Genomic DNA, 56,734 nt, shown 5'->3' on the forward strand with positions numbered 1-56,734 from the left:
AAAATAACCAGCAGCAGGACAAAGGAGAACAGAGCTCCTTCGCCCATGCTGCGCGACACGATATTGGCATTCTTTTTATGATCCATCCGGAGCCCTCCCTCCTTATCCGCCTATGGCAATCTTACATCCAAATCTCCCATCAAATAAGAAACGCTAACCTTCACCCGTTGTTCGCTGCTCTCGTAGCCCGGAGATTTCCAGTTCAACCGGTTCATCATCCCCGTATCGCGCTGGCTGCCAAATTCGATGGAGCCGAACAGCACGAATGCATCGATCTCCACGCCATAACCATCCGCCAGATGCAGGTCCATATCGCCAAAAATCCCCTGAAACAGCATAATCGTTTCCTTGTCCTCCGCCATCGCCAGCGACAGATCCAGATCGGTTTCGCCGAGCACATGCCAGGCGCTGAGACTGTGCATCACCCAAGGCGAACGGTCCCAGTTAAAGCTTGAGGAGAAATTCTGCTTCTGGAGATGGTTCTTTCCATGCTGCAAGCCTTTGGATTTGACGAAGAACATCCCCAGCGAAATCAGGCAAATACCCAGCACCAGCACCAGATGATCCAGCAGCAGCATCACCGCGCCGATACCCAGCAGCGTATAGCCCTGCTTGATCTTCCCCAACTTGGTCCGGTAGATGCCCAGCAGCAGCAATAAAAGGGCGACAATGGAAAGGAAACCGATCCATCTGCCAAAAATCATCAAGCATCCGACAGCGATCAGTCCAATGGCTATCAAACGGTTTCGCTTTTCCATTTCGCACCTCCTGATGTAATATTAGTCCGGTCAGCCTTACGGCAACCCGGGACCCAAACGGCCGGAAAAGCCATGCCGGCATGGTGATCCATCCGTATGGCTTTACCCTCGTTTCAGCATATCATATCAACCTGTATTTATGGAACAGGCATTATCTCCGCCTTGCGTATTTCGGCTTATTCTTCCTTGCTCAGCGAAGGTCCGGCAGAACCGTTCAGCTTGCTCTTTAGCGCGTTCAGCTGCTCTTCCACTTTCAACTGCTTCTCGGCGTCGACAGGGCTGTAAGCGGCAGCGGCCGTCGGCCGGTACGGAGCGCGCAGCACATCGGCCTCGGCTTCAAGCTGCATGATCTTCTCTTCCATGCGGTGGAATCCAAGCGATGCGCTGCCGCTTTCGATGCTGTGCACGCTGCTGATTTGCGACATCTGCTTCTTCGCCTTGGCCATTTGAGCCCGGGATACGAGCTCATTGCGCTTGTTGCGCAGCTTGTAGAATTCATCCTTCATTTCATGCAGCTGCTGCACTAATTCCTTGGCATGGGCTTCCGCCTGTGTATGCAGTTCGCTGTATTCGCCGAATTTTTGGTCGAAGTAGATCTTCTCCTCCAGCAGCTTGCGCGCCACTTCCTCCTGGCCGTTCTTCAAGGCAAGCTCAGCCTGCCCGCCGCGCTGTCCGGACAATTTCTCCGCTTCCTCCACACGCTGCTTCATCCGGCGTTCATTGGCCATTTGTTTGGCAACCGTAACTTCCGCCTCGTGAATTTCGGCCTCCATATCGCGCAAATACTGGTTCAGCATGACAATCGGGTCTTCCACCTTATCCAGCAGATCGTTGACGGATGCTTTGGTCATATCTTTGATTCTTTTAAAAACTCCCATGTTTTACACTTCTCCCTTCTTATCTTCGTATTTGGAAAGCTTGCGTTTAAGCTCTTCGATTTCTTTTTGCATCGCTTTTTTCTCAATGTCCTTCATCATGTCGTCCAGACCGGAATCCTGCGCGGCGTAGCCGCCGGCTTTGCCGTATCGGGGATCATAATGATCATTCCGATCGTAGGGCCGCGCCCCGGGACCGAATGGACCGCGCGAACCACAGCCCCGGCGGCTATATCCGCCTTCGCTTCTGGAGTGCGGACCGTAACCGCCGTCCGCCATTTCGGGCCCGAAGCCGTAAGGGGGATAAGGTCCCGGCTCCTTCGGAAAGATCAGCGCTGCGATGAAATACACCGGAATAACGGCGCCGCCCGTAAAGGGAATGCTGATCAGCAGCACAATCCGCAGCAGCGTGGAGTCAATGCCGATCGCCTCCGCTAATCCGCCGGTAAGTCCTGTCAGTACTTTGTCGCGGGTAGATCGATACAATCTCGTCATAACGCTACTCCTTTCCTTCCTTGTTCAGCTTATCCTTCAGCTTGGCCAGCTCCCGTTCCAGAACACCGGCGACCGTCTCACCCGCCTGAACCGCGTATTCCTGGCCCATCCGCCGCAGGTCGCGGAGGCTTTTGGCCTCCAGCTCCCAGTCCGTGAGCCGGTCATCCAGACGCCCGAACATTTTCGGAATGTCGCCGCCTCCGTAAGCGGCGGCCCGCTGGTTCATCCGCTGCTGCAGCCGGAGCGTTTCCATCCGGGCCGCATAATACTGGCGCTTGCTGTACACCGACTGATACTCCATCTTCAGTTCGCCGAGCTGCTGTTCCAGTTCCAGCAGAGACTGCCGGCTTTGCTCCAGCAGACCGCTGTACTGCTCCAGCTTCTCCTCATAAATAATTTTCTCCTGCAGAGCCAGCTTTGCCAGATTGTCCTCGCCTGCCTTAAGAGCCAGCAGCGCCTGCTCCTCCCGCTTGTTCCTCATAGAAGTCGCCTGATCGACCTGATGCTGAAGCTGCTTCGTATGGTTCGCGTACTGCGTAAACAATCTTTCGGCTTCGCCTATTTCCTCGCGGGTCGTATACAGAAATTGATCGATCAGCTTCACGGGGTCCTGGCTTTGTTCAAGCTTTTCATTTAAATTGGCTACGGTAATGTCCCGCATTCGACGAAAAACGCTCATCTTGTACCGCTCCCTCCTTGCCGTTCATTTTAGTTCCGATCACTTATAAATAATGGTTGCTTCTCTTGCCTTTAAGTACCGATATTCCCCATACGACCAGCGCTACGCCGAGCAGCGGTCCGATCAGCCAAGCCAGCTTGCTGATCAGGGACATGATTCCGATAAACATGACGATCCAGCCGATCACTTTTCGTCCGCTCTTGATTCCGTAGTAACCGAGAACAACCAGCAGCACCGGGAACAGCAATCGGAAAATTCCGTGGATCAGCGGAAGCGCCATACCCAGCAGCATAATAGCGCCGATGGCAATCAGTATGAACGCGAGGCCGTTTCCTCTGTTTCTTTGCATCTTTCTCACCGCCTTTCGATGTCCTTCACCTTATGTTCTTATTGTAGGAGAATTCGGGTCCGTTCAAAACGGACCGGGGACGGTTTTTGAAACTGGACTTAAGGCGGGGCGGCATTAAGACTTCCGTTCTCTAACCCATACCGGGCGCTCGCCGAGAAAGCCTTGAATTCAAAAAAGACCCTTCGCAGGGTCTTGTTTCAGTAATCCGTATGATCCTCCAAAAGGCCGTCAATCTCGGCGGCCGCAAGGTCCAGGCCTTGCTGGACGGGCAACTCGCCCAGAAATATTTTGTGCAGGTATTGGGTATACACTAGTTCGATTTTGCTCCAGTTCTTGACCGTCGGCCGCAAAAAGCCATCGTCCACAGCTTCAACATAAGGATACAGGTAAGAATCCCGGCTGATCTTCATCACCTTGAGCGCCTCCCGGTTCGCCGGGATCAGCCCGGAACGGTACATAATGAGCTGCGCTTCCTTGCCGGTCATCCATTGAATAAAAGCCCATGCCTCTGCAGGATTCCGGCTGCCCTTCATAATGACCAGATTTTCGCCCCCGATAATCGACGTAGGGACATTGGAGTGCGGGAAGGGTACGGGCAAGGTCTGCTCAAGGGCAATATCAATCTCCGAACGCTTCATTAAACTGTAGAACCATGGCGCATCGTCGGTAACAAGCATGTTTCCGTTCCGCACTTTCTCCCAGTTGTCGCTATTCAGCGTCATCGCAGAGAGATGAATAAGCTTTTCCTTATATAATCCTGTCAGCTTCTCCACCGCACGGACGGTGCCCGGACTGTTCAAATAGCCTGTAGCCCTGGTAAATCCCGGGTCCACGAACGAACCTCCGAGGCTGTAGATGTACGGCAGCGTGTCCCAAGAGTTCAACCCCCCTAGTCCAATCGTAAAGCGGTGCTTGCGGGCAAGCTCCACAATCTCGTCCATCGTCCCAGGCGGCTCGGAATATCCCGCTTGTCTCAGCAGCTTCCGGTTAAATATAGCCGTCTTCGTGTACAGATTAAGCGGCAAAGAATAGTATTCATCTTGATAAAAGCCTATGCTGAGCCCCTTGTCGTAGAACGCAAATTGAAGCTGCTCAAATCCCGGAAATCCGTCCAGCGGCTCAAGGAGGCCTTTTTGCGCAAATTCCGGCACCCAGGCAATATCCATGCGCACCACATCCGGGCCGCGGTTGGAGGAAGCGCGTGCAATCAAGCTGTATTTAAGTTCATTGGAATTAGCCAAATTTATGCATTTAACCCGAATGTCTGGATTGTTCCGTTCAAAAGCCGGTATGAGTTCCTTCATCAGCAGCCGGGTTTCCTTATCATTGTACGTATGCCAGAAGGTAATGACCGTTTTGTCATTCCCGTGAAGCGTCTGAACCTGATCCGGTTCCGAGATTACGGATGCACCTGCACAACCGGCCGTTAACACTATCGTCATCAAACAGAATAACCGCCGGATAACAAAGACGGAAATCTCCCCCCTTCTTTACGGCTGAGCGCTGCTCTTCAGGCTTTCCCTATATTCGACCGGAGTGAGCCCTGTACCTTTTTTGAATACTTTGCTAAAGTATTTCACGTCTTTAAATCCCGCGCCTTGAGCGACATCATAAATCCGGGTGTCGTCCTGGGCGAGCAGCCGCTTGGCTTCCCGAATCCGCAGCTCGATCACATAATCGATAAAATTTCGGCCGGTTTGTTTCTTGAATAGGAGGCTGAAATAGCTTTTGCTCAGATGAATGGTATCCGCCACGCTCTGAAGCGTCAAATTTTCGGTAAAATGAGCGGCTATATACTCCAGCGCCCTCGTGATAAGCTGTCCCCCGTAACCGCTATCAGACAATGGTGGAATCATAGACATGCTGTTCTGCTCCAGTTCGCCAACCATGAATGCAGCCAGCTGCTCCAAAGTTTCCGTCTTACGGATCAGCTCCTGCTGTTCGGGAGGCAAGGATTCCGCGCCCGCTTCCAGCCGGTAAGTGCCGGCAAGCAGCACGCAGGCCTCCTGCTGAACCCGCTCCGGGCTCAAGGCCCCGCTCTTCCAGCGTTCAAGGGCAAAATCAATCGCATGGGAAGCCGGATCTCCTTTGCGGATCATCTCAAAAAACGGTTCCCAATCATCGGCATGTTCAAGGTCCGGTAACGATGGTTCATGATTGCTCTCCGGTCCTCCGCTTCCGAACAAGCCGCCCAATCCCTCGAAAAAGCGCCTTTGACAGGCAAAACGGCTCTCGGCATATCCTTTAAGAAGGCGGCCTGCCCCCTGCCCTATGGCTAAGCCTGCGGATGTCGAAATGTTCCATTCCGCTTCAACCCCCTTTTTCCACACTTGGACCTGCCGTACGGCTGCCTCCTCCTCTTGTTTCGGAAAGATAAGGAACAGGCTGCTTTCCGCCACCAGCAGCGCGCTTCCCTTCTCCATCCGCTCATAGAAAGCTTCCTGCAGGTCCTCGAGCAAGAGCTGAACATACAAATATCCGCTATTTTCTCTCCATTCTTCGGCACCGTCCAGCGTAAGATAGACACAGGCATAGGGTTCTTCGAGCCACTCTGGGGCGCCCGCCGCGGCGGACGGCGTGACCTGCTCCTGTACGATCCACCGCTTGATTTCCTGCTCCTCGCGCTTCCTTTCCAGATAAAGGGCGCTCTGCCGATACTGGATCAGCTCGGAATCCTGCTTCCTCTCGTCCTCCAGCATGGAAATGCTCCGGCGCAGGACGGCAAGAAGATCCTCCTTTTTCAAGGTCAGCTTTAACAAATAATCGACGGCGCCCAGCTTAAGCCCTTCTTTTACGTATTCGAAGTCACTGTAATTGCTGACCAGGATCACCTTAAGCCAAGGGCAAAGCGCCTGTGCCTGCTTCATCAGTTCAATACCGTTCATCAAAGGCATTTTGATGTCCGTGATCAGAATATCGAAGGACAGGCTCTCCAGCGCAGCGAGTGCCTCCGCGCCGTTCGCGTAGTGGTCCTCTACGGACATCCCTTCTTTTTCCCAATCGATAAACGCGCTGATCCCATGGCGGATCACAGGCTCATCATCTACGATAAGTACTTTATACATAGTGTTCCCCCCGCTCGCTAGTTCTAAGAGGTCGTTTCTTTCGGCTTTTTTAATAAAATGCGTACGGTCGTTCCTTGCCCGCGGCCGCTCACAATGGAACATTCCCAATTCTGGTTGTAATAAAGCCGCAGCGAGTCATAAATATGACGCAGACCGATGCCGATTTCTCCTTTTTCCACAGCGGTTTTCGCTTCATTTAACAGCATTAGTTTCTCTTTGCCAATGCCCCTGCCATCGTCTTCGACCCGAATTTCGAGTCCTTCACAGCTATTTGAGATCGTTATCGAAATTCTGCCATCCGTATTTTTCGGCACGATTCCATGGAAGATGGCGTTCTCCACCAACGGCTGCAGCAGCATGCGAGGAATCATGATCTTCTCCGTCCCGGGCTGGACATCCAGCTCCAGATGAAAGTTTTTTTCATAACGCAGCTCCAGAATGATCAGATACTTACGGATTATATCGAGCTCCTCATCCACTGTAATCATGACGCCATTCTTGCCCATGTTCGCTTCAAGCAGATGATTTAATGCCGACAACACCTCGGATGCGCGGCTGTTCTGGCCGGAGTCAATAAGCCACCGCAGCGTGCTGAGTGTGTTAAACAGAAAATGCGGGTGAATCCGGTGCATGACCGCCCGAAGCTCCGCGTGGTGCTTCTCGCTTTGTTCATTCTCGACCTGCTGCATTAATTTCCCGATTTCATGAACCATTTTGTTAAACTGCTTGCTCAAAAATCCGATTTCATCGGCCGTGCGAATGTCCGTCCGCGTCTCCAGATCGCCTTGCTGGACGCGCAGCATGCTTTGGGTAAGCTGCTTTACCGGTTTGGTCACCATCCCGGCCACGAAAAGGCCGATGCCGACCGCTAGCATGGAAAAAATGGCGGAAGTCAGCAATATCCGGCTCTGAAGCCGTTCCAGCTGTCCGCTGATTTCATTTACGGGAACGGTTCCCACAAGCATCCAGCCGTTGCTGAGCAGCTGCTTGACCCCGTAATAGGGGATGCCTTCCATTTGGAACTCGAACTCCACTCCGTCATTATCCACAATACTGGTATACAAATCGGGGTTCTGCACTCGCTTGTTGATCATTTTGAGATTGGAATCGATCATAATCCGCCCATCGGAATCGACGACGAAGAACTTGCCCGTATTCCCGAGCTTCAGCTTCCGGATCGTCCCCAAGATCGACTGCCCGTCCAAATGGACCTGCACCAGGCCGATATTGTTCATCGTGTCAAAGTCCTTCAGCACTCTTCCCACCGGTAGAACCAGATCCGTATTCTCTCCTCCGCCGCTGAAGTGGTCGTACTGGAGGCCTTGCCACACCAGCTCTCCGTCCTTGCGCTTCACTTCCTTCACCCAATCCTCGTCGGACAGGCGGATCTGTTTAAGCTCGGAGTCGGAAAAGGTTCCGCTGCCCCATCCTTTCCCCTCCTCCTTCAATAAATACACGATTTTGACGAAAGAGTTGGAATAGACGTAATTGTTCAGCAGCGTATTAATATACTGAAAATTCCAGAGACCCTGGTATGAAGGGTCACCGTTCACTTTCAGGGCGGCGCGCTGGATGTTCGGATCGCTGGAAATAAAATCGGAGGTATCAATCCCCACATTTAATATAAAAGAGAGCGAATCCGCCGTCTGCTCCGCAATCTGGAGCGTGGATTCTCTAACGTTCTTTTTGAGAATGGAGTCCGACACCCAGTAGAAGGATAAGCTTGTAAAGACGGTCGGAATCAAAATAACGAGCAGGAGAACCACGATGATTTTGGCGGTGAAGCTTTTGGATATTGTCATTGTTCGCAGCATACAGCCTCTCCTATTTCGTTTCTACTTAAAAGTGTACTCGATGTAAAACCCAATACCAATGTTATATACAGGAAAATCAAGAAACTCTTCTATTTCTTATATTCAATAACGGCCATATCCCAGTATTTCAGCGCTGGCAGCTTCCACTTCACAACGCCGTCCCGCTGTGAGAATGACAGCACCTGAGGCGAGCCTCCGTTATGATCGGGTGAAGCGAACCATACTTTGGACACCGGGCGATCCGTCTTAACGGAGACAGTAACGTTCCGCCTTTCCGCCGGCTCTGTCTGCGTTCCGTGATCATCATTCCAATCCATAGTGGAAGCATCGGTGAAATTGATAAAGTGCACGATGTCTCTTCCATCCATGCGTTTGGAGAAGGACCATACTTTGCCTTGTTCCGCTTGATCCGATATAGCGACCTCTTTCGTTCCTTCGGCTTTCAGGCCGGAATCTTTCGGGTGATCCCGCAGCAGATTCTGATACGCAACCAGAAAATCGTAGTATGAAACGAGCTGCTGTTCCAGTTCCGGGGATACACTTAAATTTTTATGAGGAAAATATTCTTTGGACAGCATATTCTCCCCCAGCTCCAGATGGGACCCGCCCGACGCAAAAATGACCGCATCCGTCAGCAGAATTCCCGGCGTGTTGAACGTTCCCGGCGCATCGGATAAATGATAATTCATATAAGCGGCAAGCACCGTGTTCAGCCGGTTTCCGCTGAATCTCGAATTCTCGTCAATCACTTCTTTTAAATTCCGGTACTGCGGATGGTTGCCCCATACTTCAGTGTACAGAAACTTGACGGGCGCTTCCTTCGCGATGGTTTCCTGGCCGAACTGGCCGACGGCGTTCATCACATAATCCACATCAAGCTTCTCCTTGGCCGCATTCAGGAACGACGGATATGTCGCGGCGAGATTTACACTTCTGCCGTCATGGGTCCACAACGCCCCCCTGTCTCCCAACTGATCCACATGCCAGCCGTCAAAGGGAAGCGTGTCGAACGTTTTCTTTTCTTTTTCGATCAAGTAATTCTGCCAATCCGGGTTAGAGGGATTATATAGATCAATATCGCTTGCCCATTCGTCCGGAAGAGGGTGCTTATCCTGATCGGTGCCGCCCGGGTCCTTGAACAAGCCCCACTCCCTGTTCACACCGTCCTGTTCCGCGTCCGCATAGGCGCCAAACAGCAGGTTATAGTTCATGGCCTTCATGCCGTGATCGTGGGCCAAGCCGATATAGTCTTTCACCGTATTAAACGATACGGAGCGGTTGGCAATATCCTTCCATTCCGCCGCCGGCCTTCCTTCTTCCCACCGAATCGGTTCCTGATGCTTATACTGCCAATCGTAGAACTGGATGCCATTGATATGGAAACGGTTCAGCCGTTCAATGACCCGCGACATCTCGCCCGTGTTCATGTTCGGGAAATCGGCCAGATAGCCGTACCGGGGGAATTTCCCCCAATCGGACGATACGTCCACACCAATGTTCATCTGATCCGCCTCACCGTCCCGCTCGTAGACGACTTCGGCCAAATAGCCTTGTCCCTCCTGCCGGGGCGGCTCCCAGCTCCAGACCAGCTTGTCCCCTTCAACGCGCAGCTTCTCTTCCTTTATGACCCTGTCCAAATGCAGATATCGGATATGGACGGTTCCGCCCGGTGCAGGCTGCTTTAACTTCAGCTCAAACCGGACATCTTCTCCCGGCCAGTAAGCCGCTTTATCCGTGGATAATCCTTTCAGTAGAGAGCCTTTATGAATGACCACATGCTTTGGCGGGGTCTCGGCGGTATTCCAAGTTTTTTGGCAGGCCGAAGTTAACGTTATAGCCGCGCAGACCGCAGCAACCCCGGCCATCCGCATCCACCTGGCGCGTTTCATTCTCCCACTTCCTGTTCTCATAGTTTTTGTTCATTATCCGGGAAACCCTCTTTCAGATCAAATGGCGATTTTTAACGGGAAATTCGCATTTTTGTTGTCATATCAACATTGTATACGCTAACAATTTTATGCGGTGTCTTATTTTTGCCAATTCACAAAAGATATTGCACCCCCTCTTGATTTTTTAAAAATTGAACTTTTTTGTTGAAAATTGTGTATTCCTTGCAAGATCCGCCCGTTTTAGTGTCCAATTTCACCATATCCAATAATTTAAGAGGTTGACTCTTTCGCAGGCAGAGCTTCCAAGCTGCAGTCCCTTAGACCTGCGGAACTATAAATATTCATATTTTTCCATATTAGTGGTAATAAATTGAATCGATCATTTACAGGAAAATAAAAAGCGAAAAAAGAGCGAACCCCTTGTCAGGCATGGTTTTCGCAGTTTCGCATCCCATTTATGGAACCGGTTTCAAAAATGCCGTTTCCGTTTTTTCGACAATCTCATAGGAGGTTCTCCCCATTGTTCAAGCGATTTATCCTTGCTAATTTGAAATAGGCAGCCGGAAGCGGGAGCTTGCGCTCATCGGAATGGATGCCTGCTATACAAAACTATTTCAGAGTGGGAGAGAGAAACGTATGCGTAAAAGGTTAAAGGCATCAATCATGTCGAAAAAACTGGCGCAAGCAGCCATGTGCCTGAGTCTGCTGACCGGAACATTTGCTGCGGTCCTGCCGGCAAATGTGGCTTTTGCGGAAACGCAGCCGGAAGCGGATACTCCGCTGAACAAACAGAATCTTAAGCCATTATCCGTACAATCGTTGGAAACTCTTGAAAACGGAGTAAAGTTGAACTTGGGGGATTATCAGGGATTTATCCGGCTCTTTGCAGAGGACATGGCAAAAATCTCGGTAGTTAAAAACGGCGAAGACGAGTTCATCTCCCCTGGTATTGCCAAGAAAGACTGGAAGACGCCTAAATTCAGTTCAAAGGAAACGGATAAAGAATATATCCTTTCTACCAGCGAGCTCACCGTAAAAATTAACAAACAGCCTTTCGGCGTCAAATTCCTGGACAAGCAAGGAAACGTGATCAACGAAGACGCGGCGCAGGGTGTCGGTTATGAAAACGGTAAGCCGTATGCGTTTAAAAAGACGGATGCCACTGAAAACTTCTACGGTTTCGGCGAGCAATCGGGCGGGCTGAACAAGCGCGGCAAAAGCCTTGGCATGTGGAACACGGACGCTTATTCCTATAACAAGAATACTAAATATCTGTATACGTCCATTCCATTCTTCATCGGGCTGAAAGATAAAAAAGCCTACGGTATTTTCTTCGACAATACTTATCGCTCCTATTATGAAATGGCCAGCGAAAAAGACGATTATTACTATTTCTACGCCAACGGCGGCACACTTACTTACTACTTCATCAACGGTCCGGAAATCGGCGACGTTATCGACCGGTATACCGAGTTGACAGGGAAATCCGAGACGCCTCCAATGTGGTCCCTGGGCTTCCATCAAAGTAAATGGGGCTACACACCGGAAGAACTCGTGAATGTGGCGAAAACCTACCGCGAGAAGAAAATTCCGCTCGATACGATGCACTTTGATATCGACTACATGGACGGATACCGCGTGTTTACCTGGAACGACCAGTATAAACAAGCGCTGAAGACACTGAAGGATGAAGGCTTCCGTGCCATTACGATCAATGATCCGGCTGTCAAGCAGGACGAGAACTACCGTATGTTCCAAGAAGGAACCGCAAAGGATTACTGGGCGAAAAATCCGGACGGCTCCACCTTCTATGGCGATGTATGGCCGGGCAGATCTGCATTCCCGAACTTCCTGAAGTCGGATGTCCGCAATTGGTGGGCCGGCAATCTCGGAACACTCTTGAATGAAGGCGTTGACGGGATCTGGAATGACATGAACGAGCCAGCCGTATTTGACGGCCCTTTCCATACGATGCCGCTGGATGTCGTGTTTGAAGGCGACAACGGGGAGAAGAAGCTTCATACGGAATACCACAATCTTTATGGACATCATGAAACCGAAGCGACATATAACGGCTTCCTCAAAAATAAGCCTAATACCCGTCCATTCGTGTTAACCCGCGACATGTACGCAGGAACGCAGCGCTACGCGGCGCTCTGGACCGGCGACAATGTAAGTAACTGGGAGCATTTGCAAATGTCGATTCCAATGAACGCCAACGTCGGTTTGTCCGGTGTTCCGTTTGTCGGCAATGATATCGGCGGCTTCGCGAAATCGCCGGGCAATGTTCCGACGCCTGAGCTGTTCGCAAGATGGATCGAGGTCGGCGCCTTCCTGCCGTTTGCCCGCGACCACTATGACAATAGCGCGAAATCTGGACTCGGAAGCGGCCAGGAGCCTTGGGAATTCGGCAAAGAGGTTGAAGATATCAGCCGCAAATACATCTCGATGCGTTACGAGCTGATGCCTTACTTGTACAACCAGTTTAAGGAATCGGCCGAGAACGGTCAGCCGGTCCAGCAGCCGCTGGTTTACCAGTTCCAGGACGATGCAAAAACGTATAACATCGAAGACCAGTTTATGTTCGGCGATTCGATGATGCTTGCACCTGTTGTCAAAGAAGGCCAAACGAGCCGCGAAGTGTATCTGCCGGCAGGCGAGACATGGGTGGATTACTGGACTGGCAAGAAATATGAAGGCAACCAGTCGATTACGGTAAACGCCGAGCTTGGAACACTGCCTATTTTCGTGAAAAACAATTCGATCATCCCTCGTCAGGAAGTGGAGCAATCCACCGATGAGAAGAAGCTGGAAAATCTGATTCTTGACACATATCTGGACAATAAAGCCAGCTACAGCTTCTACGAGGACGATGCCGAGACCCTGGATTACAAGCAAGGCGAATTCAATCTTACGAATTTCAAGGTGGAAAAGAAAGGCAACCACATCGAGTTCGAGCAGGACAAGAAAGCTCAAAACTACGATTCCGCCATTAAGTCCTACACGCTTAAGCTGCATGATGCCGAGCAGCCGAAGAAAATTCAGGCGGCTAAACACAAATATGACCAAGTGGGCAGCTTAGAGCAGTTGAACGGGCAGGAAAGTGGTTACTACTTCGATTCGGCTGAACATGTACTGTATGTCAAGATCCCTGCCGATGAAGACCGCGGTGTAAAAATTCAATAATACGATTCACGGTTATTGCCGGAAGAAAAGTAAAACGGGTAAGCGTCTTCGGCTTCACCCGTTTTCTTTTCCTTAAGGCGATTCCGTATCGATCTAATCAGAATCTGCAGAAATGAGCGTGCCCAATTGAAGTATACAAAAATAGTCTCCGCCGCAGTCCTTTCCCTATCGTTAATAGTCTTTCCGTTTGTCCAACCCTTACATACTGCGTTTGCTGAAAAAGTCACAAACGGACAGATGGAAAACCAGAAAAACAGCAAGGTCCAGCCGGCTAAAGCGGCATGGGATAAAAGTACATTGCAATTTATCGACCAAGAAACGACCGGCGATGGAATTTCAGCAACCATTAAGAATGGCGGCTCCCAGATGCAGGGCGAAACGGTTTATGAGGTGTTTCGCAGCGATACCGGCAATCCAAAGAACGGCGAAGTCGTTGCCTCAGGCGTGGTCGGAACACTCGCTCCCGGCGAATCGCAGGAGCTGACTTTCACGCCGGCTCTTCTGGAACAGGGAAACTATATGTTTAAAGCCTACCAGCGTTCGGGCCATCCGGGAACGGGCGTATTGTGGAGCGAATCCATTACTGTAGAGGAAACCCGTGAAGCCGCTGAACGAAACCAACCCGAGCGTCCGTTCGACCAGTATTTCAACTCCGATGTTCAAGGAGGAACGGCAACGTTTACGGTCCCTGAAGGCATCGGGGAAGTCGAGATAAGCTTCTCCAGCTATATCTACCCGGAAGGCGTCATTCCTCAGGAAGACGGCAAGCCTTACGAGAATCAGCACGTGTACGATAATGTGACCCAAACCTATGGACCGGGAACGCATACCGTACAAGTTGACCTACCGGAATCCGGGTATTGGCAGACCGATCTGTACTTGGGTCCGGTAGTCGAAACGTTGACGGAAAGCGGACATTCCATGGATTCGATCATTGACGCCGATTACGGCTCCGCAAATTAAGATTCACAACCAAAATAACCAAATCATTTTAAGGAAGAGAGGTTTCAAAGATGAAAAAATTTACATCCATGGCCTTATCCCTGCCCTTATTGTTCAGCTTTGCCTCGGGCGCTCTTGCCAAAAGCGAAGTACATCCCGAGCCGCAAAGTGATTCTAACCTTGGCGTCTATTACGAGATTTATGTCAATTCCTTCTCTGATTCCAACAACGACGGTAACGGCGACCTGAACGGCGTCCTGCAAAAGCTGGATTATTTGAATGACGGAAACCCGCATACCAAGAAAGATTTGGGCGTCGATTCGCTGTGGCTGATGCCGATCAGCCCTTCCCCCAGCTATCATAAGTATGATACGACCGATTTCTACAGTGTAGATCCGGAGTACGGCAGTACGGAAGACTTCCGCCGCCTGACGGAAGAAGCACATAAACGGGGAATGAAAGTGACGATCGATCTTGCGCTCAACCATACGAGCAACAAGCACCCTTGGTTCCTTGATGCCGTCAAGGACAAGAACAGCCCGTACCGGGATTATTATATCTGGGCTGACAAGAACACCGATCTGAATGAAAAAGGGCCTTGGGGCCAGCAGCTCTGGTATGAATCGTATCCGGGGTCCGGGGACTATTACTACGCCCTGTTCATAGACTTCATGCCGGATTTGAACTTTGACAATCCTAAATTGCGTGAAGAGATGATCAATGTCGGGAAGCATTGGCTGAACCAGGGAGCTGACGGATTCCGCCTAGACGCTGCCATGCACATCTACAGCAAAGCAGATGAAGCGGGTAAGAATGTCGCATGGTGGGATGAATTCAAGCGGGCACTTGCCAAGGTCAAGCCGGATGTTTATCTCGTTGGAGAAGTGTGGGACCGTCCGAACAATATTGCTCCTTACTACAAAGCGCTGGATTCTTCATTCGACTTCGATCTGTCTTCGAAGATTTTGGATGCCGTGCAGAACGGTTCGGATAACGGGCTGGCTTCTTTTGCGTCGAATACCCTTGATTTATACCGCAGCTACACACCGGATCCGATTGACGCCCCGTTCCTGACCAATCACGACCAGGAACGTACGATGTCCATACTGAATGGGGACGTTAATAAAGCTAAATCCGCCGCCTCCATCCTGCTCACCCTGCCCGGCAACCCTTTCATTTATTATGGAGAGGAAATCGGAATGCTCGGGAAGAAACCGGATGAGAATATCCGCGAGCCGTTCCGGTGGTACCCTGAAAGCGGAGAAGGGCAGACAGATTGGGAACCCTCCCGCGATAATACAGGTCCCGACGCCGTCTCCGTAGAGGCGCAGATCAAAGATAAGGACTCCCTGCTCTCCCATTACAAAGAGCTGATCCGCTTCCGCCATGAGAGCCCTGCCCTAATGAAAGGTGACATCCGGGAGATGCCGACCGGAGACAGCCGCATTATCGGATACACCAGAACATTTGAAGATGACTCCGTACTCGTTCTGCATAATCTGAGCGGTGAGACGGTAACTATCCAATTGTCCAACGAAGCATGGCAAGGGCGTAAGATCGAATTCTCCACTTCGAATGAAGTGAAAATCAAGAAAGCCGGCGATCAGCTGAACATCACCATCCCGGCCTATACAACCTGCGGCTTGAAATAAGGTTGGGCTAATGTACAAACAGGCTTGTAAACGGCTGATTCAGCCGTTTACAAGCCTGTTCCATTATTTTATGATTTCATGAACAGCCATACGTCTTCTCTTCGATTAGGCGTTTGCTGCTTCTTTTTCTTGCAGTTTCTTGATAGCCGTTTCTTCGTCTTCTACCACACCGAAATCGATCAGCAGTTGTTCCAGTTCGTCCATCTCGATCGGAGTCGGAATATTCAGCATTTCGTTGTGCAGGATTTTGTCAGCCAGTTGCTTGTATTCGTTGGCTTGGTTGTGCTCAGGGTTGTACTGAGTAACCGTCATTCTTCTCAGCTCGGCATGTTGTACGACGTTGTCGCGAGGTACGAAGTGGATCATTTGTGTGTTCAGGCGACGCGCAAGTTCCATGATCAGCTCGTCTTCACGGTCGGTGTTACGGGAGTTACAAATCAGGCCACCCAGACGAACACTGCCGCTTTGAGCATATTTCAGAATACCGCGTGCGATGTTGTTGGCAGCGTACATAGCCATCATTTCGCCGGAGCAGACGATGTAGATTTCTTGCGCTTTGTTTTCGCGGATAGGCATTGCGAAACCGCCGCACACAACGTCACCGAGTACGTCGTAAGAGATAAAGTCCATGCCGTCATAAGCGCCTTGCTCTTCCAGGAAGTTGATGGAAGTGATGATACCGCGGCCTGCGCAGCCTACGCCTGGTTCCGGACCGCCGGACTCAACGCAGAGGATGTCGCCAAAGCCAGTTGCTACTACGTCTTCCAGTTCGAGATCTTCGACCGAACCCAATTCAGCGGCCATGTGAAGCACTGTTTGTTGAGCTTTCGTGTTCAGGATCAGACGAGTGGAGTCAGCCTTAGGGTCACAACCTACGATCATGATCTTTTGGCCAAAAGTAGTAGCCAGCTGAGCCAGCGTGTTTTGCGAGGTCGTGGATTTACCGATACCGCCCTTACCGTAAAATGCGATTTGTCTTGGTTTCTTACTCATGAATAATCATCCTCCATTATATAGAATATTTAGGTTATTTATTGATATAAGTCCTGAACGGCCGTCGTCATCAAATTCCTAAATCTTTGTAGAACTCTACGCTTTCCAGCAGCAGCTCTTCGATGCCGCCTTTACCTGAAAGTGCTGCAATCCCTTTTTGCAAAAGCTTGCGCCTTGGCGAATCGCCGATCCCCGAGCACAATAGCACTTGGCAATCACCGAGCATGGCCGCCGTATCGTCAAAAATCTTCTTTTTGTCGTCCGGACTGCTGCACTCGGTCCTTCCGCTGCAATACGCCTCAACCTTGCGTACTTCCAAAAGCTTCGTCTTTTGTCCCGAGACGTCATAGATCCAAAACTCGTTCGCGTGACCAAAGTGTACATTAACTTTCCCGCCGCCCCGTGTTGCAACAGCGATTCGGACTGCGGCAGATTCGGATGCCGGAAGCCCGGCCGATTTCGGCGTATGCTCCTCGCCCGCCTGCTGCTTCTCTGCCATCTGACGGCTTGCTTCGTCGGCGGCGTCAATCGTTTCCACTGAAACGCCTCCTTTTAAGAAAGGTTAATGATAAGCATTGAGGAAGTCACGTGTGATATTACATAACATAATGCGGGAGTTGGTTTAACTCGTTAGAGCCATCTTAGACTTTGAAGACAAAACCTGTCAATGACACTTAAGCGCATACATTGCTCTTTGACAAATCGTTCAAACACTACGTCATGTTATCTCACATAAACCTCTGATTATCCGCTTTCATTTTAGTAATAAATCGCTTACATTGTTAAAAAGAAAAGCGCTCAAGGTGCGCTTATCGAAAGACTTCTCCTCCATTCATCAGAACATTTCCAAAATAGTTCACCATTTCCGCCGTCCCCCGATAGCCGACACTGACATGAAATGAGGAACCGAAGCGGTTAAACACAGGAAAGCCGAAGGGAATAAAAGGAATGCCCCTTTCTTCCGCCACCGATTCGCTGTAAGAACTGCCGATCCATAAATCGGCTGTCTGCGCCGTTTCTTTTTCGAATATCAGCGATTCATGGACATGCTCAAAAGATTTGACGCCGACTTCCAAAAGCCACTGGGACAGCGAGCGCAAATGGTCCGGCTCGAGCGCCGCGACAATCCGCTTCCCTCTGAACGTTGAACAAGTGTCCAGCATGCAATCCAGAAGAAACTGCCGCTGCCAGCGGTATTTGACCTGAACCTCGCTTCCGCTCAGCTCAAGCAGGAATTGAAAGAATTCATCCGTCTCCTGCAGACCGGTTATGCCTTGGAATACACGATAAGGGATGTTCAGCTCTTTGCTGAGCAGCTTGGCGCAGGGCTCCATGCTGCGCCCGACCGCTACGGTGCAGCCGGAGGAAACCATTTCTCTCAGATAGTCCAAGGGAACCCCGCCTCGGGATAAAGAGGTATGGCCGGTCAGCAGATGACCCGTCAGCGAAGAAGACAGATCGGGCAGTACGATAACCTCCATGCCAAACGAAGCGATGATTTCTTTTAATTCCATAACATCTCCCGGTGTCAGATGAGGGCCAGGCAGGAGGTTGATCCGGTTGCGGTGTTTTTTGGGCGGGGCTTTGGGACGGGAATTGATTATTTCTTCGATTACGGCCTGTACAACTCGGACATATCCCGATTCAACAGAGCCTTCATAATCAGGGAGCGAGAGCGTCAACAGCAGCTTGTCTTGAAAAACAGGCCGGTTCTCCTCCAAATAACGGCTTGTAATTCCCTGCAAATCCTCTTTGGTTGCCTCCGTTAACGAAGTGCCGATCATGGCAAGCACATCCGGGCTATCCTCGGACATTGCATGCCGGATCGCTTCACAGACCGCATTGTCGGCGCCGAGGATGACATCGGAATCCTGAATGGATACATTTTGTATGGAGACAGGTTCGCGGAAGTGGCGGGACAAGACGGTCCGGATTGATTCCGCACACCCCGATACCCCGTGCAGAATAGGCATGGAGCGGTAAATGCCCTGAAGGGCAAGCACACCGCCGATCGTCTGGTTGCCAAGCAGGAGATTGCCCGGCAGCGGTCCGGTAGCCGAACTGAAATGTATACTCATCGGTCACACCTCCCACGGCGAACGGCGGCGGACCATTTGCCAAATGGGCTGTTCCAAAATATCCATAAGATCCTCGGCCATTCTCCGCAAGCCGGCATATCCCGTGTACGTCTTCCTGCGCTCTCCGTCAATATCCAGAAACGGTATTTTCTCTTTCAAAGGCACATAGGCGCTTCGCCCACTGACGATCATCAGATCGGCTTTCCGTCCCTCATACAGCTCAAGTATGCTTTTTTCGTCAATCTCCGTAATGATCAGAGTATCATCCTTGATTCTTTCCTTGATTCGGGACACATCTTCCCGCGCATTCGAATAGGTGCCGATGACCGTGATCCGCAGACCGAGCTCATACAGCGCCGAGATATACAACCAGCTCTCCGCCCCTTCCGTAAAGAGCACGACTTTCTTTCCCTTCAGAGGTTTGCAGGTTAAGGAAATTTCTTTGCGAACACGCGCTTCCTCCTTGCGCATAAACCGTTGAAGTCTATCATCCAGCTCCGCATCCTGAAAGTAGTAAGCAAGCTGGCGCAGAGAGAACCGGATTTCATTGGACCCGCAGAAAGATCCCTCACAAAAAGGGATACCGAACGAATCCTGCATGTGCCTGGCCAAATTCAACATCGACCTGCCGCCTACAAGCATATTCACCTTCGCAAGATGGGCCGCACGCAGTTCATCAAAGGAACAGTCTCCCCCAATTCGCGTCACTACACGGATTCCCGTCTCGGACAGCAAGCCTTCGATTTCCTTCATCTCTTGTGAAAAAGAATACTCGCCGATTAAATTGATATCAAACGGAGTGCTTTCTTTGTCCTCAACGTCCGTTGTTGTACCGATCACTTTCTCGAACAAGGCCTCCCCTGCATACCGGCTCCCTATGTTCTGGCCTCCGGCAAATCCTGGATTATGAACGGCGATCACCGATATTCCCCAGGCCTGCTCCGCCTTTTCACACACAGCATTCAAATCCTCCATAGTAAAAAGAGTGGCGCAGGTCGCATACACAAAGACACAAGGCGGATGGTGCCGCCGGACAATATGGCCGATCATTTGCAGAAGCTTACTCTCGCTGCCGAGCATTAAATCTTCTTCCGTCAGTCCCATGGAAAACACAAGCTTGGACAACGAGCCGCCAGGCGACTGCGCCTTCAGCATTCCCCAACCGTTTTGAAGACAGCTTGCAGTGCCATGAACCAGATGCGCCGTGTCCAAGATCGGCATCAATACCGACTGTGAGCCCTGAAAAGCGCAGGGGTGTGTCCGCTCCCCCGGCTTTGGACTGGAGCAGCCCATTTTATCCGGACAATTATTATGTTCGCATGCAGGTTCAACAAATAAGCCGGAATGATGCATTGGATAACCCTCCAATCACACAGTTTATATCTAATTATATTTAATTATAATTAATTATCAATATTTATAATGTATTTCATGAATTTGGGTGCAATGTCCGTGTTTCACAGGGGAAGTGTTAGCCAGTGTGGTATTGATGTTTGGGTCGGAGAAAAAAAGAAAAGCAAAAATAAAAATAGGCTTATAAGATCGCTAAAGCAATCTTATAAGCCTATTTGATGATGCCGGTGAGAGGACTCGAACCTCCACGGTTTCCCTCACGATTTTGAGTCGCGCGCGTCTGCCATTCCGCCACACCGGCGCGGATCATGGAAATGAGATCATTTCCTCTAAATAAAGCAATGGAGGCGCCACCCAGATTCGAACTGGGGATAGAGCTTTTGCAGAGCTGTGCCTTACCACTTGGCTATGGCGCCGTATAAAGATGGAGCGGACGACGGGAATCGAACCCGCGACCCTCGCCTTGGCAAGGCGATGCTCTACCGCTGAGCCACGTCCGCAAAATGGCTGGGGATATAGGATTCGAACCTATGCATGACGGAGTCAAAGTCCGTTGCCTTACCGCTTGGCTAATCCCCAATACATTCCAATAAGTAATATGGGGCGATCGATGGGACTTGAACCCACGAATGCCGGAGCCACAATCCGGTGCGTTAACCCCTTCGCCACGACCGCCATATGTTATGGAATGCTGAAATTATTTGGCAGGGGCAGCAGGAATTGAACCCACACTAACGGTTTTGGAGACCGCTGTTCTACCTTTAAACTATGCCCCTAAACTGGTGGAGGATGATGGATTCGAACCACCGAACTCGTAAGAGAACAGATTTACAGTCTGCTGCGTTTGGCCACTTCGCTAATCCTCCAGGAAAATGGTGCCGGCGAGAGGACTTGAACCCCCAACCTACTGATTACAAGTCAGTTGCTCTACCAGTTGAGCTACACCGGCTTATTCAATTATTAAATTCATGGTGGCTCGGGACGGAATCGAACCGCCGACACGAGGATTTTCAGTCCTCTGCTCTACCGACTGAGCTACCGAGCCAAACCCGTATTGAAATAAATGGCGGAACCGACGGGATTCGAACCCGCGATCTCCTGCGTGACAGGCAGGCATGTTAGGCCTCTACACCACGGTTCCACGAGGCTTCTTCTCTAAGAAGAATTGGTTGCGGGGGCAGGATTTGAACCTGCGGCCTTCGGGTTATGAGCCCGACGAGCTACCGGGCTGCTCCACCCCGCGTCAGTAAAAAGTATTTATTTAGTAGTATCATGGTGGAGGCTGAGGGGATCGAACCCCCGACCCTCTGCTTGTAAGGCAGATGCTCTCCCAGCTGAGCTAAGCCTCCATAAAAGAACAATTGTTATCTTACCAGATATCTCAACCGTAAAGCAAGTTTGAAGATGGTGACCCGTAGGGGATTCGAACCCCTGTTACCTCCGTGAAAGGGAGGTGTCTTAACCCCTTGACCAACGGGCCATACCTTAAAATATAGTGGCGGAGAGAGAGGGATTCGAACCCTCGAGACGCTTTTGACGCCTACACGATTTCCAATCGTGCTCCTTCGGCCAACTCGGACACCTCTCCATAATGGCTCCCCGAACAGGACTCGAACCTGTGACAACTCGATTAACAGTCGAGTGCTCTACCAACTGAGCTATCAGGGAACAATATTCAATTCAAGCTTGATCGCCTGAAAACTGGAACCGAAACGAAACCTTGCATTTTAGAAATTTGGATAAGCCCTCGACCGATTAGTATTGGTCAGCTCCATGCATTGCTGCACTTCCACCTCCAACCTATCTACCTCGTCGTCTTCAAGGGGTCTTACTAAATTGGGAAATCTCATCTTGAGGGGGGCTTCACGCTTAGATGCTTTCAGCGCTTATCCCGTCCGTACGTAGCTACCCAGCCATGCTCCTGGCGGAACAACTGGTGCACCAGCGGTACGTCCATCCCGGTCCTCTCGTACTAAGGACAGCTCCTCTCAAATTTCCTACGCCCACGACAGATAGGGACCGAACTGTCTCACGACGTTCTGAACCCAGCTCGCGTACCGCTTTAATGGGCGAACAGCCCAACCCTTGGGACCTACTTCAGCCCCAGGATGCGATGAGCCGACATCGAGGTGCCAAACCTCCCCGTCGATGTGGACTCTTGGGGGAGATAAGCCTGTTATCCCCAGGGTAGCTTTTATCCGTTGAGCGATGGCCCTTCCATGCGGTACCACCGGATCACTAAGCCCGACTTTCGTCCCTGCTCGACTTGTTGGTCTCGCAGTCAAGCTCCCTTCTGCCTTTGCACTCTTCGAATGATTTCCAACCATTCTGAGGGAACCTTGGGACGCCTCCGTTACGCTTTAGGAGGCGACCGCCCCAGTCAAACTGCCCGCCTGACACGGTCCCCGCACCCGTTTAGGGTGCCAGGTTAGAACCTAGATACGATCAGGGTGGTATCCCAACGGCGCCTCCACCGAAGCTGGCGCTCCGGCTTCTAAGGCTCCCACCTATCCTGTACAGATCGTACCCAAGTTCAATATCAAGCTGCAGTAAAGCTCCATGGGGTCTTTCCGTCTTGTCGCGGGTAACCTGCATCTTCACAGGTATTAAAATTTCACCGGATCTCTCGTTGAGACAGCGCCCAAGTCGTTACGCCATTCGTGCGGGTCAGAATTTACCTGACAAGGAATTTCGCTACCTTAGGACCGTTATAGTTACGGCCGCCGTTTACTGGGGCTTCGGTTCACAGCTTCGGGTTTAACCCCTAACCGCTCCCCTTAACCTTCCAGCACCGGGCAGGCGTCAGCCCGTATACTTCGCCTTGCGGCTTCGCACAGACCTGTGTTTTTGCTAAACAGTCGCTTGGGCCTTTTCACTGCGGCCCCCTCGGGCTATTCACCCTACCGAGGCACCCCTTCTCCCGAAGTTACGGGGTCATTTTGCCGAGTTCCTTAACGAGAGTTCTTCCGCGCGCCTTAGAATTCTCTTCTCGCCTACCTGTGTCGGTTTGCGGTACGGGCACCTTCTCCTGGCTAGAGGCTTTTCTTGGCAGTGTGAGATCATGACCTTCGCTACTGTAATTTTCGCTCCCCATCACAGCCCAGCCTTAATGGTGTACGGATTTGCCTATACACCAGCCTCGCTGCTTGGACGGACATCCATCAGTCCGCGTCACTACCCTCCTGCGTCCCCCCATCGCTCATAGCGGATTACGGTGGTACAGGAATATCAACCTGTTGTCCTTCGACTACGCCTGTCGGCCTCGCCTTAGGTCCCGACTTACCCTGAGCGGACGAGCCTTCCTCAGGAAACCTTGGGCTTTCGGCGGATCAGATTCTCACTGATCTTTTCGTTACTCATACCGGCATTCTCACTTGTATGCTGTCCAGCTGTCCTTACAGTCAACCTTCAACCCACATACAACGCTCCCCTACCCCTGATGCATACGCATCAAGCCATAGCTTCGGTGGTGTGTTTAGCCCCGTTACATTTTCGGCGCAGAGTCACTCGACCAGTGAGCTATTACGCACTCTTTCAATGGTGGCTGCTTCTAAGCCAACATCCTGGTTGTCTGTGCAACTCCACATCCTTTCCCACTTAACACACACTTGGGGACCTTAGCTGATGGTCTGGGCTGTTTCCCTTTTGACAATGGATCTTAGCACTCACTGTCTGACTCCCGGTGCATCAGTAGCTGGCATTCGGAGTTTGACTGAGCTTGGTAACCCTTGCGGGCCCCGCACCCAATCAGTGCTCTACCTCCAGTACTGTTAATCACCGAGGCTAGCCCTAAAGCTATTTCGGGGAGAACCAGCTATCTCCGAGTTCGATTGGAATTTCTCCGCTACCCCCACCTCATCCCCGCACTTTTCAACGTGCGTGGGTTCGGGCCTCCAGTGCGTGTTACCGCACCTTCACCCTGGACAGGGGTAGATCACACGGTTTCGGGTCTACGCCCACGTACTTAAGTCGCCCTATTCAGACTCGCTTTCGCTGCGGCTCCGGCTTCTCGCCTTAACCTTGCACGTTAAACGTAACTCGCCGGTTCATTCTACAAAAGGCACGCCATCACCCCTATAACGGGCTCTGACTTCTTGTAAGCACACGGTTTCAGGTACTATTTCACTCCCCTTCCGGGGTGCTTTTCACCTTTCCCTCACGGTACTGTTTCACTATCGGTCGCCAGGGAGTATTTAGCCTTGGCAGATGGTCCTGCCGGATTCATACGGGGTTTCACGTGCCCCGCACTACTCGGGATCCGTCTCGGAGGGAACCAAATTTGGGCTACAGGGCTTTTACCTCTATCGCGGGCCTTTCCAGACCTCTTCACCTATCTTGTTCCTTTGTAACTCCATGTGAGACGTCCCACAACCCCAGGGAGCAAGCTCCCTGGTTTAGGCTGTTCCGCGTTCGCTCGCCGCTACTGACGGAATCACTCTTGTTTTCTCTTCCTCAGGGTACTTAGATGTTTCAGTTCCCCTGGTCTGCCTCCACCTACCCTATGAATTCAGGTAGGAGTGACTGTGCATTACCACAGCCGGGTTTCCCCATTCGGACACCCCCGGATCAACGCTTGCTTACAGCTCCCCGAGGCATTTTCGTTGTTCGCCACGTCCTTCATCGGCTCCTGGCGCCTAGGCATCCTCCGTGTGCTCTTAGTAGCTTAACCACATGTTTTCCCGTTAGGGAAAATCATGAACCACTATTCACTTCACTTGATCAATCGCTTGACACAAGTTCAGCTAAAAGATGTTCTAAAACGCAATTTTCGTTTCGGTATCCAGTTTTCAAGGATCAAGATTGAGAGTTTGAGCTCTCAAAACTGAGCAACGAGTGAGCAACAGGCCTAAACCTGAGTTTTGGAAGCTTAGCTTCCGATTTGAATGTTTCCGCTCGGGAAACGATTCTCCATAGAAAGGAGGTGATCCAGCCGCACCTTCCGATACGGCTACCTTGTTACGACTTCACCCCAATCATCTACCCCACCTTCGGCGGCTGGCTCCCTTGCGGGTTACCCCACCGACTTCGGGTGTTGTAAACTCTCGTGGTGTGACGGGCGGTGTGTACAAGACCCGGGAACGTATTCACCGCGGCATGCTGATCCGCGATTACTAGCAATTCCGACTTCATGCAGGCGAGTTGCAGCCTGCAATCCGAACTGAGACCGGCTTTATAAGATTGGCTCCACCTCGCGGTTTCGCTTCCCGTTGTACCGGCCATTGTAGTACGTGTGTAGCCCAGGTCATAAGGGGCATGATGATTTGACGTCATCCCCACCTTCCTCCGGTTTGTCACCGGCAGTCACTCTAGAGTGCCCAGCTTCACCTGCTGGCAACTAAAGTCAAGGGTTGCGCTCGTTGCGGGACTTAACCCAACATCTCACGACACGAGCTGACGACAACCATGCACCACCTGTCTCCTCTGTCCCGAAGGCCGCGCCTATCTCTAGACGATTCAGAGGGATGTCAAGACCTGGTAAGGTTCTTCGCGTTGCTTCGAATTAAACCACATACTCCACTGCTTGTGCGGGTCCCCGTCAATTCCTTTGAGTTTCAGTCTTGCGACCGTACTCCCCAGGCGGAGTGCTTACTGTGTTAACTTCGGCACCAAGGGTATCGAAACCCCTAACACCTAGCACTCATCGTTTACGGCGTGGACTACCAGGGTATCTAATCCTGTTTGCTCCCCACGCTTTCGCGCCTCAGCGTCAGTTACAGCCCAGAAAGTCGCCTTCGCCACTGGTGTTCCTCCACATCTCTACGCATTTCACCGCTACACGTGGAATTCCACTTTCCTCTTCTGCACTCAAGCTGCCCAGTTTCCAGTGCGACCACAGGTTGAGCCCATGGTTTAAACACCAGACTTAAACAGCCGCCTGCGCGCGCTTTACGCCCAATAATTCCGGACAACGCTTGCCCCCTACGTATTACCGCGGCTGCTGGCACGTAGTTAGCCGGGGCTTTCTTCTCAGGTACCGTCACTCTTGTAGCAGTTACTCTACAAGACGTTCTTCCCTGGCAACAGAGCTTTACGATCCGAAAACCTTCATCACTCACGCGGCGTTGCTCCGTCAGGCTTTCGCCCATTGCGGAAGATTCCCTACTGCTGCCTCCCGTAGGAGTCTGGGCCGTGTCTCAGTCCCAGTGTGGCCGTTCACCCTCTCAGGTCGGCTACGCATCGTCGCCTTGGTGAGCCGTTACCCCACCAACTAGCTAATGCGCCGCAGGCCCATCCCCTGGTAGCAGATTGCTCCGCCTTTCCGCCTTCCGGTATGCACCAGAAGGTCTTATCCGGTATTAGCTACCGTTTCCGGTAGTTATCCCAGTCCAAGGGGCAGGTTGCCTACGTGTTACTCACCCGTCCGCCGCTAAGTCCTTTTGAGAGCAAGCTCTCAAAAGGACTCCGCTCGACTTGCATGTATTAGGCACGCCGCCAGCGTTCGTCCTGAGCCAGGATCAAACTCTCCAATAAGGTTTTTTCGTGCAGTTACCACCCGAATCACTCCGAGAAAATAACCATCCGAAAAGTTTATCGATAGAGCGATTCGCTCATTTTGAAACATCTGACGAGAATTTGCATTCTCTTCATTTTGGAACTCGCTAAAGCGAATTCCCACTCACTCGTTGTTCAGTTTTCAAAGATCAATTTCTCTTCCAGTGCATCACCGCGTCTCTTGCAGCGACCTTTATAATATATCACGCCGGCTCCGTTTTAGTCAACCTTTTTTTTGAAATCAATTTTTCGATTGCTTTACAAAAGGTTTTCGCTCCAGAGGGACGAGTTATAATTTATCACATGAACGAGCAGACAGTCAACCATAAATATTGTTGTTCATATCCCCGCCTTCTCCATGGATAGAATAAAAAAAAGAGAGCGCTTCGCCTCTCCAGTTCATTAAAAACTTCATATTCAAGATCAGGGCAATATATTATAAAGTGTATCGTATCGGATACCTGCCGCCCGCATCGGCCCATGACGCCATTTCTTTAATCATTGCGCGAGATGCCAGCTTGCGAAGGACAAACGGCAGTTCCGCTTCCACATCTTTGAGTCCAGGAAAGCAGAGAAGCTCCTCTACGCTGCTTGGCTCCTTGCGGTCTCTTAGCAAGTCAAGAAGCCATTTGCAGCAGTCGCCCATTTTGGACATGAGGGAGAACTCGCAAGCAAGCTGAACGAGCTGAATTCTTTGTTCCATCGTTTCGCCGCTGATTGTCAATTCCTCGTACAGCTTATAAACCGAGTTGTTTAGATTCTTCACCTGCTCCCATACCGCAGGCATCGGATAGTGGCCAGCCTCGCTGACCTCCATCCGAGCCCAATGGTACAGGGCAGCCAGAATGCAGTTGTATGAATCCATATAGCAGCCCGCCTGTAAATAGCGTTTTGACTTCACATGCAAATGCAGAAACCGGGCAAATTCCACGAACAACACCCGTTCTCTGAGTGGCTGCTCAAAGCGAATCACTTCTTGGCGGAGCCGGTCCAGAATTCCTTGGGGGTCCCAAATGATTTCGCCTTCCAGCAGGCAGGTAACTCGCTCGTTATTGTCTCCTGTTATAATGGAACGTTCCAGCATCGAAAGTCCCACGCGGAGAGTCTGGGTCCGAAATTCGCCTGCAATCATGTGATCAATAAGCCGGTTCTCTTCCCCGTTCTCATGGAGAATCATTACAACTCTATCGAAATCGTGAAGAAGAGCGCTCTGAAAAGGAGCATTCCCTCGGGGTCCCAAAGCAATCACTCCCAGGGCATTCACGTCAAAAATATCTCCATTTAATAATGTCAGATTGGATAATTCCATATCGTCCTCCATCAAATTTGGCGATTTTGCGTCAATTCAGTTATAATTCTTTTATCTTAGAATCTTAATCTATTAATTCTACATATCCATTTCAGTTCCTTCTGGACGACCGAACTATATTTAAGCTGGGAGAAAATACTCATGATCTTTAAATCCGCCAAGATTAACGCTTTTCGAACCTGGGGTCTGCTGCTGACCATGCTCGGAATGGGGCTTATGATTCTGGGGACAGCGGGCATTGTGTTCTGGGGTCAGACAGGTAAAATTGTCGCTGGAATCGGTCTTGTGATTGGCTTGGTTTCCATGATGGCCAGTCTTGCGATTTATTTTTGGGCCGGTATGCTCTCTACAAGCGCTGTTCAAGTGGAATGTCCCGAGTGCCGCAAGCTGACCAAAATGCTCGGAAAAACGGATCGCTGCATGTTCTGCCATACGATTCTTACCCTGGACCCTGAACTGGCGACCATTACCTCCGAGCAGCTTAAAAGCGAGCAGGTTAAGCGATGACCTGTATTGTCGGACACAGAAAAAAACGGCAATAAAAAAAGAGGCACTCCAAGGAGAGGCCTCTTTTTTACTATGCATGATTGTATAAATGCTGTTCAGCAACATTATTAATGGATTCCGCCCAGTGTTTCCCAAGCCGCCTCATCCGCAAAGCTGCGGTTCCAAGAGGCAATTCCCCCCAGCTTCAAAGACTTGGCAAGCTTCACTCTCGACTGCAACGACACTTTGTCCTCGATCCATATTTTGCGCAGAACTCCGTCTTCCTTATATTCCACATAGTTTTGTCCTGTATCTTTGGAAAGGACGGGTTTCAGCTTCTTGGAACGGATAATATCGGCAACGGCTTCCATTCCGACCGCTTTGGAGCTTACTTTCGTTGTTCCTTCAACCTTCTGTTCCGTCCAAATGCGAGTATACAGAGGAACGCCTAAAACAAGCTTGCGGGCCGGCACAGCATCCTCTTCCAGAATGCGCTCCATGGAGTTCTGCGACCAGGAAAGCGATGCCACTGACCCGGCTTCAGGACTGGATGCCCAATGCTCATCATATGCCATAACGATTATAAAATCGGCCAAGGCTCCCAGCGCGCGCCGGTCGAGAAAGAGCGACCACATTTCGCTGTTCGACTTGGGAGTGACGTCGATAGAAAGAATGAGATTTTTCGCTTGGGCCATCGGCTTTAGCTCTCGCATAAATTGCGTTACACTGTCGCCATCCTTCGTGTATACATTTTCAAAATCGATATTGATACCGTCCAGATTGTAAAGGTCGCAGTATTCCAGCATCTGTACGATCGTCCTCATTCGCTTTTCATAGGTGGATAACGCCTGGGCGGTCAAGTCGGGATCGAAGCTGTTGCTTAGCAATCCCCACACTTCCATTCCCTGACCGTGTGCCCATGTCACATAAGCCTGGTCGGCTTGGCTGCGCACATTACCTTCACCGTCGACAATCTTGAACCAGGTAGGGCTCACGACATTTACACCTGTCAGCTTGCCGATGGAAGCGGGAGTTGGGTTTCGATTATACACGGCTTCCCAGGTGAGATTCACGGCTTTACCATCCCAGCTGCGTTCCGCCCGGGTTGGAGCGGATGTTTTCTTTTTCACCGTCTTGCTTCCGGTCTCCGCCAGCTCCGCCGCTTTTACATAACCCGCGTATCCGGAGTCCATTTGAACGTACAGCCATTCTTCCTGACGGCTCCAGATTCTCACTTTGGTCCCAGCCTTCATTTTGGCCAGAACGGGTGCATGAATCGTCGCCTCGGTGCGCAGCACGGCTTTATTCTTCTGCACTTGTCCCAGTGGTACCGTTTCGCCGGCAGTCATGATTAGAACCGCTCCCGTTTCCGCATTCTCGTGTACATCAAGACCATATAAGCTTTTAAGCGTCTCAGCCGGCAAATAAGTGATCCCGCCCCGCTCTTCAGGAGCCAGCCGAAGCTGAATCGGCTTATTGTTGAGACTGGCTGCCTTCTTGTCCGCCTGCATATATAAAAGCTCGCTGTCCGTCGTAAGGATAACCGACTTCGTCCCTGATTCATACCGAATGGAGGAGTCTACTGCTTTCTGCAAAAGCGGAAGAGGAAGCACCAGGCTCTCGCCGGAGCCCGAAGCGGAATAGCCGGTATATTTGCCCTTGATGAAAATCGGCTTGTCCGTCCCTTTCCACTCCGGGTCTACCTGAAGGGGATTCGGCAGTACGTAAAAGATTACCGCATAAGCTGCCGCCGCAATAATAAGCAGACCTGCCAGCCTGCGAAGAAGCCCCCTTCGCCTGCCGGCGCGTCCGCGTCCATTTTTCTGTCTTTTGTTCAAAATAAATCCTCCATACGTTGCTGAAATTAAACTGAGGGAAATGCTGCCATAAAAAAGAAAACGTGGGGCATCCGCTATATTTTCGGACTCCGCACGTTGTCATTGCTTTCAGGCAAAGGCGTCCACTGCCTTTAAAGGGGCGGCGAAGTCTTACACCATACTGTATTCAGTTTCGATTTATGATTAATGCTGTTTGTTCGAGCAGCATCCGCAAATGCCATACAATTCCATGCGCAATCCATTCACCTTGAAGCCGGTAGCCTTCTCCGCCTCACGCTCAACCTCATGCAGTGAAGGATAACTAAAATCCTCGATTTTGCCGCACTTCTGGCATATGATGTGGTAATGGTCGGTTACATTGGCATCGAAGCGGCTGGAATTGTCGCCGTACGTCAGCTCGCGGACCATTCCCGCTTCCATGAACATCTTGAGATTATTGTACACGGTGGCAACGCTCATGCTTGGAAATTTCAGCTCCAGCGCACGGTAAATCTCATCTGCGGTAGGATGATTCATCGATTCCATCAAGTAGGTTAAAATCGCATGACGCTGTGGCGTAATACGGACACCCGTTGTCTTCAGTTGTTCCAATGCGTGCTGTACGCCGCTTCCCATTCCTGTCACCGCCTTCACATCTGAGTCATGAGTAAATAAACGTTATTGTTTTTATTGTAAGACCGGTTCTTTATTATTGTCAACGTGAACAGTTAATTATATTGATTATTATTTGATAAAAATTAGTTTATTCAATTTTTCCTCACATTTAAGTTGCTGTTTCCCTCAACATCCACCTTGAATTCGCCGGTGCCTATTTTGCCGGAGACCGTTTTTTTGTCGATGACCAGTTCGGTGAAGTCTGTAACGATGTCTCCGTAGCCGCTGGAACCATTTATAGAATAATTCCCCTCCGCCGGCAAAAACAGATTGATATCGCCAACCGCGCTGTAAATATTCCAGTCCGCCTGTACATAAGGTGAACGGATATCGATGATTCCATTAAGAGACTGCGCATTCAATACCGATCTGGCTTCGTTCACTTCGACGTTGCCGTTCTTGGTGGAGACATCGATATCGGCCCCGCTTCGTTCGGCGCTGATATTCCCGACAGCTGTTGAGAGTTTCAATCTCCCTGAAACATCCCAGGTCCGGATATCGCCTCCGCTCGTGGCAAGATCCACATCTCCCTGTATTTCTCTGACTCTGACTTCACCGTTGTGGGTCTTTCCTTTGATATTCCCGAAAACCTTATGCAAAATAATCGGTCCATTGCCGGTTTCAAGATTAATGTCTTGAATCGCCTCCGTATTTTGCAGGGTGATGCCGCCATTCATTGTCGTGATATCCAGATTGAAACGGCGGCTGTCCGGAACGGCGATGTCCAAATCCATACGCGGCTGGCGCTTGCCCGATTCACCGTAGGCCTTGCCCTTGGTCGCAAGCTTTATAGTGGCTCCTTCGGAAACTTCGATAAACGACTGGTCCGATACGGCTACCGCTCTTGCTCCATCCAACTGGTCGACCCATACGGTGGCGGTAACTTCAATATCGTCAATCGGGCTTCGGTGTACGACTATGTCTCCGTTAATCGCATCAACGGCCAGCTTGGCGGACCGCAGCTCCACCGGCACCTTCAGCACGGACTTCTGAAATTTGCTGCCCTTTGCTTCTCCGTAATCGACGGCTGCCGCCGTTAAATTGAGACTGACCTTATTCCATAGATGCAGATAATGCTCCTGCTCAGAGACGATAAATACGCTGGCGCCAAGCAGGATGGCGGGCAAAAGCCCCCGAAGATCGAGACGGAATCCCGGACCGGCTCCGGCTCGCCGGGGACGCCGCGCCAAACCGTAAATCAACAGATATTCCACGCCCCATATGACCGGCACAACTGGCCACCATTTCAGCAGGAGCAGCATATCGTCGGTTCCCCTCAGCCAGTCCCGGAACAGCAGGATGCCGACTCCAACCAGCAGGACAGACGCTGTGAAGCGTCCGATCCGACGTTCTCTCCGTTCTCCTTGCCGGGGCATGAGCTTAATGCCGATTTCCCTTGCTGCAAAAATCACCCCGCCGGCAATCAAGAGAATTCCCACGGCCGCGCCTGCATGATGCTCAATAAAGTACCGAAGCCAGGCCGGTCTTTGCCGGAAGAGAAACAACGTGATACCTCCCAGCAGCAGGAGCAGTCCGAATGAAATACCCGGTTCGCTGATAAAACGCCGGCGCCGAGGCTGAACGGAATCCGTATAGAGTTCCGCAGACACGGGCATTTTCCGGAGACGAACAATCCGGTCCGCCGATTGAAGGGCATCATATACATTGTAGAAATAGACAACGGGAATAAGCAGGGCCAGCAAAATGAGAAGAGGCACATTGATCTGCATGCCGATGGAGGAGAAGTACAGCAGCGCCGCAATGTCCAGGACAATCAAAAACAGAAAGGATACCCCTTTTCGAAGAAGGCCCAAATATAAATGACCGGCCCCGGGTATAACGGCCGACAACAGACCGGCTATGAACTTGCGCTTGGCGGGCTGCCGCTTGGTCCGGGGAGGAATGATTTCTTCGCTGTCGCTTTGTTCCGCAAACTCAGGCTGCGTGCTGCCTCGTTCCGTTACAAATAAATACTCACGCTCTTCCCTCGACAACTCTATACGGGGATCATTTTTCATTCGGACCTTCTCTCCTTTCTCGTGTAATCGCCGAATCAACGTTTGCCGCTCCGATTAAATTCGATTAGTTCGACACCGGGGGCTACTTCCGCGGAAGAAACGGGAACAAAGCCATGCTTGCGGTATAAAGAGACCGCCGGCTTATTCTTTTTACCCGTGGACACGATAAAACGCTCCTTGTCCGGATAAAGTGCGAATACATGCTCCAGCAGCCGCCCGGCAATTCCTTGGCGAAAATGATCCGGACTGACCATCATGCGCGTAATCGTCAGGCTCTCCGGATGCTCTTCTTCCGTGGCTACAGCACCGGACAATTCCCCCTCTTCACTTAGGCAGCCGTAAAAATCCTCGCCGCAGCTTCTTAACGTATCCCGTGTTTCCAGCAGCGGAGGTATAGAATCAAACCCGATCAACTCCGCCTCCAGGCGATAGGCTTTATGCTGAAGGCTCCACAGGCTTCTCAGGGTATCTTCGTCCTGCAGGTCCAGCTTCACTATTTTAGTCATACCGGGTATCTCCTTATATATTGCCGAAGGCCTGCCGCTGCCGACAAGCCTCCAGTATTAATTACCCATTTATTGTATCTTATGTTAACTGTTCAAAACTTCTGCCAGGAGCTTGTTGACAAGTCCCGGATTTGCCTTGCCTTTGCTTTCCTTCATGACTTGTCCGACAAGGAAGCCGATTGCTTTTTGTTTGCCGGCTTTATAGTCCTCCACCGATTGCGGGTTGGCCGCCACGACCGCTTCCACGATCCCTTTGATCGCACCCTCGTCGCTGATCTGCACAAGACCCTTCTCTTCCACAATCTGCGCCGGAAGCTTGCCGGTTTCAAGCATCTCTTTGAACACCGTTTTGGCAATTTTGCTGCTGATGGTGCCCTTATCGATCAATCCGATCATTTCGCCAAGCCCCTGCGGTGTAATCTTCACCTCAGACAGCTCAAGATTGTTTCCGTTCAGAAAAGCAAGCAGATCGCCCATAATCCAGTTGGCGACGGCTTTGGCATCTCCGGTGTAGTTCAGGCTTCCTTCAAAAAAGTCGGCGAGCGGCTTGGAGGCCGTGATTACTCCGGCATCGTAAGCGGGCAGGCCATATTCCTCGCTGTAACGGGCACGCCGCGCATCCGGAAGCTCGGGAATGGAAGAACGAACGGCTTCTCTCCAAGCGTCGTCGATATGCAGAACGATAAGATCCGGATCGGGAAAATACCGGTAGTCATGCGCTTCTTCCTTGCCCCGCATGGAAAGTGTCTTGCCCTGGGCGTCATCCCAGCGCCGGGTCTCCTGCACGACCTCGCCGCCGCCGTCAAGAATTTCCGCCTGGCGGTACTCTTCATACTCCAGACCGCGCAGCACGCCGCGGAAAGAGTTCATGTTCTTCAGTTCGGCGCGGATGCCGAATTCCTCTTGGCCGATGGGCCGCAGGCTGATGTTCGCATCGCAGCGCATGGAGCCTTCTTCCATCTTAACGTCGGAAACGTCGCAGTACTGCATAATGGCGCGAATCTTCTCCAGATAAGCCCGCGCCTCTTCCGGCGAGCGCAGATCGGGTTCGGAGACGATTTCGATCAGCGGAGTTCCCACCCGGTTAAAGTCGACGAGTGAGGCAAAGCCGCCGTCCACATGCGTCAGCTTCCCGGCATCCTCTTCCAGATGCAGCCGGGTAATGCCGATTCGCTTCGTTTCGCCATTCACTTCGATATCAATCCATCCGTTCAGGCCGATCGGCTGATCAAACTGCGAAATCTGATAAGCCTTCGGTGAATCGGGATAAAAGTAGTTTTTGCGGTCAAACTTGCTGACATCGCCAACCGTGCAGTTCAGCGCCATGGCCGCTTTCATTGCATAATCTACCGCCTGGCGGTTCAGCACGGGCAGTACGCCGGGATGGCCCAGGCATACGGGACAGGTGTGCGTATTGGGCGGCGCGCCGAATTCCGTGGAGCAGCCGCAGAAAATTTTGGACTTGGTATGAAGCTCGACGTGAACCTCCAGTCCAATGACTGTTTCATACTTGGATGATGGCATGATTATCTCTTTCCCTCCTTATGGACCGTCTACAGCTGCGGACGCTGCTTATGATGATCGGTATGCTGTTCATAGGCGTGCGCGACGCGCAGCACCGTGCTTTCATCGAATTCTTTGCCTATTATCTGCAGCCCGACAGGCAGTCCTTCGGCAAAACCGCAAGGAATGCTGACTGCGGGGATGCCGGCAAGATTGACCGGAATGGTCAAAATATCGTTCAAGTACATGGTAAGCGGGTCCTCGGTCTGGGAGCCAAGCTTAAATGCCGTCGTAGGCGCGGTCGGACCGATTACCACATCGTATTTCTTAAATACTTCGTCAAAATCCTGCTTGATCAGCGTACGCACTTTCTGTGCCTTCAAATAATAGGCATCGTAGTAGCCCGAGCTGAGCGCATAGGTTCCGAGCATAATCCGGCGCTTCACTTCCGGGCCAAAACCATGGCTGCGCGAGTTGTGATACAGATCGAGCAGACCGCCGCCCTCGTCGACACGAACGCCGTAGCGCACCCCGTCGAAGCGGGCCAGATTGGAGGAAGCCTCCGAGGAAGCGAGCAGATAATAGGTCGCTACCGCATATTCGGTATGCGGGAGGGAAACCTCTTCCCAAACCGCGCCGAGATCTTCCAGCACTTTAAGCGCAGACAGTACCGTCTCGCGGACGGAAGCGTCGACGCCTTCGCCGATGTATTCCTTCGGCACGGCAATGCGCAGGCCTTTGATATCGCCGGTAAGGGCGCTCAAATAGTCGGGAATGTCGACCTTGGCGGACGTGGAATCCTGGGCGTCATAGCCGGCAATCGCCTGCAGCACATAGGCGGAGTCCTCAACGGTCCGCGTCAGCGGTCCGATCTGGTCAAGCGAGGACGCGAACGCCACGAGGCCGTAGCGGGAGACGAGCCCGTAGGTCGGCTTCAGGCCGACAACGCCGCAGTACGAAGCGGGCTGGCGGATCGAGCCGCCGGTGTCGGAGCCGAGGGCAAAGAATACCTCGCCTGCAGCCACCGCCGCAGCTGAGCCGCCGCTGGAACCGCCGGGCACGCGTTCCAAATCCCAGGGATTGCGCACCGCTCCGTAAGCGGAGTTCTCGTTCGAGCCGCCCATGGCGAACTCGTCCATATTCAGCTTGCCGATCGTCACGGCATCCGCCTGGCGAAGCTTGGCGGCAACGGTCGCGTCGTAAATCGGCTGATAATTATCCAGAAAACGGCTCGCACAGGTCGTACGCAGCCCTTTGGTCACAATGTTGTCCTTGATGCCCGCAGGCAGCCCAAACAGCAAACCTCTTGCCGCTCCGGAGGCCAGCTTGTCATCCAGTTGACGGGCCGCCGCGCGGGCGCCTTCTTCATTAAGCGTCAGGAAAGCGTGCACATCGCCATCCACCCGTGCAATTGCCGACAGGGACTCCTCGGTCAGCTCGCTGGCCGAGGTTTGCGAGGCATGCAGCATATTATGTAATTCAGACAACCGATATTGAAACAGGCTCAAAATGTCATCTCCCTACCTATTCAGATTATTCCAAAACCGCCGGCACTTTAAATTGTCCATCCTCTTCTTCCGGCGCGTTCAGCATCGCGTCCTCAACGGAAAGGCTCTCCTTCACGACATCCTCGCGCATGACATTGCTGACATGCAGCACATGTGTCGTCGGCTGGACGCCTTCCGTATCCAGTCCGCCCAATTTCTCCGCATATTGTAAAATGGCGTTCATCTGCTCCGTAAACATAGCCTCTTCTTCCGGGCTTAAATGCAGGCGGGCCAGCCGGGCCACATGCTGCACATCCTTGATGGTAATGCTCATTTTGCGTATCCCTCCTGTTTAAAGGGCTAAAGCGCCCGGATAACGTTACTAATTATATTGTAGAAACGTGGACAATTCAATGCGGTTATGCTCCGCGGGATGCAGGGAATATACACCTGATAAAACCTATGGAAACGGACGAAAACAAGAAAAGCACCGAACGGGTGCTTTTGTAAAAAGCTGCCTGAGTCCCTCTTAAGCCGAGTTCTCCCTTGGCAGCAGTTATTATAATCGGGAAGCTAAGCTTTCCGATATCCAAGAAGAAACGCTGCGCCTTCCTTTAAGGAGAGGCCCCGTTTCCCGTCAAAATATAAGGAAAAAGATAAGCGCGAGGCTTATACTTTCTTATATTTTGAAAAAAACCGGCTTGCGCCGGCTTTTCTTAAATCCAGGCCCGGAGATTCACCTGTTTGATGAATTCCGCCTGGGACATGTTTTCCTTGAGACTAGTCTCTATATCTTCCGCCTGCTCGGCCTCACCGTTCATCAATTGGTAAAACAGCTTCTCGTTGTGCGTGGACAAGGCATAATCGATCAATGCCTCTCGCGTAGTTCTCTCCGCTTCCTCAACCAGCAGATCCGCTTCCGTCTCGACGTCTTCCGCCGTGACGTAGAAGTTCCGGTTCGCCTGAGGGATGCGAATGACATAATCAAACGCATTATCAGGATTGCGGTCGTAAGCGATCACGTATCCGTAATCCCCGATAGGAAGATTCTGCTCGAAAGCGTCCGCGACAATGACAACCTTTTCTCCTAAACGCAGCATCGCCCTACCTCCTGAGCCAATATCTTTCGTGTTGTGCTTTTTCACAGTCTACTAAAAAATGATAGACCTGTCTACAGGAAGAAACGGCGCAAAATTGAAAATATACTCAAAAATATGAAATTGAAAAAAAGTTGTTACATTTTCGGCGAAGGACTAAAATCGCGGCAGTTTATTGCGTCCAAACGATAGCGAGGCGCCCAAAAAGCAAAGAACAATGAGCGCAATTCCCGACAGTACCGGAAAAATCCAAGCGACCGGCGCGGCGGTCTGCTGCGTGAGCGCCTGCGCAGACAGCTGCGGCAGAGCGGCAGGCGACCAGTTCAGCGGCCGGGGCAGCAAAGAGTGCAGCAGCGCCAATCCCGCCGCGGCCGCGAGCGACAGAAAGGCCGCGGCCGGAGCGCGGAGGCAGGCGCTGAACAGGAGCGTAAGCGAGACAGCGCACATCAGCCATAATCCGTACAGGGCCGACGCGGCCAGCACCTCGCTCCAGGAAAGGCTGCCGATTAACCGAATGGTATAATAGCCTGCGAATGCGGCTCCTAGCCCCAAAGACAGAGCGAGTAAAGTCAGCTGCGCCAGCCATTTGGCGGAAGCGGCCGCAAATGGAGTCAGCGGCCTGGCCAGCACCAGCTCCGCGGCTCCTCCCTCCCGCTCGCCGGCAAAGCTGTTCATCGCCGAAAGCGCGAGCACCAGCAGGCCGATTGTGCCGTACTGCCCGATCGACTTGGCCATGACTTCCCCCGCTCCCGGCATCTTGTACAATTCCAGCATCCCCGGGGGCATATCGCCCGACATTCTCAAAATCTCAGGCATATAATAGGCCGATATCGGCTGCATTATGCCGAGGATGATAAATACGACCGGTATCCACAGCAGCTTGTAGCTGCGAACCGCCTCCAGCATTTCTTTCCTGTAAAAAATCAAAGCGTTTCTCATACTCCCACCGCTTCCATGAATACGTCTTCCAGAGACAGGGAACCCGCTTCGAAGCGCATCAGCGGAATTCCGCGATCGGCCGCTTCCCGGAGAATCGCGGACCTTGCAGCCTCCATGTCCCCTACCTTCAGAAATACGGAGCCGTCTCCTTCCATGCGGCTCTCGTGAATATAAGAACGGGTATTCAGTGTTTCAAGCCACAGCAGAGCTTCCTTCCGCTGCTCCACGCGCAGGGTAATGACCGGCCGGTTGTACTTGGCTCGAAGGGAAGACAGCGACCCCTGCTCGGCAATGACTCCATGATTCATCATAATAATGTCGTCACAGACCTCTTCGGCATCATGCAGCACATGCGTTGAAAAAATAACGCTGGTCTCCCTGCCGATTTCACGCAGCAGTTCCATAATCTCGCGGCGGCCGATCGGATCAAGCGCCGATACCGGCTCATCCAGCAGCAGGAGGCGCGGGGCGTGTACAAGCGCCTGCGCAAGCCCCAGGCGCTGCTTCATGCCTCCGGAGTAGCCGCCGATCCGTCGCTTCGCGGCGTCTTTAAGCCCCATCCGCTCAAGCATGGCCTCTGCCCGGCCCGCAGCCTCCTTCCTGCCCATACCGCTAAGTCTTGAAGCGAAGAGGAGATACTCTTCCCCGGTCATCCAGTTATAGAAAGAGGGGGATTGGGGAAGATAACCAATCTGCTTGCGGTAATCCTTCCCAATCGGCTTACCGTTGAATAAAATACTCCCACGGCTTGGGTTTAACAGGCCCGCAAGCATTCGCAGCGTGGTCGTCTTGCCGGCGCCATTGGGGCCAAGCAGGGCGACGCAGCGCCCCTGCTCCATGTTAAAGCTGATTCCGTCCACGGAAGGTTGCCCGTGAAAAACCTTGTGAAGTCCCGAAACTTGAAGCAGCGGCGGCATTATTCTTTCCTCCCAATCGTAAAATAGGCAAGGCTGCCGAGCAGATTGCCGAGCAGAATAATGATTGCCCACATCCACTTCGGTCCGCGCACACTGCGCGCTCTGGCCAGGGAGACCAGTCCGATGACGGCCAGCAATCCCTGCAGCGCAAAGAGCGGCCATAGCAATGACAAATCGATTGTCTTCATACCACATTCCACCCTTAGAATTTATTTCCTGATCCTCTTATCCTCTTCCGCGATTTCCTTCCGTTTCTGACGGTTTTCGGGAAATACAACAAGCAGCAGATAGAGAACCGTCGGTAATGGGAACGTTGTCATTCCCCACAACCCCCAGAACCAGTGCCACCTTCCCCGGGCGCGGGCGTCACGAAACAACAGCGCGCCCTGGGTCATCAGCACCGTCGCGAGTACGGCCCAAGCCCATAAAGGCATACTGGATTGCTCTTTCATCTCCGTTCACCGCGCCCTTTCCGCCCGCGACGCATTGCCGCCGCTATAATTCCTGCGATAGGAACAAGCCCTTGAACCGTCCAATACACCGGCGGCGCCGAAGTGATCGCGAGCAGGGAGAACCCGAGAATAAACAGGGAGACAAGCCCGAACAGCAGCCATTCCCGCAGCGCCCGGCGGCGATGTCTTTCGGATGCGGCAATAAGCTGGGCCTGCAACATGCCTAGCGGAGGCGGTCCGGCTTCATCGTCGTACGCGCGGTCCAGCCGTTCCAAGCCCGCTAAAAGCTCCGGCAGCGCAATTTCCGCCGGCACTGGCCCTTCCGCAGCCTTCAGCCGGCCTTCCTTATCCGGCGCATCCCCCGGCTTGCGGCCGTTATCCGGACCGGTCATGTCGTTAGTCATCCATTTTCATCTCCTCTCGCAGCTGCTTCAGTCCATACGCCGCGCGCGACTTGGCCGTCCCTTCAGGGATTCCCAGAATTTTGCCGATCTCCCCATAGCTGTAGCCGTAGTAATGCTTGAGCAGCAGTGCAATCCGCTGGGGAGAAGAAACGCGGGAAAGAGAGTCCAGCACATCGCTCCACTCTTCGCCTTTAGTCTCGAATTGCCAGCGGATCGACCGCATGCCCTGCTCCCGCCGAATCCACTCTTCTTCACGGCTGCGCCGTCTCAGCCTGTCGATATACAACCGGGTCGCTATCGTAATCATCCAGGATGAGAACGAGGATGAACCGTTGTATGAAGTCATCTTCTCCATGCATCTGACTATCGTATCCTGGGTGACGTCTTCCGCCAGCTGAGGGTCCATTGTTGCTTTCAGCAAATATTTGTACAAAAAAGAATAGTGATTCTGAAACAGCTGCGCCAGCGCAAAACGGTCACCGTGCTGCGCCTGGCGGATCAATCCAAGTTCCTCGTCGCTCATCGGTTCTCCCGCCGTTTATTTTTTTCATATGTAATACGATTGGCATGAAGAAATCGTTCAAAGGCTTCCAAAAAAAATTTACAATTCATCTCTTTGGTGCTCCCACAGCTTGCGTCTCCAGGGCTGCCTCGCTCCCCTTCCCTCCGGGAAACTCCAGAACAAAGGAACGTACCCCGCAGGATGACGCGTTTCGGCCAAGCGCTCCTCGGCGCCGTAATATGCGGCAGCATCCTCCCGGATACTGTATCGGCCTATTGTCTTCGCCTCTTCATCCTGGGCGCCAATCCGTTCGCGGTCCGTTCCTTCCTTCTCTAGGGCAGCTTCGATTCGATCATAGTAATCGCCGTAATCGAGAAGATGGCTTATCTTGCTATTCAACAACAGTCCCTCCGTTCACCCTTTATCCAGGAAGAAACGGCTCGCCGTCCTTTTAAGGACAGGACCATTTCTTGTAATATATGACAAATTAATAAGACGCAAGGCATAAAAAAAGAACGCAAACCGGGATGATTCCACAGTCTGCGTGCTTCGCAAGGTAAATGTTACATTTAATTAACATCATTGTAGCAAGTTTGTAGTCTTTTGTCCAGCCTATTTCTCGTTTTTTGTCGATTGCTGATGCCTTCCGTCAAGATGCATAAGGATTGTTGGCGCACTCAAAGCCGATCCTCGTCCTTGGGCCGTGCCCCGGGTGTACAGTCACATCGTCGTCCATCTTGAACAGCTTGTTCTGGATGGAGTCCAGCAGATCGCGCTCTCTTCCGCCCGGCAAATCCGTCCGTCCGACACTCAGCCGGAACAGCACATCGCCGGAGAACAAGTCGCTTCCGCACAAAAAGCTTACGCTTCCCGGAGAATGGCCCGGGGTGTGGAAGACGCGGAATGTATGGCCGATGAGTTCAAGGGTCTGACCCTCGTCCAGATCGAACTCGGCGGGGTCCGTCGTAATCGGCGGCGATACGTTCGGCCACATAAGCGAGCCGTTCAGCTTGGCGCTTGTCAGCCAGTCGCTCTCCAAGGCATGAAGATAGACCGGGCAGTTCTTCAGCTTGCGGATCTCGTCGACGCCGCCGATATGGTCAAAATGCGCATGCGTCAGCAGAATCGCCTCGATCTCCATGTCCTGAATGGCCCGCACAAGCGGAGCCGGGTTCATGCCGGGGTCGATAATGATGCCTTTGGCGGGGTCCGTTCCCGTCAACAGATAGGCGTTGGTCTGCAAAGGACCGAGATTAAAACTCCGAATGTTCAGCATGGCTTAAAAACCGGAAATCAGTTCGCGCAGTTCCTTGACGATCACGGCCTGATATTCCGTTCCCTCCCCGTAAGCTTGGCCCATCGCCTTGCGGACCTCTGCGATTTTGGCTTCATAGTCCGGAGCCTCGCGGTCCGGATTCTCTCTCTTAAAATCATTCATCAGCGTCTGTACATGCTGGGGGCGAGGACCCCAATGTCCTAGCACATGACCGCCAGTATCCGCGATAATGACGATCGGCACCGCACGTCCGCCCATGGTCAGATAATCGTCCATCACATCCTGATTATCCTCCAGAATGAGCACTTCCGCCCGGATGCCGGCCGTCTCCAAAATCCGGAATACGGCAGGCACATTGCGGACGACGTCGCCGCACCAGTCGGCGGCCAAAATAAGCGAGCGCAGATCGTCGCGGTGGTTGAGGCTTTCAAAAAACTCCCGATCGCTCTCGTTCTGCCAGGAAAAAGCTTCATACCAGGATTCAAACGCCTGCTGGTTCTTCGTCATGCCCTCCACGAATTGACGGGGCGTCAGGCCCTGTCCGAATTTGGAGGCGAGATTTTGCTTCATGCCGCATTACCTCTTTTCTTTTTGGAGTGGATCCACTTAAATAGAAAATAAACCACGATCAGCGCGATGGCTCCGATGATGATTTCATGCGTATACGCGGAGGCTTTTTCATCAATATTCTCCCAATTTTCACCCAGGCTCATGCCGAGATAAACAAATAAAACGCTCCAGGGAATGACGGCCAGCGTCGTCAGCACAATAAACCGCCAGAGCGGCATACGTGAAATCCCCGCCGGGACGGAAATGGCGTGCCGCACGACCGGAATAAACCGAGCCGTAAAAATAACGCCGGTGCCGTACTTCTCAAACCAGGCTTCCGCATGGTCGATATGGTGCTTTTTGATAAAAATGTATTTGCCGTACCGCTCCAGCACCGGCCTGCCGCCGTAGCGTCCGATCCAGTACACGAAAATCTGAGCGATCACCCCGCCTATCGTACCGAAGAGAACGGCCCCGAAGAAATTAATCTCTCCCAAATGAACTAAATAACCGCCGTAGGCCAGGACGATTTCGCTCGGTATGACTTCAATCATAAGTCCGATCATGATACCGATGTATCCCAAACTTTGAATCCATTCAAACAGCTGCGAGACCAGATCTGAAATGACATGCAACTTTCGTTCCTCCTCCCGTTTTTACTGAATGCCGTCAGTGCCCTATGTACAACCCCGGACCCTTGCTTGCATTCTTGTCTATGCAGTAGGTTTCTATTAGCCTATTCTAGCATAGGGATGCTTACGACTTCTAGTTTGGCGGAGAGAATGGAACTTCGGTCATTGACATAGCGGGTTGTCCTTGGCTATTATACATTTAAACAATTATCTAAATATCGAAAGGTTATTGAAAAAGATGAACGACTCCTTTAAAGCGCTGGCCGACCCTACCCGCCGGCAAATCATCCGTCTGCTGCGCGACAAGGACCGGACCGCAGGGGAAATCGCCGAATTTTTCAACATGTCCAAACCGAGTATTTCCCATCACCTGAATGCGCTTAAAACTGCGGGACTCGTGCAGGACGAGCGCCAGGGGCAGTTCATCCGCTACACCCTTAATACCACCGTTTTGGATGAGGTGCTGAGCTGGCTGCTGGAACTGAAGGATGGTCCCCAGGACAAAAAAGGGAAATAAAAAATCGGAGGATAATGCGATGGAAAATTTCAAATGGAAGTGGCAGGACACTGTTGCCGTTGCGGCGGGTCTGCTTACGGTCGGCTTCGCTCTGGTCAATTACCACCGGCTGCCCGCGCAGCTCCCGGCTCATATCGGCATATCGGGAGAATTCGACGAATTTTGGAAAAAAAGCTCGGTAATTTTGATGTTTGGCGGGCTTGGGGTTCTGCTGCCGGTATTGATGCAGATTACGCGTTCCCTCGATCCGAAAAAAGAGCGCTATACCAAATTCGAGAATGCCTATGCGATGATCCGCCTGGCCGTATCCCTGATCATCGACTCCGTACTTGCCGTTTCCGTATTATACGGGCTTGGCATCTCCCTGCCGGGCTCCAGAATTGCAATCGCCGTGCTCGGAGCGGCATTTATTGTCATCGGCAATTATATGCCGCAGGTGAAGGACAACTACTTTCTCGGCGTGAAGACACCCTGGACGCTGGCCAGTCCGGAAGTGTGGCGAAGAACCCATCGTCTCGCCGGAGCGCTCTGGTTGGCGGCGGGCATCGTTATTATCATTAGCGCATTTCTTCCAGGAAAATGGTTTACCTTTACTATGATCGCCGCGCTTCTGCTTGCCGTCGTATTCCCATGTGTATATTCGTGGGCGGCTTACCGCCGCTTAAGAGTGTAGGCTCCGGCCACCTTACGTTGCCCCTTCAGCCCTGATGCCTCCCGCTTCAGGGCTTCCATTCGCTCATAAAGGGCGCGGGCTTCGGCCGTATACCGGAAGTTCCGGTCGTTGTGCAAGGCCGTTCCCGCCGTTTCTGCCGCAAGCAAAAAATACTGTCTCAGCAGTTCCCGCCCCATTTCCGCGCAGCGCAGCGCTTCTCTTCCGTCTCCCTTTGCCAGGTAACGCTCCCCCATCGTCAGCATTCGCCCTATGGCTTCCGTTCGTTTAACGTAATTAAAAACGTCAAGCCGCTGCCCCCGGTGCAGCCAGTACAAAGCTTCGCCCGGAGGTCCTGTCTCCGAGACAGCTTCGGCCATCGCCCAGGTTAATGCAGGGTTTATCGGCGAATAGCGCAGGCCTGCCGTTAATATTTCCTCCCTCCGTTCAGGCGCAAGAAGAGAAGACAGCGCCAAGGCGCTCTTCGGAGACAACGGGTTCCAGGAGAGCGACCGTTCCAGCAGAACAAGCGTCTCCTGCGTCTGGCGTGCCGATGCCGCCGCGCGGTACAGCGCTTCTCCCCGGTAGGCGCGGAAAGATATAAGACTGAGCGCAAGCAGCAGGCAGCAGACTCCGGCTGCCGTCAGACTTCGGGCAAGTGGGTACAGGTTAAGGGACTTCTTTCTCCGCCGGCCCCCGGCGGGCGAGTGCCCGGCAGATGCAGGAATTGGGTGCATACGCTTCGGGGGTGAGAAGCTGGATAAGTGATCTGTAGGCGTATGCTCTAAAGTTGAAAACCTGGATAAGTGATCTGTGGGCGTATGCTCTAAAGTTGAAAACCTGGATAAGTGATCTGTGGGCGTATGCTTCGGTGTCAAATACTTTAAGGGCGTACGCTTTGCAGGGAGAATCTTTGCAGGTAGTCTCCATGCGGATGGACGCCGACCGGAAAGACTTCCGGCCTTGACGGCTTCGGCTATGGCCAGCGCGGGCAGCCAGAACAGCAGCAGCCAGAACAGGCCGTAGCTCCAGTCGAAATCGACGGCGCCGTGCAGGATGATGACCAGAAACGGAGGCAGCAGCCGCCGGGAATGGGCGCTGATCAGCCAGCCCGCCGCCGCAAGGCTTATGGCGGCGGCCGCTGCTCCAATGACTCCGACGTTCAGGAGGAGATCGAGGTATCCGCTGTGCACCTGGCTGCCCACATAGGGGCGGGACTGGACGGCGAGATAGGCGCTGCGCCAAGTCTCCCCGCCCCGGCCCAGCCAGGGCGCCTCCGCCGCGAACCGCAGGGCGTCGCGGTACATCAGCCCGCGCGCGGCGACCGTCGAAGACGGTCCCGTCCCCCGCGCGCACAAGAGTCAGGACGGCGGCTCCGCCCGCCGTCCAGGCCAGCGCCGCCAGCGTCAGCGCGGCGGCGCGCCCCCGACCGGCCGCGTGCTGCGCGCGGCGGCCCAGCCACAGGCCGGCGGCCAGCGCGCCGGCCCAGAGCCCGGCCAGCAGCGGCAGGCCGGGCAGGGGAGCCGCGGGCAGGGCGGCCAGCCCGCGGTAGAGCAGCGCCGCCGCCGCTAGGGGGCGGCACCGGCGGCAAGCAGCGGCAGGGCGAGCCGCCGCTGCAGGGGCAGGGCGGCGGCAGCGGCGCAGGCCGCCGCCAGCCACGCGCCGCGCGACTCGCTGAGCAGCAGCGCGGCGGCGTACGGGAACAGCGGCGCCAGGCGAAGCAGCTCGCCGCGCAGGGGCCCTTTGGCCGTTCTGCGGTGGCCAAAGCCAAAGGGCTCCGCTTGCTTTGCCACCGGTTCTCTGCCCTTCCAACCGGAGCCGTTCCTGCCGCTGCCTGTCCAGCCCGAAAGTATGCCTCCTCCGTCCTTACCTTTCAGGCTTAGCCCAGCATCTCGCCGGTAAGAAAGCGCAACGCCTCCGCCCTCGCTATTCCGTTCGAGCCGCTTACCACTATGATCGGCGCAGCTTTGAGCGGCCGCGAACAGCCGCTCCAGCAGAAAAACGGCCATCGCCGCGCCGAAGGCGTTCGGATATTGCAGCAGCCCTCCAAGTCTTGCGCCCGCGGCGCTGACTTCGGGCGAGGCGCTGTTCAATACCGCATACGGAATAGGGAGCGCCCCGCAAAAGGAAAGCAGTCCACTCAAACATAGAAGCATGCCCACCGCATGCCAGGCAGCCCAAAGCAGCCGGCCTGCGCTGTAACCCGACGCGGCCGTCCAGACCAGGATAGCGAAGCTGGCGAATCCGCTCCAGCGCAGCAATTCGTTCATCGTCCCCTGTGCGGATAAGGGGCCTCTTATCCAATCGGCGGCATACAGAATAATCATCACGACGAGGCCGCCGAGCATGATTGTATGAGCCCAGTTCCCATTCCATGCCTGTCTGCGCTCCCCTCCTCCTTGGAGAAGGCTGGCCGCAGCGGCTCCGCACAGCAGGAACCAGATCGTCCAAATGGGATACCCGTCCTCCGGGAAGAACAGCCCCCGCTTCACACAGGCGACAGCCGCAAGCCCCGCAGCCATTGCCGCACCTATATCCCTCAACTGTAACTTTTCAGCCCATCGGCTGTCGCTGCTGTTTCGCATCGCCCTGTCTCCCATATTGTTCGTTAGCTTCATTGTTGCCGTGTTTTTTCTCAGGGAAACAACCTTCTTTCAAGCGCAGGTGCAGAGCGGCAACAGGCTGCCTCCGGTACTCCTTCTCCCTCAACCACCCCCGCAGACTAACAGGCTTAACCAGTAGACAAACAACCGATAGAGTTCAGGCAAAAATGAATTACCATTCATAATCTCACGGACATCCTAAAAAAACTGGTCAGCGAAACGGAGGTGGTAGGCAACGTGCTGGCCAGAACGCCGACGCCCGTTAAGATGCGTGGAAAAACGTTGCCAAGACTGCGGTGCATCATCTCTGCTGCCGAACGCTGGCAATAGCCCGGCAAGTATAAGACTCGTTGTCTGCGTTATTGCAAAATTATAAGGAAAAACTCCAGCTTATTCAGGGGGAAACCCAATAAATTGGAGTTTAGAGGGAATTTATCCCTTTTATTCGGATTAAAACCTCTTCCATACCTTTCTCCCCCGGAATTAGATGGAAGAATTCCATTTAATTCAAATAGAATAAGAAAAACACTGAATTTAGATAGCGTTTTCCCCTTTAATTCCTAAGCGTTCCGCTTCGGTTTTTGGCACGAAAAAGGCATTGAAGCTCCTACTAGGAGTGCGTAAAGTAGAGGAGTACAGCATCGACAAAGCGGTTTTTTCAGCAAAAGATAAGTGCAAATTTTTAGGAAGGAGCCGCTTTTCCCAGTTGGCTGTTAAATACTATTGTAATTACTTCATTCCCGTGCTTGCTTTGCGGCTGCAATAGCAAAAACGGGCAGCCTCCTATTCAGAAGGCTGCCCGTTTCGTTACCCATATCTGCTATCGGCGTATATGATGTTCGGCAGGTTTTTAATGGCTCTTCGGTACGGTTGGGGCTGTGGGAAGCAGATCGGCGCACACGCGCTCCAGATAAGGCTTCGCTCCCAAAAAATCGCGGAATGCCGTATATTCGCGCCATTTTGCATCGCTGTCGCCGCTGCCGCTTTTGACCGCGCGGATCAAAATATTTTTGGGCGTATGCTCCATGTCGATAAATTCAAGCAGCTGGGTGCGATAGCCCATGAGATCAAGCAGCTTCGCCCGGATCGCGTCGGTCGCCAGGGCGGAGAAGCGCTCCTTGAGGATGCCGTGCGACAGCAGCGGCTCCATGATTTCGTTCTCGATCTGGGCGAACAGTTCATGCTGGCAGCAGGGAACCGACAGGATGACCGAGGCGCCCCAGCGCACCGCTTTTTCCAGCGCGGCATCGGTCGCGGTATCGCAGGCATGCAGCGTGACGACCATATCGACCCGGTCCAGCTCGTTGTAATCGGCGATGTCGCCGACAAGAAAGCGGAGCTTGTCATATCCCAGCTTGTCCGCAAGAGCGCTGCAATGGGCAATCACATCGGCTTTGAGATCAAGTCCGACAATGTTCAGCTCCCGCTTTTCCCTAACAGCCAAATAATGATACAGCGCAAACGTCAAATACGATTTGCCGCAGCCGAAATCAACGATCGTCAGCGGCCTGCCCGCCGGGAGAGAAGGCAGCACATCCTCCACCATCTCAAGGAACCGGTTGATCTGGCGGAACTTGTCATATTTCTTGGCATGCACCTTTCCGCTGTCGTTCATGATGCCGAGCTCGATCAGAAATGGCACCGGTTCGCCCTCCTCCAGCACATACTGTTTGCGCCGGTTATGGGAGAGGTCGGCTGCGGCTTTTTTCGTTGGCGGTTTGGTGAGGATCGTCGCTTTTAGCTTTTTGCTGATCAGCACCTGGTAATCCGCTTCCTCTGTACAAAGCAGTCCCTGCCGGAAGACATCGCCCAGCAGCAATTTCAGCTCATCCGCCGCGGATTCGGCGGGGATATTCCTATGCTCCACCTGGGAGCCGGTATAATAGGCAAACTGGTAATGCAATCCATTTTTTAGCTGCACGGGCTTGATGCCCACTTTGGAGTAAGAGGCCCCGTCCTTTTTGCGCAGCTGGCTCAGGGTTCCAGCAATCAGGGAACGTCCTTCAATTAAGCGTTCAATCAGAGTATTCAGGGATTCCACAATCACAACCCGCTTTCAAAAATTAATAAATGGAGCCTACGGCTTCTTTGCGGCTGACGCTTGATTCACCCAAGGATTCCCGCTAGGGCCGGGCATGGAACAATCCGCTGACAACCGTCACCGCATGGCCGGTCAGGAAGACCTTGTCTTCGCTTATTCTAAGCCGGAGTATTCCTCCGCGGCGGGATGCCTGATAAGCGGTCAGCTCCCGGCGCTTCAGCTTGTCCGCCCAGTAAGGGGCGAGAGCCGTATGCGCGGAGCCGGTTACGGGGTCTTCGTTCACGCCGATGCCGGGCGCAAAGAAACGGGATACAAAATCGATGCCCTCCCCGCCTCCTTTGGCGGTTACCGCAACGGCGCGGGGCGGCAGGCTCTTCAGTGCGGAAAAATCCGGACTCAGGCTCCTTAGCACAGACTCATCCCGGAGGCGGCCCAGCGCGTTATCGGCATAGAAAAATACTTCCTCAATGTCCTCCGCTTCCGCTCCCAGCGCGTCGGCCAGCCCCGGCATCGGCTCCGCCGGGAACAGATCGTAAGCGGGAAAGCAAAGCGTAATTCCGCCTTCGCTCCGCTCCGCCGTAAGCAGGCCGCTCAGCGTGTGAAATTCCGCCCGCTTCTCACGCGGAAGACGTCCGGTCTCCCAGAGGATATGGGCGCTTGCGAGCGTGGCATGCCCGCACAGCTTCACCTCGGCTGCGGGTGTAAACCAGCGCAGCCGGTAGCCTCCACCATTCTCCGGCCACAGAAACGCCGTTTCCGACAGATTCATTTCCGACGCCGTCAGCGACATGAACTCTTCCGAGGCAGGCTGCTCCAGCAGGCATACCGCAGCCGGATTGCCCGCAAAGGCATGCTCGGTAAAAGCATCGACGATATAAATGGGAACGCTCATTATACACCCGTCTCCTTTGTCTGCCGGTTCAAATTCAACCATTCTTGCCGGCCCTGTCTTACTTCTTCCAGAGGGAGATTACCCCGTTCCAGCTCGCCGGGATCTTTTTCAAGCAGACGGTCATACAGCTCCTCGCCTTCCTTTGCGGTCGCCTTACCCTGTTCCATCAATCGGTACAGCGAATCCTCCGCCTTGCCATAGCGTCCGACGGATTCCATATAGGACATGAGAAGCCGATCGGTCTTCGCCGGAAGACGGTAGGCTTCCACATCTTTTAAACAATCGTCAATCTCCTTCGGCAACCCCAGCAGCTCGCGGTCGGCGCCGTGAAGCGCGGAATACAGGTACAAGTGCAGCGCCTTCATCAGCCGGGGCAGCGATTCGGGAAGATTGCCCGCCGCTGCATATATGGTTCCTTCCTCATACAGCAGACGGGCCATCCCCTGGAGCTTGTCGCTTTCTATTCCTCCGCCAAGGCGGAACATTTCGATAATATCCTCCACGGACAGCGAATTCAGCAGGCGGGAGTTTAATCTGAAATGCTTGTTCAGCAGTTCGTCTACTTCCCATAACGCTTCAGTTGTCTTGCGCTCCTGTTTCAGAACGAATACCTTGGCGATCATCCCCGTCATATCCTCGATCATCCGGACGATGTAATCTCTACGGAACATCCGTTTCGCCTCCTCCGCAGCATAGCTTTACGCCTTATCTTAAACCATTCCCCTGTGCAATTCCACCTGGCTCCAAATTCAAATATTGACATATCGGATTGATTCATATTAACCTGTAATCAAGAATGATCTGGATTACAGATCGAACTGCTATTCAGATTATTATTTCAAATTAGATTACCATGCCAAATTAGATTGTTATGCATGCCAAATTTAATCAACACAATGAAAAGTCCGATCAGCAATTATTTTAAAAGCCATTGTTACAACAGGAGGTCCAACCTATGAACGACGAATCCGAAATCAGCAAGCTGGAATCCGCCCTGCTGCCCATTTCCGATGATCAGGAGAAGCTGCTGCAGAGCGCACTGCGCATCAAAATTATGCACGCGCTCGCAGGCGATCCCCTGACCTCGAAGCAGGTGGCCGAAAAATTGGGCAAGACGCCCGGAAATATTCATTACCACATTCAAAAGCTGTTCGAAGGCGGGATGCTGGAGCTTGTGCGGACCGAGGCCGCCGGCGGGATTATGCAGAAGTTCTACCGCTCCAAGGCGACTTGGTTCCGTTCGCCGAACTTTAGCGGATTCGGGTTCCGTAAGGAGGATACCGTCGAGCATTTCACAACCAGACTCAGCCTGTCGGCGGAAGAATTGAGCTTGTTCCGGCAGGATGTGATGCAGCTGATCGGTCAATGGGAGGCAAAGGCGACCCATGGGGAAGAATACGGAGTTGAAATGATTATCGGACGGCTGCTTCATCCCGCCGACGCCGGGAACGGGAACGGAGGTGGGCAGCATGATGCCCCTTGAAACGGTAACATCGAAACAGTCGGCGCCCGGCCCGCTGCGGAGGTTTGCGGCGCCTTTTGCGCAGTCGCGGGCTTTTCCTTTTTTATGGCTCGGTCACCTGATTTCCTTCCTGGGCAGTTCGATTACGATGGTCATTCTGCCCGTGCTCGTTTATTCGCTGACAGGGTCTACCACCACCATGGGCATCGTCATGGCCGTGTATATGCTGCCCAATGTGCTGATGCTCCCTTTCGCCGGACATATTGTCGACAGAGTTGACCGGGTCAAAATCATGCTGCTCGCGGATATCCTGCGGTTTCTGATTATGACGGGAACAGCCGTCCTCGCGCTTGCGGATCTGCTGAGCATCCCCCTTCTGCTCGTGCTGGTCGGAGGATACGGGATGCTGGACGGTCTGTTCCAGCCCGCATATGCCGCGGTCCGCGCTTCCGTATTCACGCCCGATATCCGTATCGCCGCCAACTCCTTGTCCCAAATAACGACCCAGGCGGTGCGCCTGATCGGTCCCGCGCTGGGCGGTCTGCTCATTACGCATTGGTCGGCAGGCTTCGGTTTCGGCATTGACGCTTTCACTTACCTGAGCTCCATGGTCTGTCTGCTGTATCTTCGTAAGGCTCTTGGGCATCGGTCCCAGGCAAAGGAAACAACCCTCCGGCACTCTGTTCACTGGAAGGACGACTTCAAGGAAGGCATCGCGATTCTGCGCGGCCATCCGTGGCTGTGGATTACCATACTGGCCTTTTGTTTTATCAACATCTGCTTCACTGGCGTAACGAGCGTGTTGATTCCCTGGCTGTTCAAAGTGCATCACGGCTGGGAGCCTTATCTGTACGGGCTTGCTGTAACCTTTTCGGGGGTGGGCGCCATTATCGCAGGCCTGCTGCTCGGAATGAGGAACGAATGGAAAAATCGAGGGCTTATCGCTTACGGCGGCGCCCTGATCAGCGGACTGGCGCTGCTCTCGCTCAGCTTTGCGCCTACCGCTGGAGCCGCCATCGCGCTGTTCGCTCTGGAGGGCTTCGGCATCATGCTCTTTTCGATGATCTGGGAAATCAGCCTGCAGGATCTAGTGCCTCAGGAGGCGTTCGGACGCGTGGCGAGTCTGGATATGATGGGTTCCTTCGCGCTGCTGCCGATCGGCTATATCGTTGTGGGCTGGACGGCCGATTGGATCGGAGGCATTGCGACCATCGCCATTTTCGCCGGGCTCGGCATATCCGCCATACTTCTGGTGCTGTGTATTCCTTCCATCCGGCGGTTTCAGTAAGAGGGAGCGGTTATTCGGAGCAAATTCGAGGATCTGTTGTATTACGGAATGACCAAGGCAGATTATGAACATATCAGCGGGTAAGTAAGAAGAAACGGCTTCGCCGTCCTCTGGAAGAGGAAGGCATCCGTTTCTCGTAAAAATATCAGGTTAAGGATAAGCGCGAAGCTTATACTTTCTGATATTTCAAGAAGAAACGGTACCATCCTCTAGGGGACGGTACCGTTTTTCGTGAAAATATAGGGCATGCGCCCTCTTTTTATGCATCCATCGTTATTTTACCAGTCTTCGTTATTTTACCAGCACGGCGGCAAAATCCTTGATCACATCGGCCAGCTGCTCGGGTTCTTCAAACAGGCTCATATGGCCTGCCCGGGCAATGACCGTCTTCGTTACGTTCGGTTTGTCCGCGGTAAAGGTCTTCTCCATCGGGACAAGGCCGTCCTTCTCCCCCGCCACAAGCAGCACCGGCAGCCCGCTGGCAGAGATCACATCACGCCGGTCGGGTCGTTCCCGCATCGCCAAAGCGGCTCCCACCGCGCCCTGAGGCGGCGTCTTATAGCCGATTTCCCTGACCCGCTGCAGCAGCTCCGGCGAGGACGTGGCCGTCTCCGGCGCAAACAGTCCCGGCACGAACCCGTCCACGAAGTCCGTAATGCCCTGCGACTGGATGGCAGCGACAGCCTTAAGCCGCTTTTCTCTCGCCTCATCGCTGTCCGGGTATCCCGTGGAATGGATCAGACCAAATGCGTTCAGGCGCGAGCCGTACCGCTGCACGAACGAAAGGGTGACATAACCGCCCAGCGAGTGGCCAAGCAGCGTAACCTTGGGAATGTCCAGCGCATCCAGCAGACACAAAACGTCATCGGCCATTTGTTCGATAGTGTACGCGCCAAGCGGCGCGTCCGAAGAACCATGCCCACGCAGGTCGGGGGCAATGACGCGGTAACTTCCGCTCAAAATCGGAATGACCTTCTCCCAGTATTCCGCGCTGCCGCAGAAACCATGAAGCAGGACAAGAACTTCACCCTGCCCTTGATCGCTGTAACAAATGGGGCTTCCTTCACAACGCACCGTTTCCATGACAGCCTCCTTCTTTCTTCTTATATGTACCTGATCGGTAATCATTATTTAAGCCAATTGGACAAAATTGAAACGCGTTCAACGGGAGATCCCGAATCCCGCCGCCGCTGCGGCGGCAATTGTTCCGGCCATGCCCATCACCCGGTGCAGTGGCGTTGTCTGAAGTGTCCTGTACGGCTTCGGTCCGTTCGCGTCGACGACAGCGGCCAGGCTGTAATGACCTACTGCGGGTAGAATCAGTCCTACGGATTTGGCCGGGTGCAGCGGTTCCATGGAGACGAAATAATGACCGACGGCCGCGTGCGGACCGAGGCAGGCATCTATGGCAATGACGACATGCTCCAATGAGATTTCTGCAATTCTGTTCGTCAGGTTATTTGCATCGCAAGGGGATGGCAGCGTGCCGATCACATGGGGAAACCCATATTCCAGCAGCCGGCTTCCCGTCAACGGTCCAAGCGAATCTCCGGTTGACCGGTCCGTACCGACGCACAGGAAGGTAACCTCATCCGGTGTATGCAGTTCCCGAATTTCCCGAAAGAAAGCGGTCAGGCTGCCGGCATCCATCTTTCGCTTCCGGCCTCCCGGCCCTTGTTCCCTGATTGCCATGCCCTGCGTTTCCCCCTTTGATAATGAAATTTTTGTTCCATCCATTCTACAATAAATTAATTTCGGGGACAAAATATGGTGTCTGCGGCGTTAACCATGGTAAAATACATAGATTAATGCGCAGAAAGGATGAACGCGAACATCATGGATTTATCGAACCCGACCCAGAGCAATGTCGAATATATGATCGAGTGCATCAAGACCAAGCTGAAAATGGCCAGCGCCGCCGCGATGCAGTCTTCCGCCTTCTCGCTGGACAAATATGAGGATATCCGGGACATTTACGAAGTCGTTATGGACAGCGACCGGCTCAGCATCGCTCAGGTGGAGGCTCTCGTCTCTGAACTGGGACGCTTGCGGAAGTAGGAACTCTCTGCAGTGAACAAGGCCCCTTGTGATCGATCCGTGAAAATCGGGGTCGATCACAAGGGGCCTGTATTCGTTTCGATCTTATTTTTCCGATCCTATGTCAAGGAAGATCGATTAAGATAAGCTCCGCATTGCCTTCGCTGCTCATTCCCTTAATCTTCAGATCGCAGCATTTGCGGATGCGAGCCGCATCGCCGGGTCTTAAGTGGAAATGACCGTCCGAGCAATGAATTTCCGCGTGGCCGTCCATCAGAAACACATGGGTGCGCCGTTCCTCCGTCTGCGGGTAGGTGAGCTCCCTGCCGGTCGCAAGCGTTGCCAGATAAACGACGGCATTCTCATGGACGGCCAGGGCGCCGTCGGCTCCGTTCCCGGCAGCTACGGGAAGTAGGGTGTTTCGCCTAGAATCCGGCGGAAAATATTTGGCATCCCACTTGGGTGGAAGTCCCGCCCGATTCGGCAGCAGCCAAATTTGCAGGAACCGTACATTTTCCGTCTCGGACGGGTTCGTCTCCGAATGGCTGATCCCCGTTCCCGCGCTCATCACCTGAACCGAGCCCGCCTGAAGATCGGCCTTGTTGCCAAGGTTATCCTCGTGCCGCAGTATCCCCGATACGACATAGGTTATAATTTCCAAATCGTGATGGGGATGCCTGTGCATGCCCTGCTTTGGCTTAAGCTCATTTTCGTTATGCGCCAGCAGACAGCCGAAATGGGCGTTGCTGGGATCGTCATAATCGGCAAAAGAAAAGCTGAATTCACTGTGTATCCACTCTCTATTCGAAGTGTGCCTTTCCGCGGATGTCACCACTTTAATCATAATTTACGCACCTCCAAAGATGTAAGAAGCTCCCCTTGGCCTTCGGCAAGGGCAAACCTTTGAATCTAGTAAATAGGCGCTTTAATTATGTATTTTTTACCCGATCCGTGTCTGGCTCAATCACGCTTCCCTTCATATTAGTTCAAGTTTGAACACCGTTTCCGCACGGCCGACATGCATGCCCTCGTCATTCTCGATATCGCTTGGGAAGGCAGCCTCCAGCTTTCTTAGCGTCGCCCGGTTGCCATAACCGATCTGCTCCAAAATGCTGCGCACAATCAGCCCCCATTCTTCCTCCGAGCCGTCCAGTATTTTAAAGGCAAATCCAAGACGCTCGTTTCGCAGCCCGAAGCAGTATACTCCCTTGAAACCGCCTTTGGCTATAATATTGCCGTCCTCAAGCAGCAGAGAATCCAGCCGTCCGTGTCCGGCCACCATCTCCGGATGGGCATGCATGGACGATGTAATCAGCTTTACCGCCTCTCTCGTCGCGATATCTTCGATCAGTTCGGGGCAGGAGAGCTTTAAATAGGCATGAGCCAGTCCCGTCAAAGGCAGCGCGAACACCGGCAACCCGCATCCGTCCGTTCCCAAGCTGATGTCTTTTGGGGACAGGCCGGCCATGTAAGCGACCGTTTGAAGAACCTCCCGCTGAACCGGATGGTCCGGCTTCGCGTATCCTTCCAGCGGCAGCGCCTTTAATTTGCTGTAAGACAGCAGCCCCAGATGCTTGCCGGAGCAGTTATGGTACAGCTTCCGCTTGCCCTTGCCGCGGACTGCCTCCTCGCGGCTGCCTTCATCAAGCGGATAGCTGGAAGCGCAGATCATGCAATTTTCCGTGATGCCCGTCTTGGCGGAAATGCTCTCCAGCGCTTGAAGATGATAGCCCTCTCCGCGGTGCGAGGCGGTCATCAGGGCGATTTCGGCCGCGCTCAGACCGTACTTGCCGGCAATTCCGCCGCGTATGCCCGGGATCGCCTGCAGCGGCTTGGCCGAAGAACGGGTGAAGGACACAAAGCCGGGGTCCCCCGCATAGCCTTTTAACACGCCGTTCTCCCCCACCATTGCAATGTGCCCGCTGTGGGCGCATTCCATCAGATTGGCCCGATACTCTTTTACCAAAACCGTCTCCATGCTGGTCTCTCCTCTTTCTCTATGTGGTTTCCTATTATTAGTGAATAGTATTGAAAGTTATTAATGCATCATTTTGAA

At 52.9% G+C, this 56,734-nt stretch carries 51 protein-coding genes, 15 tRNA genes and 2 rRNA genes (1 of these 68 running past the window's edge); 9 read left to right on the forward strand and 59 right to left on the reverse strand.

The window, feature by feature from the left end; translation table 11 throughout:
* From PUR_RS22060 to PUR_RS22105, 10 genes are all read right to left on the reverse strand, one after another.
* Positions 1-86, reverse strand: partial view of a sensor histidine kinase gene (locus PUR_RS22060; protein WP_179037113.1) — the start only. The gene continues 961 nt to the left of window position 1, outside the view; the window shows 86 of its 1,047 coding nt (coding positions 1-86); it begins with the start codon at positions 84-86; its stop codon lies beyond the left edge, outside the window.
* A gap of 24 nt (positions 87-110) precedes the next feature.
* Complete coding sequence (liaF, locus tag PUR_RS22065) at positions 111-758, reverse strand: cell wall-active antibiotics response protein LiaF (protein ID WP_179037114.1); 648 nt, start codon at positions 756-758, stop codon at positions 111-113.
* A 176-nt stretch (positions 759-934) separates the two neighbouring features.
* The gene (locus tag PUR_RS22070; protein ID WP_179037115.1) at positions 935-1,636 is read right to left on the reverse strand and encodes a PspA/IM30 family protein; all 702 of its coding nucleotides are present in this window, start codon (positions 1,634-1,636) and stop codon (positions 935-937) included.
* Positions 1,637-1,639: 3 nt separating this feature from the next.
* Positions 1,640-2,128 (reverse strand): PspC domain-containing protein, encoded by a 489-nt coding sequence (locus PUR_RS22075; protein WP_179037116.1) that lies wholly within the window; start codon positions 2,126-2,128, stop codon positions 1,640-1,642.
* A 4-nt stretch (positions 2,129-2,132) separates the two neighbouring features.
* On the reverse strand, positions 2,133-2,807 hold the full coding sequence (locus PUR_RS22080) for a PspA/IM30 family protein (protein WP_179037117.1): 675 nt from the start codon (positions 2,805-2,807) through the stop codon (positions 2,133-2,135).
* Between the two features lie 43 nt (positions 2,808-2,850).
* Entirely contained in the window at positions 2,851-3,156 is a 306-nt protein-coding gene (locus PUR_RS22085) for a LiaF transmembrane domain-containing protein (RefSeq protein ID WP_179037118.1), read from the reverse strand.
* Positions 3,157-3,353: 197 nt separating this feature from the next.
* Positions 3,354-4,598 carry an extracellular solute-binding protein gene (locus tag PUR_RS22090; protein WP_179037119.1) on the reverse strand — a complete coding sequence of 415 codons (1,245 nt, stop codon included), beginning with the start codon at positions 4,596-4,598 and terminating at the stop codon, positions 3,354-3,356.
* Between the two features lie 48 nt (positions 4,599-4,646).
* A complete protein-coding gene (locus tag PUR_RS22095; protein ID WP_179037120.1) occupies positions 4,647-6,221 on the reverse strand; it encodes a response regulator transcription factor in 1,575 nt (524 codons plus the stop codon).
* Between the two features lie 23 nt (positions 6,222-6,244).
* Positions 6,245-8,035, reverse strand: coding sequence for a cache domain-containing sensor histidine kinase (locus PUR_RS22100; protein WP_179037121.1), 1,791 nt, complete (start codon positions 8,033-8,035; stop codon positions 6,245-6,247).
* 89 nt (positions 8,036-8,124) lie between these two features.
* Entirely contained in the window at positions 8,125-9,924 is a 1,800-nt protein-coding gene (locus tag PUR_RS22105) for a glycoside hydrolase family 66 protein (RefSeq protein WP_179037122.1), read from the reverse strand.
* Positions 9,925-10,560: 636 nt separating this feature from the next.
* Between PUR_RS22105 and PUR_RS22110 the strand changes: the two genes are divergently transcribed.
* The 3 genes from PUR_RS22110 to PUR_RS22120 all read left to right on the forward strand — a co-directional run bounded on the left by PUR_RS22110 (position 10,561) and on the right by PUR_RS22120 (position 15,704).
* Entirely contained in the window at positions 10,561-13,110 is a 2,550-nt protein-coding gene (locus tag PUR_RS22110) for a glycoside hydrolase family 31 protein (protein ID WP_232101603.1), read from the forward strand.
* A 237-nt stretch (positions 13,111-13,347) separates the two neighbouring features.
* Positions 13,348-14,073, forward strand: coding sequence for a hypothetical protein (locus tag PUR_RS22115; RefSeq protein WP_179037123.1), 726 nt, complete (start codon positions 13,348-13,350; stop codon positions 14,071-14,073).
* 50 nt (positions 14,074-14,123) lie between these two features.
* Positions 14,124-15,704, forward strand: coding sequence for an alpha-amylase family glycosyl hydrolase (locus PUR_RS22120; RefSeq protein WP_179037124.1), 1,581 nt, complete (start codon positions 14,124-14,126; stop codon positions 15,702-15,704).
* A 105-nt stretch (positions 15,705-15,809) separates the two neighbouring features.
* Here PUR_RS22120 and nifH read toward each other — a convergent pair whose 3' ends face one another.
* The 22 genes from nifH to PUR_RS22230 form a co-directional block, all read right to left on the reverse strand.
* On the reverse strand, positions 15,810-16,697 hold the full coding sequence (nifH, locus tag PUR_RS22125) for a nitrogenase iron protein (RefSeq protein WP_179037125.1): 888 nt from the start codon (positions 16,695-16,697) through the stop codon (positions 15,810-15,812).
* Positions 16,698-16,767: 70 nt separating this feature from the next.
* Positions 16,768-17,235: a NifB/NifX family molybdenum-iron cluster-binding protein gene (locus PUR_RS22130; RefSeq protein ID WP_179037126.1), complete on the reverse strand. Its 468-nt coding sequence runs from the start codon at positions 17,233-17,235 to the stop codon at positions 16,768-16,770.
* 271 nt (positions 17,236-17,506) lie between these two features.
* Positions 17,507-18,775 carry a nitrogenase component 1 gene (locus tag PUR_RS22135; RefSeq protein ID WP_179037127.1) on the reverse strand — a complete coding sequence of 423 codons (1,269 nt, stop codon included), beginning with the start codon at positions 18,773-18,775 and terminating at the stop codon, positions 17,507-17,509.
* Positions 18,776-18,778: 3 nt separating this feature from the next.
* A complete protein-coding gene (locus PUR_RS22140; protein ID WP_179037128.1) occupies positions 18,779-20,128 on the reverse strand; it encodes a nitrogenase component 1 in 1,350 nt (449 codons plus the stop codon).
* Between the two features lie 222 nt (positions 20,129-20,350).
* Positions 20,351-20,429: transfer RNA gene (locus tag PUR_RS22145), tRNA-Leu, on the reverse strand.
* Between the two features lie 41 nt (positions 20,430-20,470).
* Positions 20,471-20,544 (reverse strand) — tRNA-Cys (locus tag PUR_RS22150).
* A gap of 9 nt (positions 20,545-20,553) precedes the next feature.
* Positions 20,554-20,628: transfer RNA gene (locus PUR_RS22155), tRNA-Gly, on the reverse strand.
* 4 nt (positions 20,629-20,632) lie between these two features.
* Positions 20,633-20,707 (reverse strand) — tRNA-Gln (locus PUR_RS22160).
* A 20-nt stretch (positions 20,708-20,727) separates the two neighbouring features.
* A tRNA-His gene (locus PUR_RS22165) sits at positions 20,728-20,803 on the reverse strand.
* Positions 20,804-20,830: 27 nt separating this feature from the next.
* A tRNA-Trp gene (locus PUR_RS22170) sits at positions 20,831-20,904 on the reverse strand.
* 4 nt (positions 20,905-20,908) lie between these two features.
* A tRNA-Tyr gene (locus PUR_RS22175) sits at positions 20,909-20,994 on the reverse strand.
* Between the two features lie 7 nt (positions 20,995-21,001).
* Positions 21,002-21,077: transfer RNA gene (locus tag PUR_RS22180), tRNA-Thr, on the reverse strand.
* A 20-nt stretch (positions 21,078-21,097) separates the two neighbouring features.
* Positions 21,098-21,173, reverse strand: a tRNA-Phe gene (locus tag PUR_RS22185).
* Positions 21,174-21,192: 19 nt separating this feature from the next.
* Positions 21,193-21,269, reverse strand: a tRNA-Asp gene (locus PUR_RS22190).
* 25 nt (positions 21,270-21,294) lie between these two features.
* Positions 21,295-21,371 (reverse strand) — tRNA-Met (locus PUR_RS22195).
* Between the two features lie 30 nt (positions 21,372-21,401).
* Positions 21,402-21,477: transfer RNA gene (locus PUR_RS22200), tRNA-Val, on the reverse strand.
* Positions 21,478-21,533: 56 nt separating this feature from the next.
* Positions 21,534-21,608 (reverse strand) — tRNA-Glu (locus tag PUR_RS22205).
* A 16-nt stretch (positions 21,609-21,624) separates the two neighbouring features.
* Positions 21,625-21,716, reverse strand: a tRNA-Ser gene (locus PUR_RS22210).
* A 4-nt stretch (positions 21,717-21,720) separates the two neighbouring features.
* Positions 21,721-21,796, reverse strand: a tRNA-Asn gene (locus PUR_RS22215).
* Between the two features lie 67 nt (positions 21,797-21,863).
* Positions 21,864-24,797, reverse strand: a 23S ribosomal RNA gene (locus tag PUR_RS22220).
* Positions 24,798-25,042: 245 nt separating this feature from the next.
* Positions 25,043-26,599 (reverse strand): 16S ribosomal RNA (locus PUR_RS22225).
* Together the 16S and 23S rRNA genes with 15 tRNA genes alongside form the textbook arrangement of a ribosomal RNA operon.
* A gap of 457 nt (positions 26,600-27,056) precedes the next feature.
* Positions 27,057-27,929 carry a nucleotidyltransferase-like protein gene (locus PUR_RS22230; RefSeq protein WP_179037129.1) on the reverse strand — a complete coding sequence of 291 codons (873 nt, stop codon included), beginning with the start codon at positions 27,927-27,929 and terminating at the stop codon, positions 27,057-27,059.
* 141 nt (positions 27,930-28,070) lie between these two features.
* Here PUR_RS22230 and PUR_RS22235 point away from each other — a divergent pair, with 141 nt between their 5' ends.
* A complete protein-coding gene (locus PUR_RS22235; RefSeq protein WP_179037130.1) occupies positions 28,071-28,436 on the forward strand; it encodes a DUF2614 family zinc ribbon-containing protein in 366 nt (121 codons plus the stop codon).
* A 107-nt stretch (positions 28,437-28,543) separates the two neighbouring features.
* On the opposite strand, the gene PUR_RS22240 is transcribed toward PUR_RS22235, so the two are convergent.
* The 18 genes from PUR_RS22240 to PUR_RS22325 form a co-directional block, all read right to left on the reverse strand.
* The gene (locus PUR_RS22240; protein ID WP_179037131.1) at positions 28,544-30,253 is read right to left on the reverse strand and encodes a glycosyl hydrolase family 18 protein; all 1,710 of its coding nucleotides are present in this window, start codon (positions 30,251-30,253) and stop codon (positions 28,544-28,546) included.
* Positions 30,254-30,436: 183 nt separating this feature from the next.
* Positions 30,437-30,868: a peroxide-responsive transcriptional repressor PerR gene (gene perR / locus PUR_RS22245; protein WP_179037132.1), complete on the reverse strand. Its 432-nt coding sequence runs from the start codon at positions 30,866-30,868 to the stop codon at positions 30,437-30,439.
* Positions 30,869-30,999: 131 nt separating this feature from the next.
* A complete protein-coding gene (locus tag PUR_RS22250; protein WP_232101604.1) occupies positions 31,000-32,925 on the reverse strand; it encodes a DUF4097 family beta strand repeat-containing protein in 1,926 nt (641 codons plus the stop codon).
* Between the two features lie 35 nt (positions 32,926-32,960).
* Positions 32,961-33,431, reverse strand: coding sequence for a GNAT family N-acetyltransferase (locus PUR_RS22255; RefSeq protein ID WP_179037133.1), 471 nt, complete (start codon positions 33,429-33,431; stop codon positions 32,961-32,963).
* A gap of 84 nt (positions 33,432-33,515) precedes the next feature.
* Positions 33,516-34,955, reverse strand: coding sequence for an Asp-tRNA(Asn)/Glu-tRNA(Gln) amidotransferase subunit GatB (gatB, locus tag PUR_RS22260; RefSeq protein WP_179037134.1), 1,440 nt, complete (start codon positions 34,953-34,955; stop codon positions 33,516-33,518).
* Between the two features lie 29 nt (positions 34,956-34,984).
* Positions 34,985-36,442 carry an Asp-tRNA(Asn)/Glu-tRNA(Gln) amidotransferase subunit GatA gene (gene gatA / locus PUR_RS22265; RefSeq protein WP_179037135.1) on the reverse strand — a complete coding sequence of 486 codons (1,458 nt, stop codon included), beginning with the start codon at positions 36,440-36,442 and terminating at the stop codon, positions 34,985-34,987.
* Positions 36,443-36,467: 25 nt separating this feature from the next.
* Positions 36,468-36,755 (reverse strand): Asp-tRNA(Asn)/Glu-tRNA(Gln) amidotransferase subunit GatC, encoded by a 288-nt coding sequence (gene gatC / locus PUR_RS22270; RefSeq protein WP_124697010.1) that lies wholly within the window; start codon positions 36,753-36,755, stop codon positions 36,468-36,470.
* 382 nt (positions 36,756-37,137) lie between these two features.
* On the reverse strand, positions 37,138-37,521 hold the full coding sequence (locus tag PUR_RS22275) for an ATPase (RefSeq protein ID WP_124697011.1): 384 nt from the start codon (positions 37,519-37,521) through the stop codon (positions 37,138-37,140).
* 153 nt (positions 37,522-37,674) lie between these two features.
* Positions 37,675-38,457 (reverse strand): ABC transporter permease subunit, encoded by a 783-nt coding sequence (locus tag PUR_RS22280; RefSeq protein WP_179037136.1) that lies wholly within the window; start codon positions 38,455-38,457, stop codon positions 37,675-37,677.
* Positions 38,454-39,374: an ABC transporter ATP-binding protein gene (locus tag PUR_RS22285; protein ID WP_179037137.1), complete on the reverse strand. Its 921-nt coding sequence runs from the start codon at positions 39,372-39,374 to the stop codon at positions 38,454-38,456. The genes PUR_RS22280 and PUR_RS22285 overlap by 4 nt, the downstream gene beginning before the upstream one ends.
* Positions 39,374-39,562, reverse strand: a complete 189-nt coding sequence (locus tag PUR_RS22290) for a PLD nuclease N-terminal domain-containing protein (protein ID WP_179037138.1) — start codon at positions 39,560-39,562, stop codon at positions 39,374-39,376. The genes PUR_RS22285 and PUR_RS22290 overlap by 1 nt, the downstream gene beginning before the upstream one ends.
* A gap of 21 nt (positions 39,563-39,583) precedes the next feature.
* On the reverse strand, positions 39,584-39,826 hold the full coding sequence (locus PUR_RS22295) for a hypothetical protein (RefSeq protein WP_179037139.1): 243 nt from the start codon (positions 39,824-39,826) through the stop codon (positions 39,584-39,586).
* Complete coding sequence (locus PUR_RS22300; RefSeq protein WP_179037140.1) at positions 39,823-40,230, reverse strand: YxlC family protein; 408 nt, start codon at positions 40,228-40,230, stop codon at positions 39,823-39,825. The genes PUR_RS22295 and PUR_RS22300 overlap by 4 nt, the downstream gene beginning before the upstream one ends.
* On the reverse strand, positions 40,223-40,753 hold the full coding sequence (gene sigY / locus PUR_RS22305; RefSeq protein ID WP_179037141.1) for an RNA polymerase sigma factor SigY: 531 nt from the start codon (positions 40,751-40,753) through the stop codon (positions 40,223-40,225). The genes PUR_RS22300 and sigY overlap by 8 nt, the downstream gene beginning before the upstream one ends.
* Positions 40,754-40,831: 78 nt before the next feature.
* Positions 40,832-41,131, reverse strand: coding sequence for a hypothetical protein (locus PUR_RS22310; RefSeq protein WP_179037142.1), 300 nt, complete (start codon positions 41,129-41,131; stop codon positions 40,832-40,834).
* Between the two features lie 250 nt (positions 41,132-41,381).
* Positions 41,382-42,008 (reverse strand): MBL fold metallo-hydrolase, encoded by a 627-nt coding sequence (locus PUR_RS22315; protein ID WP_179037143.1) that lies wholly within the window; start codon positions 42,006-42,008, stop codon positions 41,382-41,384.
* 3 nt (positions 42,009-42,011) lie between these two features.
* On the reverse strand, positions 42,012-42,578 hold the full coding sequence (locus PUR_RS22320; protein WP_179037144.1) for a thioredoxin family protein: 567 nt from the start codon (positions 42,576-42,578) through the stop codon (positions 42,012-42,014).
* Positions 42,575-43,192, reverse strand: a complete 618-nt coding sequence (locus PUR_RS22325; protein WP_179037145.1) for an undecaprenyl phosphate transporter UptA — start codon at positions 43,190-43,192, stop codon at positions 42,575-42,577. The genes PUR_RS22320 and PUR_RS22325 overlap by 4 nt, the downstream gene beginning before the upstream one ends.
* Before the next feature lie 235 nt (positions 43,193-43,427).
* Between PUR_RS22325 and PUR_RS22330 the strand changes: the two genes are divergently transcribed.
* Together PUR_RS22330 and PUR_RS22335 are read left to right on the forward strand one after the other, a co-directional pair.
* Positions 43,428-43,706 carry an autorepressor SdpR family transcription factor gene (locus PUR_RS22330; RefSeq protein ID WP_179037146.1) on the forward strand — a complete coding sequence of 93 codons (279 nt, stop codon included), beginning with the start codon at positions 43,428-43,430 and terminating at the stop codon, positions 43,704-43,706.
* 19 nt (positions 43,707-43,725) lie between these two features.
* Complete coding sequence (locus tag PUR_RS22335) at positions 43,726-44,379, forward strand: SdpI family protein (RefSeq protein WP_179037147.1); 654 nt, start codon at positions 43,726-43,728, stop codon at positions 44,377-44,379.
* Here PUR_RS22335 and PUR_RS22340 read toward each other — a convergent pair.
* The 5 genes from PUR_RS22340 to PUR_RS22360 all read right to left on the reverse strand — a co-directional run bounded on the left by PUR_RS22340 (position 44,358) and on the right by PUR_RS22360 (position 50,562).
* Positions 44,358-45,713, reverse strand: a complete 1,356-nt coding sequence (locus PUR_RS22340) for an O-antigen ligase family protein (RefSeq protein WP_179037148.1) — start codon at positions 45,711-45,713, stop codon at positions 44,358-44,360. The genes PUR_RS22335 and PUR_RS22340 overlap by 22 nt on opposite strands.
* A gap of 210 nt (positions 45,714-45,923) precedes the next feature.
* Positions 45,924-46,940 carry a hypothetical protein gene (locus PUR_RS22345; RefSeq protein ID WP_232101605.1) on the reverse strand — a complete coding sequence of 339 codons (1,017 nt, stop codon included), beginning with the start codon at positions 46,938-46,940 and terminating at the stop codon, positions 45,924-45,926.
* An 868-nt stretch (positions 46,941-47,808) separates the two neighbouring features.
* Positions 47,809-48,999, reverse strand: coding sequence for a class I SAM-dependent methyltransferase (locus PUR_RS22350; protein ID WP_179038031.1), 1,191 nt, complete (start codon positions 48,997-48,999; stop codon positions 47,809-47,811).
* 82 nt (positions 49,000-49,081) lie between these two features.
* Positions 49,082-49,891: a PhzF family phenazine biosynthesis protein gene (locus PUR_RS22355; protein WP_179037150.1), complete on the reverse strand. Its 810-nt coding sequence runs from the start codon at positions 49,889-49,891 to the stop codon at positions 49,082-49,084.
* A complete protein-coding gene (locus tag PUR_RS22360) occupies positions 49,891-50,562 on the reverse strand; it encodes a DUF6483 family protein (RefSeq protein WP_179037151.1) in 672 nt (223 codons plus the stop codon). The genes PUR_RS22355 and PUR_RS22360 overlap by 1 nt, the downstream gene beginning before the upstream one ends.
* 284 nt (positions 50,563-50,846) lie before the next feature.
* On the opposite strand from PUR_RS22360, the gene PUR_RS22365 reads away from it, so the two are divergent.
* Both PUR_RS22365 and PUR_RS22370 read left to right on the forward strand, forming a co-directional pair.
* Positions 50,847-51,374 carry an ArsR/SmtB family transcription factor gene (locus PUR_RS22365; protein ID WP_179037152.1) on the forward strand — a complete coding sequence of 176 codons (528 nt, stop codon included), beginning with the start codon at positions 50,847-50,849 and terminating at the stop codon, positions 51,372-51,374.
* Positions 51,364-52,641 carry an MFS transporter gene (locus tag PUR_RS22370; protein ID WP_179038032.1) on the forward strand — a complete coding sequence of 426 codons (1,278 nt, stop codon included), beginning with the start codon at positions 51,364-51,366 and terminating at the stop codon, positions 52,639-52,641. Before PUR_RS22365 ends, PUR_RS22370 begins: the two co-directional genes overlap by 11 nt.
* A gap of 291 nt (positions 52,642-52,932) precedes the next feature.
* On the opposite strand, the gene PUR_RS22375 is transcribed toward PUR_RS22370, so the two are convergent.
* Together PUR_RS22375 and yyaC are read right to left on the reverse strand one after the other, a co-directional pair.
* Positions 52,933-53,724: an alpha/beta fold hydrolase gene (locus tag PUR_RS22375; protein ID WP_179037153.1), complete on the reverse strand. Its 792-nt coding sequence runs from the start codon at positions 53,722-53,724 to the stop codon at positions 52,933-52,935.
* Positions 53,725-53,802: 78 nt separating this feature from the next.
* Positions 53,803-54,333 carry a spore protease YyaC gene (gene yyaC / locus PUR_RS22380; RefSeq protein ID WP_179037154.1) on the reverse strand — a complete coding sequence of 177 codons (531 nt, stop codon included), beginning with the start codon at positions 54,331-54,333 and terminating at the stop codon, positions 53,803-53,805.
* A 144-nt stretch (positions 54,334-54,477) separates the two neighbouring features.
* Here yyaC and PUR_RS22385 point away from each other — a divergent pair, with 144 nt between their 5' ends.
* Positions 54,478-54,699, forward strand: coding sequence for a DUF1128 domain-containing protein (locus PUR_RS22385; protein ID WP_179037155.1), 222 nt, complete (start codon positions 54,478-54,480; stop codon positions 54,697-54,699).
* 103 nt (positions 54,700-54,802) lie between these two features.
* On the opposite strand, the gene PUR_RS22390 is transcribed toward PUR_RS22385, so the two are convergent.
* Together PUR_RS22390 and PUR_RS22395 are read right to left on the reverse strand one after the other, a co-directional pair.
* Positions 54,803-55,522 (reverse strand): pirin family protein, encoded by a 720-nt coding sequence (locus tag PUR_RS22390; protein ID WP_179037156.1) that lies wholly within the window; start codon positions 55,520-55,522, stop codon positions 54,803-54,805.
* A 132-nt stretch (positions 55,523-55,654) separates the two neighbouring features.
* Positions 55,655-56,656 (reverse strand): asparaginase, encoded by a 1,002-nt coding sequence (locus PUR_RS22395; protein ID WP_179037157.1) that lies wholly within the window; start codon positions 56,654-56,656, stop codon positions 55,655-55,657.
* Positions 56,657-56,734: the final 78 nt, after the last annotated feature.

Source organism: Paenibacillus sp. URB8-2, assembly GCF_013393385.1.
Lineage (GTDB): Bacteria > Bacillota > Bacilli > Paenibacillales > Paenibacillaceae > Paenibacillus_AQ.

What these genes read in the sequence shown, in the direction of transcription:
- liaF (WP_179037114.1), bottom strand. Translation starts at nt 758, where the DNA reads ATGGAAAAGCGAAACCGTTTGATAGCCATTGGACTGATCGCTGTCGGA.
- PUR_RS22070 (WP_179037115.1), bottom strand. Translation starts at nt 1,636, where the DNA reads ATGGGAGTTTTTAAAAGAATCAAAGATATGACCAAAGCATCCGTCAAC.
- PUR_RS22075 (WP_179037116.1), bottom strand. Translation starts at nt 2,128, where the DNA reads ATGACGAGATTGTATCGATCTACCCGCGACAAAGTACTGACAGGACTT.
- PUR_RS22080 (WP_179037117.1), bottom strand. Translation starts at nt 2,807, where the DNA reads ATGAGCGTTTTTCGTCGAATGCGGGACATTACCGTAGCCAATTTAAAT.
- PUR_RS22085 (WP_179037118.1), bottom strand. Translation starts at nt 3,156, where the DNA reads ATGCAAAGAAACAGAGGAAACGGCCTCGCGTTCATACTGATTGCCATC.
- PUR_RS22090 (WP_179037119.1), bottom strand. Translation starts at nt 4,598, where the DNA reads ATGACGATAGTGTTAACGGCCGGTTGTGCAGGTGCATCCGTAATCTCG.
- PUR_RS22095 (WP_179037120.1), bottom strand. Translation starts at nt 6,221, where the DNA reads ATGTATAAAGTACTTATCGTAGATGATGAGCCTGTGATCCGCCATGGG.
- PUR_RS22100 (WP_179037121.1), bottom strand. Translation starts at nt 8,035, where the DNA reads ATGCTGCGAACAATGACAATATCCAAAAGCTTCACCGCCAAAATCATC.
- PUR_RS22105 (WP_179037122.1), bottom strand. Translation starts at nt 9,924, where the DNA reads ATGAAACGCGCCAGGTGGATGCGGATGGCCGGGGTTGCTGCGGTCTGC.
- PUR_RS22110 (WP_232101603.1), top strand. Translation starts at nt 10,561, where the DNA reads ATGCGTAAAAGGTTAAAGGCATCAATCATGTCGAAAAAACTGGCGCAA.
- PUR_RS22115 (WP_179037123.1), top strand. Translation starts at nt 13,348, where the DNA reads ATGGAAAACCAGAAAAACAGCAAGGTCCAGCCGGCTAAAGCGGCATGG.
- PUR_RS22120 (WP_179037124.1), top strand. Translation starts at nt 14,124, where the DNA reads ATGAAAAAATTTACATCCATGGCCTTATCCCTGCCCTTATTGTTCAGC.
- nifH (WP_179037125.1), bottom strand. Translation starts at nt 16,697, where the DNA reads ATGAGTAAGAAACCAAGACAAATCGCATTTTACGGTAAGGGCGGTATC.
- PUR_RS22135 (WP_179037127.1), bottom strand. Translation starts at nt 18,775, where the DNA reads ATGAGTATACATTTCAGTTCGGCTACCGGACCGCTGCCGGGCAATCTC.
- PUR_RS22140 (WP_179037128.1), bottom strand. Translation starts at nt 20,128, where the DNA reads ATGCATCATTCCGGCTTATTTGTTGAACCTGCATGCGAACATAATAAT.
- PUR_RS22230 (WP_179037129.1), bottom strand. Translation starts at nt 27,929, where the DNA reads ATGGAATTATCCAATCTGACATTATTAAATGGAGATATTTTTGACGTG.
- PUR_RS22235 (WP_179037130.1), top strand. Translation starts at nt 28,071, where the DNA reads ATGATCTTTAAATCCGCCAAGATTAACGCTTTTCGAACCTGGGGTCTG.
- perR (WP_179037132.1), bottom strand. Translation starts at nt 30,868, where the DNA reads ATGGGAAGCGGCGTACAGCACGCATTGGAACAACTGAAGACAACGGGT.
- PUR_RS22250 (WP_232101604.1), bottom strand. Translation starts at nt 32,925, where the DNA reads ATGAAAAATGATCCCCGTATAGAGTTGTCGAGGGAAGAGCGTGAGTAT.
- PUR_RS22255 (WP_179037133.1), bottom strand. Translation starts at nt 33,431, where the DNA reads ATGACTAAAATAGTGAAGCTGGACCTGCAGGACGAAGATACCCTGAGA.
- gatB (WP_179037134.1), bottom strand. Translation starts at nt 34,955, where the DNA reads ATGCCATCATCCAAGTATGAAACAGTCATTGGACTGGAGGTTCACGTC.
- gatC (WP_124697010.1), bottom strand. Translation starts at nt 36,755, where the DNA reads ATGAGCATTACCATCAAGGATGTGCAGCATGTGGCCCGGCTGGCCCGC.
- PUR_RS22275 (WP_124697011.1), bottom strand. Translation starts at nt 37,521, where the DNA reads ATGCTGCGTTTAGGAGAAAAGGTTGTCATTGTCGCGGACGCTTTCGAG.
- PUR_RS22280 (WP_179037136.1), bottom strand. Translation starts at nt 38,457, where the DNA reads ATGAGAAACGCTTTGATTTTTTACAGGAAAGAAATGCTGGAGGCGGTT.
- PUR_RS22285 (WP_179037137.1), bottom strand. Translation starts at nt 39,374, where the DNA reads ATGCCGCCGCTGCTTCAAGTTTCGGGACTTCACAAGGTTTTTCACGGG.
- PUR_RS22290 (WP_179037138.1), bottom strand. Translation starts at nt 39,562, where the DNA reads ATGAAGACAATCGATTTGTCATTGCTATGGCCGCTCTTTGCGCTGCAG.
- PUR_RS22295 (WP_179037139.1), bottom strand. Translation starts at nt 39,826, where the DNA reads ATGAAAGAGCAATCCAGTATGCCTTTATGGGCTTGGGCCGTACTCGCG.
- PUR_RS22300 (WP_179037140.1), bottom strand. Translation starts at nt 40,230, where the DNA reads ATGACTAACGACATGACCGGTCCGGATAACGGCCGCAAGCCGGGGGAT.
- sigY (WP_179037141.1), bottom strand. Translation starts at nt 40,753, where the DNA reads ATGAGCGACGAGGAACTTGGATTGATCCGCCAGGCGCAGCACGGTGAC.
- PUR_RS22315 (WP_179037143.1), bottom strand. Translation starts at nt 42,008, where the DNA reads ATGCTGAACATTCGGAGTTTTAATCTCGGTCCTTTGCAGACCAACGCC.
- PUR_RS22320 (WP_179037144.1), bottom strand. Translation starts at nt 42,578, where the DNA reads ATGAAGCAAAATCTCGCCTCCAAATTCGGACAGGGCCTGACGCCCCGT.
- PUR_RS22330 (WP_179037146.1), top strand. Translation starts at nt 43,428, where the DNA reads ATGAACGACTCCTTTAAAGCGCTGGCCGACCCTACCCGCCGGCAAATC.
- PUR_RS22335 (WP_179037147.1), top strand. Translation starts at nt 43,726, where the DNA reads ATGGAAAATTTCAAATGGAAGTGGCAGGACACTGTTGCCGTTGCGGCG.
- PUR_RS22345 (WP_232101605.1), bottom strand. Translation starts at nt 46,940, where the DNA reads ATGCGAAACAGCAGCGACAGCCGATGGGCTGAAAAGTTACAGTTGAGG.
- PUR_RS22355 (WP_179037150.1), bottom strand. Translation starts at nt 49,891, where the DNA reads ATGAGCGTTCCCATTTATATCGTCGATGCTTTTACCGAGCATGCCTTT.
- PUR_RS22360 (WP_179037151.1), bottom strand. Translation starts at nt 50,562, where the DNA reads ATGTTCCGTAGAGATTACATCGTCCGGATGATCGAGGATATGACGGGG.
- PUR_RS22365 (WP_179037152.1), top strand. Translation starts at nt 50,847, where the DNA reads ATGAACGACGAATCCGAAATCAGCAAGCTGGAATCCGCCCTGCTGCCC.
- PUR_RS22370 (WP_179038032.1), top strand. Translation starts at nt 51,364, where the DNA reads ATGCCCCTTGAAACGGTAACATCGAAACAGTCGGCGCCCGGCCCGCTG.
- PUR_RS22375 (WP_179037153.1), bottom strand. Translation starts at nt 53,724, where the DNA reads ATGGAAACGGTGCGTTGTGAAGGAAGCCCCATTTGTTACAGCGATCAA.
- yyaC (WP_179037154.1), bottom strand. Translation starts at nt 54,333, where the DNA reads ATGGCAATCAGGGAACAAGGGCCGGGAGGCCGGAAGCGAAAGATGGAT.
- PUR_RS22385 (WP_179037155.1), top strand. Translation starts at nt 54,478, where the DNA reads ATGGATTTATCGAACCCGACCCAGAGCAATGTCGAATATATGATCGAG.
- PUR_RS22390 (WP_179037156.1), bottom strand. Translation starts at nt 55,522, where the DNA reads ATGATTAAAGTGGTGACATCCGCGGAAAGGCACACTTCGAATAGAGAG.
- PUR_RS22395 (WP_179037157.1), bottom strand. Translation starts at nt 56,656, where the DNA reads ATGGAGACGGTTTTGGTAAAAGAGTATCGGGCCAATCTGATGGAATGC.